Here is a 57220-nt window from a genome sequence, read left to right on the forward strand (position 1 = left end):
CGGCAACAGCAACAGCAACAGCAACAGCAACAGCAACAGCAACAGCAACAGCAACAGCAACAGCAACAGCACAGTACAATTTTGCCTTGTTATTTCCATTGACTGTACCGGCCGGTGACTCCGCATAATGACGCCTCGAATTCACCCGGAGGTGGCATGAGCAAGACAGTCCTGGTACTGGTGGAAACCGTCGACGATTACCTGCCCATGCTGGAGCAGGCCGGTTACCACCTGATTCGTGCCCCTTCGCTGCAACTGCGCGCTGATGCCATTCATCGCCACGCCGAAGAAATCGAAGCAGTACTCACCCGTGGGCCGCTGGGGCTGTCCGCCGCAGAAATTGACGCACTACCCAGATTGCAGATCATCTGCGTGATCGGCGCCGGCTACGAGCAGGTCGACCTGGCCGCTGCCGCCGCCCGCGGCATAACCGTTACCAATGGCGCTGGGGCCAATGCCGCGGCCGTCGCCGACCACACCCTGGCCCTGCTGCTGGCGCTGCTGCGCGACATCCCCCGTGCCGATGCCAGCACGCGGCGCGGTGAATGGAACCGGGTGATCAGCCCCTCGGTGAGCGGCAAACGCCTGGGCATTCTCGGCCTCGGCGCAGTGGGGCTGGCGATCGCCAAGCGGGCCCACTTGGGCTTCGACATGCACGTCAGCTACCACAGCCGCACACCACGCCAGGGAGTGCCCTATACCTGGTACGACAGCCCTAGGCACTTGGCTGAAGCCGTCGACATCCTGGTGGTGGCCACCCCCGGTGGCGCCAACACCCGGCATCTGGTCGATGCCCACGTGCTTCAGGCCTTGGGCGCTGAAGGCTATCTGGTGAACATCGCCCGCGCCAGCGTGGTCGACACACAAGCCCTGGTTGCCGTATTGCAGCGTGGGCAGCTGGCTGGCGCCGCGCTGGATGTATTCGATGACGAACCGACAGTCCCCGATGCACTCAAGGCCTTGCCCAACACTGTGCTCACACCCCACGTGGCTGGCCAGTCGCCAGAAGCCGCGCGCGACACGGTGGCCTTGGTGCTGCGCAACTTGCAGGCGTTCTTTGCCGGTGAGCCAGTGTTGACCCCTGTACGGCCGTAACCTTTTTACAGATATCTGCCTGGCAGCGCCCAGGTAACCAGGAGCGTGTGCATGCAACTCGAAATTTTCCAGGTCGATGCCTTTTCCACTGAACCGTTCGGTGGCAACCCGGCCGCAGTCATCCCGCTGGAAAGCTGGCTGCCGGACAATGTGCTGCAGCGCATCGCTGAAGAAAACAACCTGTCAGAAACAGCCTATTTCGTGCGCAAAGGCGAAACGTTCGACCTGCGTTGGTTCACCCCCACCGTGGAAGTCGACCTGTGCGGCCATGCTACCTTGGCCTCGGCTTACGTGCTGTTCGAGCAACTGGGTGAGCAGGCGCAGGTACTGCGCTTCAACACCCGCAGTGGCGAGTTGCGCGTCAGCCGCGGCACTGATGGCTTGCTGGCCATGGACTTCCCGGCCAAACAACCCGTCGCGGTGGACACGCCAGCGGGCCTGCTGCAGGCGCTGGGCTTGAGCCAGGCGAAGGCGGTGTACCGTAGCGACGATTATGTGGTGGTGATCGATGACGCCATGCTGCTCGAAACGTTGAAACCCGACTTTGTTGCGCTGTCGGCCTTCGACGTCCGTGGCATTGCCGTGACCGCGGCAGGGCGTGGCTTTGACTTCGTCACCCGCTGGTTCGGCCCGCGGGTTGGTGTGAATGAAGACCCGGTAACCGGCTCGGCGCACACTTCGCTGGCACCGGTATGGGCCCGAAGGCTGGGCAAGAACGTGCTGAGCTGCGAGCAGGGCGGGGCACGCAAAGGGCAGTTGCAGTGCGAAGTGCCGGGCAATGGCCGCGTCATCATCAGTGGGCGGGCGGCGTTGTACATGCGTGGTAATGCATACATCTAGCCGTAAGTGCGATGCCCTGTAGCAGACAGCCCAGCCCTTTTGGGCCGCGCTGTCTTGCAGGGTAAAAAGGCAGCAAGCAGGCTGCTTTTGCGGCGGGCTTCTATAATTGCAGGCCCACCTTTGCGTTCAAGGAGCCACCCATGGCCCTGGAAAAACAAGGCACCTGCCTGTGCGGCGACACGCGACTTACGGTCACCGTCGACAATACCCATATCAGTGCTTGTCATTGCAGCATGTGCCGCAAGTGGACCGGCGGCCCGCTGCTGGTGGTGCACTGCAGCAAGCCTCCGCTGATCGAAGGGCGTGCTCCCAGCGTCTATGATTCGTCCGACTGGGCCCAGCGTGGTTTCTGTGGCCGCTGTGGTACGCACCTGTACTACCGGCTCAAGGCCAACGACTACCATGCCGTGCCGGTCGGCCTGCTCGATGGCGACCAGGCGTGGGATTTTGACCTGCAGATCTTCGTCGAACAGAAACCCGCGTGGTACTGCTTCGCCAATCAGACCAAGGAGCTGTCCGGCCAGGAAGTGTTCGAACAGTACAGCTGATTCAACGTCATGTTTATGCGCAGGCGTTGCGTTGGCGAATGCCTCAGTATCCTTCCCGCGCGAACTTGCCAAACTGGTGCATTCCTGAGAAAAGGGCGGTTTTGTTTTTCAGCGTTGGAGTGTACCCGTGAGCCAAGAACTGCAGATCATCGATCTGGTCGAAGGGGACGGCAAAGCCGCCGTCAAAGGTGCCCTGATCACCACTCAGTACACCGGCTGGCTGGCCGATGGCAGCGAGTTCGACTCGTCCTGGTCGCGCGGTAAGCCGTTCCAGTGCGTAATCGGTACCGGCAGGGTCATCAAAGGCTGGGACCAAGGCCTGATGGGCATGCGCGTTGGCGGCAAGCGCAAGCTGCTGGTACCGGCGCACCTGGGGTATGGCGAACGCAGCGTAGGGGCGATCCCGCCGAACTCGGACCTGACGTTCGAGATTGAACTGCTGGAAGTGCTCACGCGGGATGATTGAGCGTTCGCGTTGCAACCCGGGGTGCTTGCACCTTACACAATTGTGCAACACCCAGCCCCTAACCTAGGCCTTGCCCAGGGAACGGCATCTACCTCCAGGGAGGAACCAAACGGGTTCAGGGCACTCTGACCCTCACTCGTGCCAAGGATGGCATTCACTACAAGGGCGCCCTGCAACTGGCCCGGGCGATGTGACGGGTAAACCCGATTTTCTCTGCCACACGAGCCTGCCTTGATGAAGTTGCCCACATTCTTTCGCCGTCGCCGTCACTTGCTGCTGAGCCTGGTACTCATTGCCATCGCCGCGCCATTGGCACTGGAGGCTATCGAAGGTCGGGCACAGCCGGTGGATGGCACTCAAACCCTGGTGTTTTTGCGTCATGGCGAGAAGCCGGGCGAGGGGCTCGGGCAGTTGAACTGCCAGGGCCTCAACCGTGCGCTGGACCTGGCCACTGTACTGCCCGAGCGCTTCGGCAAGGCCGACTATGTGTTTGCCGCCAACCCCACGCGGCATGTCGAGGAAGGCAGCAAGGATGAAAGCTACAGCTACATCCGCCCATTGATGACCATCACCCCCAGTGCCATCCGCCTCGGCTTGCCGGTGAATATCGACTACGGCGCCAACGACACCGCTGAACTGGCCGATGAGTTGCTAAGCGACAAATACCGCAATGCGACCATCTATACCGCCTGGTCCCACGGCTACCTGCCGGAACTGATCAACACCGTGGCCGGCAAGGCCCTGGGGGAGGAGCGGGTGATCACCGAGGACTGGAGCGGCGAAGACTTCGACACCCTCTACGTACTGACCCTGACCTGGCACGATGGCAAGGCCAGCCTGCTGAGCCGCAATGTGCGTCAGGGCCTGAATGACGGTGCGCATAGCTGCCCGACCTGATCCGCTGGTACTGTTTGGCAAGGAAGCCGGAACAGGGATGAGCGATGAAGCAGCGGGTAACGGTGATCGGTGGAGGAGTGGTGGGCCTGGCGACGGCTTATGCGCTGGTTCGGGAAGGGCGGTCGGTTGATCTGATCGAGGCCCGCGACAGCCTGGCGTCGGCCACCAGTTTTGCCAATGGCGGGCAATTGTCTTATCGCTATGTGGCGCCGCTGGCGGATGCCGGGGTGCCGTGGCAGGCGCTGGGCTGGCTGTTGCAGGGCGAGTCGCCATTGCGCTTGCGCTTGCGCATGGACCCGGCCCAGTGGCGCTGGCTGCTGGCATTCACCCTGGCTTGCAGGCGTAGCGTCAATCGCCGTAATGCCGGGCAATTGCTTGAGCTGGCGCTGTACAGCCAGGCCATTCTGGCGCAGTGGCGCGAAGACCAGAACCTGGGGGATTTCGCCTGGCGGCGCAATGGCAAGTTGGTGGCTTTTCGCAGTGAACGGGCCTTTGCCCAAGGCCGGGAACAATTGACGGACCCGGCCAGTCAGCAGGTGCTGGCGGCTGCCGAGCTGCGTGCGCTGGAGCCTGCCCTGGATGGCGCACCGTTTGTGGGAGGCGTGTTCACGGCGAGCGAAGAGGTTGGCGATTGCCACTTGTTTTGCTTGCGGCTGGAGGCGCTGTTGCGCGCGTCCGGTCAGTGCCGCTTCCTGCTTGGCCGCCCGGTGACGCAATTGGTCCAGCGCCAGGGCCAAGTCGTGGCATTGCAACTGGGCGATCAGCAGCTGGACGTGGCGCAGTTGGTGCTGTGTGCCGGGCATCGCGGCCCAGGCTTGGCATTACCGGGGGTACAGATACCGGTTTACCCGCTGAAGGGCTACAGCCTGACCGCACCGATCAGCGCCGGGCACCTCCCCCCGGAAGTGAGCCTTACCGACTATGAGCGCAAGATCGTCTATGCCCGCCTGGGGCAGCAGCTGCGGGTGGCGGCGATGGTGGACATTGTCGGGTTCGACGAGTCGGTGGACATGCGCCGTTTGCAGAGCATGCGACGGCTGGCGCTGGAGACGCTGCCGAGGGCGGCGGATTATGGCCAGGCGGTGGAGTGGGCAGGGATGCGACCAGCGACACCTACCGGCGTGCCGATCATAGGGGGGACGGTGTACCGCAACCTGTGGCTGAACCTGGGGCATGGGGCGTTGGGGTTCACCTTGGCCTGTGGCAGTGCGCAGCGTTTGGTCAGGATGATGCGTTAAGCGGGCCGGCCTCTTCGCTGGTCCTGTAGGAGCGGCTTTAGCCGCGAAGAGGCCGGTACAGGCAAATGAAGGATCAGCGGCCGAAGCGCATCGGCCAGCCCACCACTTTCTTCGCCCGTGGCGTGGCATAGGTGCGCACTTTGGACGTGCTCAAACCCATGCGCACCAGCGATTCGGCAATGGTCACCGCTGCGCTCACACCATCCACCACCGGCACGCCGGTGCGCTGGCGAATCTGCTCGTCCAGCCCGGCCATGCCGCCACAACCCAGGCAGATCACCTCGGCCTTGTCGTCACGCACGGCGCGTTCGGCCTGCCCGACAATTGCCTCCACGGCCCGCAGCGGGTCGGCTTCCAGTTCCAGCACCGCCAGCCCGCTGGCTCGCACCGAGGCGCAACGGTCATACAGGCCTGAGAGCTTCAGGCGGTCCTCGATCAATGGCACGGTGCGGTCGAGCGTGGTGACTACGGAATAGGCGTGGCCCAGGTACATTGCCGTGCTGGCGGCGGCGTCGGTGATGTCCACCACAGGTACGTTGAGCAGTTCCTGCAGGCCTTCGCGGCCATGTTCGCCATAACCAGCCTGGATCACGGCATCGTAGGGCCCTTCAAAGGCCAGTACCCGGTCCATTACCGCGATGGCCGCCAGGTAGCTCTCGAAATTGCCCTCCACCGATTCGGCGCCAAACCAGGGCGTGAGGCCGACGATTTCGGTACCGGGTGCGGCCACCGCACGGGCCTGTTCGGCAATGGCATGGGTGATGGCTTCGGTGGTGTTGACGTTGGCGATCAGAATACGCATGGGCAGTCCTCCCTGACTAATGGCTGCTGTGGTCAACGGCGATGCACTCGCCGCTGATGTCGTGGTATTGGCGGTTACGTGGGGCGATCAACAGATAGAGGGCGGCGGCGATGCCGGCGCCGATCAGCCAGGAGAACGGCGCGATACCCTGGAAGTTGGGCACCAGGGCCAGCACGATGGCCAGCAGTGCGGCCGGCACGAAGGCGGCCACGGCGCGCAGGTTGATGCCCTTGCTGTAGTGATAGGCACCGGCCGGGTGCTCGGTATACAGCTCTGGCACGTTGATGCAGCCTTTGCGCAGCAACCAGTAGTCGGACATGATCACGCCGTACAGCGGGCCGAGCAGGGCACCCAGGCCCGACAGGAAATACACGATCACCAGCGGGCTGTTGTACAGGTTCCAGGGCAGGATCAGCACCGCCAGGGTGGCGCTGATCAGCCCGGCACGGCGGAAGTTCAGGTGGCGCGGTGCCAGGTTGCTGAGTACGAAGGCCGGGGCGACGAAGTTGGCCATGATGTTCACCGCCACGGTAACGATCAGGAAGGCCAGGCAGCCGAGCACCAGGAATGGCGTGCTGGGTATGGCGGCGACGATCTGCGTCGGGCTGTCGATGATCTGGCCGTTGATCTGGAATTGCGCACCGCACAGCACCACGGTGATCACGGCGAACACCAGGATGTTCACTGGCAGGCCCCAGAAGTTGCCGACGCGGATGGTCTTGCGGCATGGCGAAGAGCGGGCGAAGTCACAGAAGTTCAGCACCAGGGTGCCGTAGATCGCCAGCCACAGTGCGCCGCCGGCAAAGATGTTGCGCCACATCTCGTAGCCGGTCAGCGGGGTAGCCACCGACCAGGCAATGCGCGCGTCGGCCTTGAAGTACATGAACACCGCCAGGGCGGCGACGGTCAGCAGGATCACAGGCCCGGCAAAGGCCTCGTAACGGCGCACCATCTCCATGCCGTAGGCCAGGATCACCAGCTGCACCAACCAGATCGACACGAAACACACCCAGCCCAGACTCGACAGGCCGAGGATGCTGTCGTGGTCGTAGGCTGCCATTTGCGGCCACACGGCGGTGAGCAGCACCCGCAGCACCACCGATGCCAGGTAGGTCTGGATGCCGAACCAGGCGATGGCGATGACGGCACGGATCAGCGCCGGGATCTGCGCGCCGTGGATACCGAAGGCAATACGGCTGATGACCGGGAACGGTACCCCGGTTTTCTGGCCCATATAACCCGACAGGTTCATGAAGAAGTACACCAGTGCCGCGCCGATGGCCAGCGACAGCAGAATTTGCCAGCCGCCCAGTCCGAGGGCGAACAAGCCCATTGCGAACGAATAGTTGGCGATATTGTGCACATCGTTGGTCCACAGCGCGAAGATGCTGTAGCCGCCCCAGCGACGGCCTTCCATCCGCGTTGGCGCAAGGTCGCGGTTATGCAGCCGCGGGCTGAGAACAAGGTCCGGCTGGTGGCCGGCAAGCGTGGACGCGGGGTGTGTGCTGGCGACGGATCGTTCAGGGGCAAGGTCGAGGCTGCTACTCATTCCGGCGGGCTCCTGATGCACATGGACTGCGATGAGCGGGCATGCGCACGGGCTCGCCATCTCGTCGGTGCAGCGTTGGCATCACAGGGTTGTGGGCCGCGGCGGCCGACATTGGGTCGGCGTCGCGGATTCTTGTGTATCTATGTTTTGTTTAAGTTGTATACAAAACACGAACACACAAAAGCGAGTTCCATGCCAAGGGAAGAGCAGGGTTCAATAGGCGATCATTTCGAACTTAACTTGTTGAAAGATAAGTTGATGAAATAAAGAGGATATAAGTTGACCGAATGAACAATTTTATATTTTTGGAAGATTGATTAGTTGATCATTTTGTCAAAATAATGAGCCGGAAGTGTGTAACGAATTGGGGCGCTACTGAAGAAAGTGCACACAAAAATGGCACTTATGGTTACGTTTTTGTGTACAAAAAATAGTCAGCTTCGCCTAAGCTGGCCTCCTCGCGGGTGCGCCCACGAAGAGGCCGGTACAGGAGCCAATCAATCCATTGGGGGCAACCGTCGCTTGACCGGGCTTTTCTTGATGATCGCGGTATTGGTCTCAGCCAGCACGTTCATGAGGTCGAGCAGCGTGTCCAGCTGCTCCATCGAGCGCACATGCAGCCGGGCGACGAAGCAGTCTTCGCCAATGACCTTGTCGCATTCGGTGAACTCAGGGATGGCAATGATCTGGCGCTCCACCTCCTGCAGCTTCCCCGGCAGTGGACGGATGCGCACGATTGCCTGTAACTGGTAGCCAAAGGCGCGCGGGTCGACCTCAACGGTGTAGCCGCGCAGCACGCCACGCTCTTCCAGCCGGCGTAGGCGCTCGCTGACGCTGGGTGCGGACAGCCCGCTGATCTGTGCCAGCGCCTTGAGCGAGCGCCGCGAGTCTTCCATCAGTGCGTTGATCAATAGTTGGTCGATGGCATCGGTCATACTCACCTCATCAGGCGATTCGTGTTATTTGCCTTGATAGTAAAGGCAGGTACGCGAATATGCCTTGGTTATCCGCTGGATGGCCAGGGTGCAGCCTTTGCATACTGTTGCCATCATTAACAGGAGGTTTGAGATGGACAGTTCATTGCGCCGTGGCTCGCTGGAAATGGTCGCCGCCATGCTGATTTCCGGGACCATTGGCTGGTTCGTGCTGGTGTCCGGCCAGCCGGTGCTGGATGTGGTGTTCTGGCGCTGCGTGTTCGGTGCCGTGACCTTGCTGGCCATTTGCGCCGCGTTTGGTTTTCTGCGCCCAGGCGTGATCAGCCGCACGGCATTTTTGCTGGCGATGGTCAGCGGGGTGGCCATTGTCGGCAACTGGTTGCTGTTGTTTGCTTCGTACTCGCGGGCGTCGATTGCCATTGGCACGGCGGTTTACAACGTGCAGCCGTTCATTCTGGTTGGGCTGGCAGCGCTGTTCCTGGGCGAGAAAATCACCTTGGCCAAGGTCACCTGGCTGAGCGTGGCGTTTCTCGGCATGCTGGCCATCGTCAGTGCCCATGGTACAGGGCAGGGTGGTGGTGAGGACTACCTGCTGGGCATCGCCCTGGCGCTGGGGGCGGCATTGCTGTATGCCATCGCTGCGTTGATCATCAAGCGCCTGAGCGGCACACCCGCGCACCTGATTGCGCTGATTCAAGTCACCACTGGGGCGCTGCTGCTGGCGCCTTGGGTCAAGCTGGGTGGCTTGCCGGTTGAAGTGCCGGCACTGGCCAGTTTGCTGACGTTGGGCATGGTGCATACCGGCCTGATGTATGTGCTGCTGTACAGCGCCATCCAGCGTTTGCCCACGGCATTGACCGGTGCGCTGTCTTTCATTTACCCGATTGCGGCCATTCTGGTGGACTGGGTGGCGTTCGGGCATCGCCTGGCGCCGTTGCAGTGGCTGGGTGTGGCATTGATCCTGCTGGCGGCGGCGGGGATGCAGCAGGGGTGGTGGTTCCGCTCGGCGCGGCAGCCTGTAGGCGCGGGTTTACCCGCGAAGAGGCCCGCAAGGTAGAATGCCGCTTTTTGCCAGCCTGCGACCCACCATGACCTCGCCAATCGCCACCCTCGAGCAACACCTGCTCGCCGCCCTCGACCCTGCCCCGCAGGAAACCCGCCGCCTGTTCCACGGCCGCGGCCGCTGCTGGCCGGGCCTGGAGCAGGTGACCGTCGACTGGCTCCAGGGCGTGCTGTCGGTCGCCTTGTTCCGTGAGCCGCTCGAAGGCCAGCTCGCCGAACTGGAAGCCATGCTACGCAGCCTGGCCGAGCGCCCGCAGTGGACGGGTCAGACTGTCATCATCCAGCACCGTTACCTGCCCGACAGTCCGGGCCAGTGGCTGCTGGGCGAGCCGTGCCAGCAACGCGAAGTGATCGAGGACGGCCTGACCTACCTGCTGGACCTGGGTGTGCGGCAAAACAATGGTCTGTTCCTCGACATGCGCTATGGCCGCCGCTGGGTGCGCGAGCAGGCGGCGGGCAAGCGCGTGCTGAACCTGTTCGCGTATACCTGCGGCTTTTCCGTGGCAGCGATTGCCGGTGGCGCTGAGCAGGTGGTGAACCTGGACATGGCCAAGTCGGCCTTGTCGCGGGGCCGGGACAACCACCGCCTCAATGGCCACGATGCTTCGCGGGTGGCGTACCTGGGGCATGAACTGTTCAAGTCGTGGGGCAAGGTGCGCAAGTACGGGCCTTATGACCTGATCATCATCGACCCGCCGACTTTCCAGCGTGGCAGCTTTGTGCTGACCCAGGATTACGCGAAGATTCTGCGGCGTTTGCCGGAATTGTTGAGCGAAGGTGGGACGGTGCTGGCGTGTGTCAACGACCCGGGGATCGGGCCTGAGTTTCTGATCGAAGGCATGGCAGAGCAGGCGCCTTCGCTGGCTTATGTCGAACGCCTGGAAAACCCGCCGGAGTTTCCAGATGTGGACCCGGCGGGGGGCCTGAAGGCCTTGGTGTTCCGCCGGGTTTGATGTTGCTTGTGCGTTACTGACCGGTGTAGATCTGGTCAAACACCCCACCATCATTGAAGTGGGTCTTCTGCACGGTACGCCAGTCACCGAAGGTCTTCTCCACCGACAGGAAGTCCACTTTCGGGAAGCGATCGGTGTACTTGGCCAGTACCGTTGCATCACGCGGGCGCAGGTAGTTGTTGGCGGCAATCTCCTGGGCTGCGGGTGACCAGAGGTACTTCAGGTACTCCTCGGCCACGGCCTGGGTGCCTTTTCTGGCCACGACCTTGTCGACCACGCTTACCGGCGGCTCGGCTTCGGCCGACACGCTCGGATAGACCACTTCGAACTGGTCGCGGCCAAATTCGCGGGCGATCATCTCGGCTTCGTTCTCGAAGGTGACCAGCACGTCACCGATCTGGTTGGTCATGAAGGTGGTGGTGGCGGCACGGCCACCGGTGTCCAGCACGGGTGCCTGCTTGAACAGCTTGCCGACGAAGTCGCGAGCTTTGCTTTCATCGCCGCCTTGCTTGAGTACGTAGCCCCAGGCCGACAGGTAGGTATAGCGGCCATTACCCGAGGTTTTCGGGTTGGGCACGATCACCTGCACACCGTCCTTGAGCAGGTCGGGCCAGTCTTTGAGGGCTTTCGGGTTGCCCTTGCGCACAATGAACACAGTGGCCGAGGTGAACGGCGCGCTGTTGTTCGGCAGGCGGGTTACCCAGTTGTCGGGCACCAGCTTGCCGTTGTCTGCCAGGGCGTTGATGTCGGTGGCCATGTTCATGGTGATGACATCGGCCGGCAGGCCATCGATCACCGCACGGGCCTGCTTGCTCGAACCGCCGAAGGACATCTGCACGTTGACCTTCTCGTTGTGCTCGGCTTCCCAGTGTTTCTGGAAGGCCGGGTTGTAGTCCTTGTAGAAGTCGCGCATCACGTCGTAGGAGACGTTGAGCAGGGTGGGCGCGGCCTGGGCGAGGTTACCCAGGGCCAGGCCTGCGGCGAGCAGCGAGGCGGTGAAGAGTTTTTTCACGATGCTTCCTTGTTCTTGAAGGGTGTTGGGGCAGATTGCCAGCGACTATAGCGGGTGGGTCTATACGGGTTAAAGAACAAAAAATGCTTTGGTTATGCTTCTGCCTGTATAGGCCTGTTCGCGGGTAAACCCGCTCCTACGGGGGACCGCGCACGTCCGTGGTCCTGTAGGGGCGGGTTTATCCGCGAAGAGGCCGGCGCAGGCGCTATCACGCCTTGGGAAACAACCCATTCCCACAGCGAGAGCAGAACGCCGCCCCGTGCTCGTGGGTCTTCTTGTGGCAGGTTGGGCAATCATGCTGCAGCTGCTCCCCACGCATGGCATTGGCCAGCTCTGCCGTGAAGATGCCGGTCGGCACTGCGATGATCGAGTAACCGGTAATCATCACCAGCGACGACAGCACCTGCCCCAGCGGGGTCTTCGGCACGATATCGCCAAACCCCACGGTGGTCAGGGTAACGATGGCCCAGTAGATGCCTTTTGGGATGCTGGTAAACCCGTGCTCAGGCCCCTCGATCACGTACATCAGCGTGCCGAACACGGTTACCAGGGTCGACACGCTGACCAGGAACACGATGATCTTCTGCTTGCTGCCGCGCAGCGCCTCCATCAGGTAGTTGGCCTGTTTGAGGTACGGGCTGAGCTTGAGCACGCGGAAGATCCGCAGCATCCGGATTACCCGGATGATCAGCAGGTATTGCGCGTCGCTGTAGTACAGCGCGATGACCCCCGGCACGATCGCCAGTAAATCGACCAGGCCGTAGAAACTGAAGGCGTAGCGCAGCGGCTTGGGCGAGCAGTACAGGCGGGTGAGGTACTCGGCCAGGAAAATCGCGGTAAAGCCCCACTCGATGCCGGCCAGCAGGCCGGCGTAGCCTTGGTGCACCTCATCGATGCTGTCGAGGATCACCGTGACCAGGCTGGCCAGGATGATCAGCAGCAGGATCTTGTCGAAGCGGCGACCGGCTACGGTGTCGGTCTGGAAGACGATGACGAAGAGCCGCTCGCGCAGGCTCGCTGGGTTGTTCATTGGCTCGTTCCACAAAAGCGATGGGCTGAGCCTAGGGGCTGCGTTTCAGCCGTGCAAGCGGCTGGTGTTGCGCTGCCTGGGTTGTGCCAGGTGACTGCCCAAGTGCATCAGCCAGCAGGCTGCAACGAAGGGGGCGGTCAGGCCAGGCACTGGCAGCAGCTTGAACAGCGGTTGCAACAGCAGGGCCAACGCTATTGCCAGCAGCGTCACCCACGGCTTTTCACCTTGCCTGCTGAAGGCCAGTGCCGCCAGTGCGCCATTGAAGCCGTACAGGCCTAACCAGGCGGCTTGCGCCTGATCGGCGAGCAACGCCACGCCGCCACCGATGGCCGAGCCGATCACCGCCCACAGCGCCGCATAGGGGTTGGCGATGAACATGCCGACGATAATCAGCAAGCCGGCCAAGGGCTGGTCGAGCAGGAAGATCTGGCCCACGCCGCGGGCCAACGCGTACAGCGGGTCAGCTTCGACGAAGCCGCTGGGCGAGGGGCTGACGACCAGCAGTGTGGCCCAGCCCAGCATGACGAAGGGGGCGGTATAGGCGACCAGCAACTTGCCGCCGCGCTTGCGCCACTGGTGGGTGATGATGCTGGACAGGCCGCCGGCGGCGATGATCAGCGGCGGCAGGATCGCCGACCAGGGCAGCACGGCGCAGACCAAGATGCCGATCAGTACGCCGTTGTAGCAGTACAGCCCGGCCTGGCGGTCGGCACGGTCATAGCCGCGTGCCTGGGCGGTGAGCAGGCCGGCCAGGGCGCCCAGCAGGGCGCCGCCAACCAGGTTGGGCGCGGTCAGCAGGATGGCTAGCAGGCAGCACAGGCCGCACAGGGGATTGCGCAGCAGCAGCACCTGGCTGAAGCCGTTGAGTAACGCCGTGGCCCAGTCGGGGCACGGGTTGACGAAATTTTTGGTGTACATGGGGCAGTCAGTGAGGTTGATGGGGAGCGGTGGGCCTCTTTGGGCCTCGGTTTTCCGCGGTCGGGTAGAGCGGTATTCGGGGAGGGCCTTGCCCTCCAATCGCGACGCAAGGCCGCTCCCACAGCGTTGTGCCAGCGCGGCCCTGTGGGAGCGGCCTTGCGTCGCGAAAAGGGGCGCAACGCGCCCCCGGCCATCTCAGATCAAAGTCTCGATCCGCAGTGTGTTAGTCGTACCCGGCTTGCCGAAAGGCACGCCAGCGGTGATCAGTAGCGTGTCACCACGGCTGGCCATTCCTTGCGCCTGGGCGATCTCCAGGGCGGTGGAAACCACCTCGTCGACCTGACGCAGGCGGTCGTTGACCACCGAATGCACGCCCCAGGCCACGCTCAGGCGCCGTGCGGTGTTCAGGTTCGGTGTCAGGTTGAGGATCGGTGCCCGCGGCCGCTCACGTGCCGCACGCAGGGTCGAAGCACCCGACTCGCTGTAGTTGACCAGCACCGCCACTGGCAGGATGCCGCTGATGCGGCGGATGGCGCAGCTGATGGCATCCGACACGGTCGCTTCGGCCTTTGGCCGGCCGACGTCGAGCTGGGCCTGATAGTCCGGGCCGTTTTCCACCTGGCGGATGATTTTGCTCATCATCTGCACGGCTTCCAGCGGGTAGTCCCCCGAGGCGGTTTCGGCCGACAGCATCACTGCATCGGCACCTTCGGCCACGGCGTTGGCCACGTCGGTGACTTCGGCCCGGGTTGGCGCTGGCGAGAAACGCATCGACTCGAGCATCTGCGTGGCCACCACAACCGGCTTGCCCAGCTGGCGGCAGGTGCCGATGATGCGCTTCTGGATCTGCGGCACGCTTTCGGCCGGTACTTCCACGCCCAGGTCACCACGGGCCACCATGATGGCGTCTGCCAGTTCGGCAATGGCTTGCAGTTGTTCTACTGCCGATGGCTTCTCGATCTTGGCCATCAGGTAGGCACGGTCGCCAATCAGCTGGCGCGCTTCGACGATGTCTTCAGGGCGCTGGACGAACGACAGCGCTACCCAGTCCACACCCAGCTCCAGGCCAAAGGCCAGGTCGCGGCGGTCTTTTTCGGTGAGCGGGGAGAGGTCGAGCACCGCTTGCGGTACGTTGACGCCCTTGCGGTCGGACAGCTCGCCACCGTTCAGCACTTCGGTGTCGATGGCGTCGCTGTGCTTGGCGGTGACACGCAGGCGCAGCTTGCCGTCGTCCAGCAGCAGGTCCATGCCGGGTTCGAGGGCGGCGATGATTTCGGGGTGCGGCAGGTTGACCCGGCGGCTGTCGCCCGGGGTTTTGTCCAGGTCCAGGCGCAGGGCCTGCCCGCGTTGCAACTGCACCTTGCCTTCGGCGAAGCGGCCAACGCGCAGCTTCGGCCCTTGCAGGTCCATGAGGATTCCCAGCGGGTAGTTCAGCTGTTGCTCGACTTCGCGGATCCACTGGTAGCGCAGGGCGTGGTCGGCATGCTCGCCATGGCTGAAGTTGAGGCGGAAGATGTTCACCCCGGCTTCGACCAGCTGGCGGATATCGTCGATGCCGTTGATCGCAGGGCCAAGGGTGGCGAGGATCTTAACTTTTTTATCAGGCGTCATGATTGGGCAGTCTCGAGGATCAGGATGGCGCGGAAGTCGTTGACGTTGGTGCGAGTCGGTTCGGTGACGATCAGCGCATCCAGCGCGGCGAAGTAGCCGTAGCCGTTGTTGTTGTCCAGTTCGTCGCTGGCCGACAGGCCCAGGGCTTCGGCGCTGGCGTAGCTGGCTGGGGTCATGAAGGCACCGGCGTTTTCTTCCGAGCCATCGATGCCGTCGGTGTCACCGGCCAGGGCGTACACGCCCGGCAGGCCTTTCAGGCTTTCGGTGAGGCTGAGCAGGAACTCGGCGTTGCGCCCGCCACGGCCATTGCCGCGTACGGTCACGGTGGTTTCGCCGCCCGACAGGATCACGCAGGGCGCTTTGAGCGGCTGGCCGTGCTGGACGATTTGCCGGGCGATACCGGCATGCACCTTGGCCACTTCGCGCGATTCGCCTTCCAGGTCGCCGAGGATCAGCGGGCTGAAACCGGCCTGACGGGCTTTGACCGCGGCGGCCTCGAGCGACTGCTGGGGTTTGGCGATCAACTGGAAGTGGCTGCGGGCCAGGGCCGGGTCGTCGGCCTTTACGGTTTCCGAGGCCGGGTTGTTCAGCCAGTCGATGACCGCTTTGGGCGCTTCGATGTTGTAGCGCTTGAGAATGGCCAGGGCGTCGGCCGAGGTGCTCGGGTCGGCCACGGTGGGGCCGGAGGCGATTACCGTGGCGAGGTCGCCCGGTACATCGGAAATGGCATAGGTGTAGACCGTGGCCGGCCAGCAGGCCTTGGCCAGGCGCCCGCCCTTGATCGCCGAGAGGTGCTTGCGCACGCAGTTCATCTCACCGATGGTGGCGCCGGATTTCAGCAGCGCCTTGTTGATCTGCTGCTTGTCGGCCAGGGTCAGGCCTTCGGCAGGCAGGGCCAGCAGCGCCGAGCCACCGCCAGACAGCAGGAAGATGACGCGGTCTTCTTCGTTGAGGTTGCTGACCAGTTCCAGCACACGCTTGGCCACCGCCAGGCCGGCAGCGTCCGGGACCGGGTGGGCGGCTTCGACCACCTCGATCTTCTGGCAGTTGGCGCCGTGGCCATAACGGGTCACGACCAGGCCGGAGACTTCGCCCTGCCAGCTTTTCTCGACCACTTCGGCCATGGCGGCTGCGGCCTTGCCGGCGCCGATGACGATGACCCGGCCGCTTCGATCGGCGGGCAGGTAGGGTTCGAGGACTTGACGGGGGTGGGCGGCGGCGATGGCTGTGTCGAACAGCTCGCGGAGAAGTTTTTGCGGATCGACCGACATGGCAGGCTCCCAATTATTGTTGTTCTGCAGAATCAAAAACGCCCCTGGAACTGCCTCCGTGCAGGCCGAACCAGGGGCGGGTGTTGCTCGGTGCCACTATCTGACTTGTGGTCGCAGGTCAGGCAGCGGATGCTTCATCGCGGGCAAGCCCGCTCCTACAGGTCGCGGATCGAGAAGTTGGCCATGTGCTCCAGGCCTTTGATCAGCGCCGAGTGGTCCCAGTTGCCGCCGCCCAGTGCCTGGCAGGTGTTGAACACTTGCTGGGCATTGGAGGTGTTGGGCAGGTTGATGCCCAGTTCCTTGGCGCCTTGCAGGGCCAGGTTCAGGTCCTTCTGGTGCAGGTTGATGCGGAAGCCCGGGTCGAAGGTGCCCTTGATCATGCGCTCGGCGTGCACTTCGAGGATTTTCGACGAGGCGAAGCCGCCCATCAGTGCTTCGCGCACCTTGGCAGGGTCGGCGCCATTCTTGGCGGCGAACAGCAGGGCCTCAGCCACGGCCTGGATGTTCAGCGCAACGATGATCTGGTTGGCGACCTTGGCGGTCTGGCCGTCACCGTTGCCACCGACGCGGGTGATGTTCTTGCCCATGGCTTCGAACAGCGGCAGGGTGCGCTCGAAGGCTTTCGGGCAGCCACCGACCATGATGCTCAGGGTCGCAGCCTTGGCACCGACTTCACCACCGGACACCGGGGCGTCCAGGTAGGCGGCACCGGTGGCCTTGATTTTTTCGGCGAAGGCTTTGGTGGCGGTTGGCGAGATCGAGCTCATGTCGATCACCACCTTGTTTGGGCCAACGCCTTCGGCCACGCCGTTTTCACCGAACAGGACGCTTTCGACCTGCGGGGTGTCGGGGACCATGACGATGATGAATTCGGCTTCCTGGGCAACCTCTTTCGGGTTGGCCAGGGCCACTGCACCGGCAGCGATCAGGTCGGCTGGCGCGGCGTCGTGGTGGGTGGAAACGAAGATGCTGTGACCTGCTTTTTGCAGGTTCTGGGCCATGGGCTTGCCCATGATGCCGGTGCCGATGAAACCGATTTTAGCCATGAGAGATTACCTCGTTGTATTTGTTGAATCTCGATGGAGCAGACGACGCAGGCCCGTGTAGGAGCGGCCTTGTGTCGCGAAAGGGGTGCGCAGCGCCCCCAGAATTTCAGCCACAGCAGATACTGCCGGGGCTGCTGCGCAGCCCATCGCGACGCAAGGCCGCTCCTACAGGTGCGTGTGCATCCTTAAATAGCGTTGTGCGTTTTCAGCCAGCCCAGGCCCGCTTCGGTGGTGGTCTTGGGCTTGTACTCCGCGCCGATCCAGCCCTGGTAGCCAATGCGGTCCAGGTGTTCGAACAGGAAGCGGTAGTTGATCTCGCCGGTGCCTGGTTCATTGCGGCCGGGGTTGTCGGCCAGCTGGATGTGGTTGATCAGCTTCAGGTTGGCTTCCATGGTGCGAGCCAGGTCACCTTCCATGATCTGCATGTGGTAGATGTCGTACTGCAGGAACAGGTTGTCGCTGCCCACCTCGGCCTGGATTTCCAGCGCCTGTTGAGTGGTGTTCAGGTAGAAGCCGGGGATGTCGCGGGTGTTGATCATTTCCATGACCAGGCGAATACCGGCGGCTTTGAGCTTGTCGGCGGCGTAACGCAGGTTCTCGACGAAGGTCTTGCGCACGGTGGCGCAGTCCGGGCCTTGTGGACGGATGCCGGCCAGGGCGTTGACCTGGGTGTTGCCCAGCACCTTGGCGTACTCGATGGCCTTGTCGACCCCGGCACGGAACTCTTCGATGCGGTCGGGGTGGCAGGTGATACCGCGCTCACCTTTGGCCCAGTCGCCGGCAGGCAGGTTGAACAGCACCTGGGTCAGGCCGTTGGCTTCCAGCTGCTGCTTGATGTCGGCAGCGCTGAAGTCGTACGGGAACAGGTATTCGACGCCGGTGAAGCCAGCATCGGCGGCAGCCTTGAAGCGGGCCAGGAAGTCCTGTTCGGTGAACAGCATGGACAGGTTGGCAGCGAAGCGAGGCATGGGTTGTCTCCTTGCGATGAAGGCCCCCAGGGCGTGCCTGGGGGCGTCAGGCGATCAGTCCAGCAGCGAGATGGCGGTTGGCGCGTCGTTGCCGACCAGGGCCAGGTCTTCGAACTCGTTGACCGCGTTGATCTCGGTGCCCATGGAAATGTTGGTCACACGCTCGAGAATCACTTCAACCACCACCGGCACGCGGAACTCTTCGGCCATCTTCTGTGCCTTGATCAGGGCAGGGGCGATTTCTGCTGGCTCGAACACACGGATGGCCTTGCAACCCAGGCCTTCGACCACGGCGACGTGGTCGACACCGTAGGTGGCAGCGTCGGTCGAGTTGATGTTCTCGAACGCCAGTTGTACACAGTAATCCATGTCGAAGCCACGCTGCGCCTGACGGATCAGGCCCAGGTAGGCGTTGTTGACCAGTACGTGTACGTACGGCAGGTTGAACTGGGCGCCTACCGCCAGTTCTTCGATCATGAACTGGAAGTCGTAGTCACCCGACAGCGCCACAACCTTGCGCTTCGGATCGGCTTTCACCACGCCCAGCGCAGCAGGGATGGTCCAGCCCAGCGGGCCGGCCTGGCCGCAGTTGATCCAGTGGCGAGGCTTGTACACATGCAGGAACTGCGCGCCGGCAATCTGCGACAGGCCGATGGTGCTGACGTAGCAGGTGTCTTTGCCAAATACCTGGTTCATTTCTTCGTAGACGCGCTGCGGCTTGACCGGCACGTTGTCGAAGTGAGTCTTGCGCTGCAGGCTCGACTTGCGCTCCTGGCACTCTTCCAGCCAGGCCTTGCGGCACTTGAGCTTGCCGGCGGCTTTCCACTCGCGGGCCACTTCCAGGAACACGTCCAGTGCCTTACCCGCATCGGAAACGATGCCCAGGTCCGGGGTGAACACGCGGCCGATCTGGGTCGGTTCGATGTCGACGTGCACGAACTTGCGGCCTTCGGTGTAGACATCGACAGAACCGGTATGGCGGTTGGCCCAGCGGTTACCGATACCGAACACGAGGTCGGATTTCAGCAGGGTTGCGTTGCCATAGCGGTGCGAGGTCTGCAGGCCGACCATGCCGACCATCTGGGCGTGGTCGTCCGGGATGGTACCCCAGCCCATCAGGGTCGGGATCACGGGTACGCCGGTCAGTTCGGCGAATTCGACCAGCTTGTCGCTGGCGTCGGCGTTGATGATGCCGCCACCGGCTACCAGCAGTGGGCGCTCGGCGTCATTGAGCAGGGCCAGGGCTTTCTCTGCCTGTACACGGGTGGCGGATGGCTTGTTGACTGCCAGTGGTTCGTAGGCGTCGATGTCGAATTCGATTTCGGCCATCTGCACGTCGAACGGCAGGTCGATCAGCACCGGGCCTGGGCGGCCGGTACGCATTTCATAGAAGGCCTTCTGGAAGGCGTAAGGCACCTGGCCTGGCTCCAGAACGGTGGTCGCCCACTTGGTCACTGGCTTGACGATGCTGGTGATGTCGACAGCCTGGAAGTCTTCCTTGTGCAGGCGGGCACGTGGCGCCTGGCCAGTGATGCACAGAATCGGGATGGAGTCGGCCGAGGCACTGTACAGGCCGGTGACCATGTCGGTGCCGGCAGGGCCGGAAGTGCCGATGCACACACCGATGTTGCCCGGGTTGGCGCGGGTGTAGCCCTCGGCCATGTGCGAGGCACCTTCGACGTGACGAGCGAGGACGTGATCGATGCCACCGACTTTTTTCAGGGCCGAATACAACGGGTTGATGGCAGCCCCCGGGATGCCGAACGCGGTATCTACACCTTCACGGCGCATGACCAGAACGGCTGCATCGATTGCTCTCATTTTGCTCATGGTTTGTGCCTCATCGATTTTGTAATTGTATACAACTTGCTTTGCGACAGAGTGTATTCACGGCTGGCGGCTCAGGTCAATGGGTTTTCATCGACTAAGCTGGCATTCGTCAGAGCGCCCGTGAAAACGAGGGTTTGCGCCATCGCATACGATCGTTTCAAAATATTGTATACAAAAATATCTCTCGTTGTGTTCTATTTGTTCGATCGGTTTTCAACTGCCCTCCGGGCTTCTCACAACAAGAAGAGGACCTTTCCATGAACGTTCTGAACCTGAAAGTCGCCGTCAGCCTGGTGAATGCCGCGCTGGTGGCGGGCCGCAAGATCAATGCCGCGCCGCTGACCGTGGCAGTGCTGGATGCCGGCGGGCACCTGCTGGCGCTGCAGCGCGAGGATGGGGCGAGCCTGATTCGGCCTGAAGTGGCCACTGGCAAAGCCTGGGGGGCGATTGCCCTGGGCAAGGGGTCGCGCTTGCTGGCGCTGGATGCGCAGCAGCGGCCGGCTTTTTTTGCTGCCTTGAACGGGATGGGGGAGCGGCCGGTGGTACCGGCTCCGGGTGGGGTGCTGATTCGTGATCAGGACGGCAAGGTGCTGGGTGCCGTGGGGATCAGCGGCGATACGTCGGATATCGACGAGCAGTGTGCGATCAGTGCGATCGAGGAGGTGGGGTTGCGGGCAGATGCTGGGGTAGCGGCCTAAATCTCTATTGCCTGTTCTGGCCCATTCGCGGGCAAGCCCGCTCCTACAGGGACTCCACAACCTTCAGGCATGTGGATCCTCTGGGAGCGGGCTTGCCCGCGAATGGCCCTTCGAGATGGTTCAGGCTGCCTCAGGCTCACAACCTTTCAAGACCATACGAATGATGGTCTCGGCCGCCGCGTCATAATCACTGTCGGCCAACTTGGCCTTGCCGGTCACCGCAGAAATCTGCCAGTCGAAGTCCGCATAGGTCTGGGTCGCCGCCCAGATGCTGAACATCAGATGATGCGCGTCCACATGGGCGATCTGCCCGCGGTCGATCCAGCGCTGGATGCACTCGATGTTGTGTCGGGCCTGCTCGTTCAACTGCTCGACCTGGTTCGGAGACAGGTGCGGCGCGCCATGCATGATCTCGCTGGCGAACACCTTGGACGCATGGGGCAGGTCACGCGAAATGCGAATCTTCGAACGAATGTACGCACTCAGCACGTCCTTCGGGTCGCCGTCTGCATTGAACGGCGTGGATGCCTGCATGATCGGCGCGATGATGCTTTCCAGGACCTCGCGGTAGAGATTGTCCTTGGACTTGAAGTAGTAATACACGTTCGGCTTGGGCAGGCCGGCCTTGGCCGCGATATCGCTGGTCTTGGTGGCGGCGAAGCCCTTGTCGGCGAATTCCTCGCTGGCCGCGCGCAGGATCAATTCCTTGTTGCGCTCGCGAATGGTGCTCATGGTCAGGGATCTTCCTCGTGTCTGGCCACCTCTAAGGGGGATCGGGCATGGTAGCACCGGCCTCGACGGGCGCTCAAGGCAGCGGCTTTGGGCTAGAATTCGGCACATTGACTTATTTGGATACAAGCAAACATGGCAGGAAGCAGTCTACTGGTACTGATCGACGACATTGCCACGCTGCTGGACGACGTCTCTCTGATGACCAAGGTGGCGGCAAAAAAAACCGCAGGCGTGCTGGGTGACGACCTGGCGCTGAATGCCCAGCAGGTCACCGGTGTGCGCGCCGATCGCGAGCTGCCGGTGGTGTGGGCGGTGGCCAAAGGGTCGTTGCTGAACAAGGCCATTCTGGTGCCGGCGGCCCTGCTGATCAGCGCCTTCATCCCGTGGGCAGTAACGCCACTGCTGATGCTGGGCGGTGCGTACCTGTGCTTCGAGGGTTTCGAGAAGCTGGCGCACAAGTTCTTGCACAGCAAGGAGGAGGATGAGGCGCAGCACGCGGCGCGCAAGGAGGCCGTTGCCGATGCCAGCGTTGACCTGGTGGCTTTCGAAAAAGCCAAGATCAAGGGTGCGGTGCGTACCGACTTCATCCTGTCGGCGGAAATCATCGCCATTACCTTGGGTATCGTGGCTGACTCACCGCTGACCCAGCAGATCATCGTGCTGTCGGGCATTGCGGTGGTGATGACCATTGGTGTGTATGGGTTGGTAGGCGGGATCGTCAAGCTTGACGACCTTGGGCTGTGGATGGCCCGCAAAACCTCCAGGCTGGCTCTGGCAGTGGGTAACGGCATCCTGCGGGCGGCGCCGTACATGATGAAAAGCCTATCGGTGATCGGTACTGCGGCGATGTTCCTGGTTGGGGGTGGGATCCTGGTGCATGGCATCGAGCCGCTGCATCATGCCATCGAGGCGTTCAGCGAAGGGCGAGGTGGGGCGCTGACCGGGGCGTTGCTCAACGGCGGGGTCGGAGTCATCGCAGGTGCTGTGGTGCTGGCGGTGGTAAGCGTTGCGGGGAAATTGTGGCGGGCAGTTCGGCCAGCCAATTGAGGCGTGTGGCCGGGGCTTTGCCCCGGTTCGCGGGTGAACCCGCTCCTACCAGGTACCGCGTTTGCCTTGAACCCGGCGCGGTCCCTGTAGGCGCGGGTTTACCCGCGAATGGGCCGCAAAGCGGCCCCGGTAACCCAGGTCAGAAGTGAACCTTGACCAGGAAGCTCATGGTGTTCTGGTCGGTCGTGAAGGCATCGCTGTCCTTGATGCCGTACTTGTTCTTCCAGTAGTCATACTCCACACCTACATACAGCTGTTTCTCGCCCAGGTGCAGCGCCTTGCCCAGGTCATACTTGATCTGCGGGTTGAAGTGCAGGTTGGCCTGGTAGGTGCCGCGGCGGTTCTCGTCGTTGTCCACCACCCAGTCCATGAAGCCGTCGATCAGTATGTCGGAATCGCCCACCGGAAGGGTGTACGACCACACCGGGGTGATCTGCCACACGTTGTCGCCAGCGCGGCTGCCGTCTGTGGTGCGGTTGTAGAAGTTCAGCTGGAAGTAGTCGAAGCCCGGGATGGCCAGGTCGAAGCCTGGGCCGATCAGGTAAGACTCGGTGTCACCCTCGCCAAACTCGTAGGTCATCGCCAACAGCACGTCCTTGACCGGGCCAAATTCGATCTTCTGGTCGAAAATCTTGCCGAACGACAGGCGTGGGCTGATCTCACCGTAGTAGGTGTTCGGGCCGTTGCCGGCGTCTTTCTGGCCCTGGTAGAAGATCTTGTCGACGAAAATGAAGTTGTCGCCGTACTTCCAGCCATCGGCGTGCTCGAAGGTGACGGTTTGCTGAATCGCCGGGTTGACCTTGAAGTTCTTGCCCCACAGGTAGGTCAGGCTGTTGTTCTGCCATTGCAGCAGGTCGCCGCCGAAGGTGGTGCCGCAGGCCAGCAGGCCGCCGGCGAGAATCAGGCTCTTGATAGTACGCATTGCGAGTGTCGCTCCCTTGATTGATCTGTTGTCAGCGCTCGGTGTCGGCGCTTTTTTTGTCTTTTTAGTCAGCTTTTTTCGATAGGCCACAGCTGTTTGGCAAGGGTTGGGCCAACTTTTCCGGGTTGGCAAAACCTTCCTGCTCGACTTCGTTCTGAACGGATGAAAAGGGTATTTCAGGCTGGCAACACGTTGGCCAACCGCCCGAATTCATTGACTGAGCGGTCAGTAAACGCAGGCAGAATCCGTTCTGCCCTGATCGAGGGGGCGCGCAGATTACTGGCTTGCGCGCCGCGCCTCAAGTGCTCCGTCCTGGAGCGGGGTGGTTCAAACTTGTGCGTTTGGTCAGTTTCTTAGAAATGCACTTTGATCAGCGCACTGGCGACGCTCTGGTTACTGTCCAGGTTGCCGCGGCTGTCAATGCCGTACTTGTCTTTCCAGTAGCTGTATTCAAAGCCGACGTAGAGCTGCTTGGCGCCCAGGTTCAGCGCCTTGCCCAGGTCGTATTTGACCTGCGGGTTGAAGTGCAGGTTGGCGTGATAGGTGCCACGGCGCGTCTGGTCGTTGTCGGTAACCCAGTCCATGTAACCGTCGATCAGGATGTCTGACCGGCCTACGGGGAGGGTGTACGACCAACCGGGGGTAATTTGCCAGACGTTGTCACCGGGGCGGCTGCCTTCGGTGTTGCGCACATAGAAATTGAGGGTGAAATAGTTGAAGCCGGGAATGTTCAAGTCAAAGCCGGGGCCGATCAGGTAGGCTTCGTTGTCGCCTTCGCCACGCTCGTAGGTCATGGCCAGCAGCACGTCCTTGATCGGGCCGAAGGCAAGCTTCTGGTCGAAGATCTTGCCGAACGACAGGCGCGGGCTGAACTCGCCGTAGTAGGTGGTCACGCCTTTACTGGCGTCGGCCTTGCCGTTGTAGAAGATCTTGTCGACGAACATGAAGGTGTCGCCGTACTTCCATTTGTTGGCGTGCTCGAAGGTGATGGTCTGCTGGATATCAGGGTTGACCTTGAAGTCCTTGCCGTACAGGTAGGTCAGGCTTTCGCCGTGCCATTGCAGCCATTCGCCTGCGTGCGAGGGTAGGGTGGCCAGCAGGCTGCTGCCCAACAACAGGGACGTGGTGATGCGCTTCATGTTGTGATTCCCGGACTTATTGTTTTTGTTGGCGGTTTTTTTGGCGCGCAGGCGCCCCGGGCGACCCATTCCGGCGGGTCGACGGCGTAGCGGTTACGGCAGAGGTGAATGAGGGGCGGCAATGCACCGCCCCCCTTGGCTCAATGCTGGTGACAGACGTCGTTGTGCATTGCGCGGTCGGCACCGCCAAGGATGTTGAACAGCACGTTCAACACCAGGGCACAGACCGTGGCCATGGCGATACCGCTGTGGGTGATGGGCTCCATCCACTGTGGCATCTGGGCAAAGAACTCCGGACGCACCACGGGGATCAACCCGAAGCCGACGCTCACGGCAACCAGCAGCTGGTTGCGGCGGTCGCCGATGTCCGCCTCCTGAAGAATCTTGATCCCGGTGGCGGTGACCATGCCAAACATGGCGATGGACGCGCCGCCCAGTACCGCAGGCGGGATCGAGGCAATCAGGAAGGCCGCCTTGGGCAGCAGGCTGAGCAGGATCAGCAGTGCACCGGCCACGATGGTGACATAGCGGCAGCGCACCCCAGTCATCTGCACCAGGCCGATGTTTTGGGCGAACGAGGAGTGGGTGAAGGTGTTGAAGAAGCCCGCAACGAACGACGCACCGGCATCGCACAGCAGGCCGCGGCGCAGCATGCCAGGGGTGACTTCGCGATCGGTCACCTTGCCCAGGGCAAGGAACATGCCGGTGGACTCGACGAAGATGATCACCACCACCAGGCACATGGACAGGATCGGCGCCAGGCTGAAGGTCGGCATGCCAAAGTGCAGCGGGGTGACCACCTGCAACCACGGTGCTTCATTCAGGCCCGACAGGTCGACCATGCCGATGGAGCCGGCCAGGATGTAGCCAAGGCCCATGCCCACCAGTACCGACACGTTGACCCAGAAACCGCGCATGAAGCGGTTGATCAGTAGGATCACGGCCAGTACCAGGCCGGCCACCAGCAGGTAGATCGGCGAACCGAACGTTTCTGCTTCATGGCCGCCACCGGCCCAGTTGACCGCCACCGGGAACAGCGACAGGCCAATCGAGGTGATCACCGTACCGGTGACCAGTGGTGGGAAGAAGCGGACAACCTTGGACATGAACGGCGCGATCAGCATGCCGAAGAACCCGGCAGCGATGGTCGCGCCGAAAATCCCCTGCAGGCCCACGCCGGGCATGCCGGCCATGGCCACCATGCTGCCGACAGCAGCGAAACTGGCACCCATCATCACCGGCATGCGGATGCCCACCGGGCCGATACCGAACGACTGGATGATGGTAGCGATGCCAGCGACCAGCAGGTCGGCGTTGATCAGGAAAGCGACTTCTTCACGGGACAACCCGGCGGCCTGGCCGATGATCAACGGCACGGCGATCGCGCCACCGTACATCAGCAGAACGTGTTGCAGGCCAACCAGGATCAGTTGGAACAGGGGCAAGGGTTCGCGCGGCGGCGCAATGGGGATATACGCCTTGCGTGACTCGGACATGCAGCACCTCGAGTTTTGTTTTTATTCTCGGATCCAAGCGGCAGGCCTCATGCCTGCGCGCTCGATGCTTGCTTGTTGCGTTACACATGAAGCCTGAGGCTGGGGCTACCGGCCTCTTCGCGGGCAAGCCCGCGCCTACAGGGAAGGGTGATTCCCATGAGGGCGGGTTGCCTGGCGAGGTGCTGTCAGTTGACCTGGGCGCCTTTGGCGATCCAGTCGCCGACGAGCTTGCGCTCTTCGCTGGTCATCTGGGTGATGTTGCCCAGCGGCATGATCTGGCTGGCAACCGCTTGCGCCTGAATGCGCGCGGCCTGGGCCTGGATCTGCTGCGGCGTGTCGAACATCACACCGGCAGGGGCGGCGCTGAACAGTGGGCTGGTCGGCTTGGACGAGTGGCACACAGTGCAGCGTTCCTGGATGACAGTGTGGATCTTGCCGAAGTCGCCACCACCGGCCTGGGCAGCGGCCTGGGCCGGTGCCTGCGCAGGTGCGGCGGGTGTTTCGGCAGCCTTGGTGGCGTCCTCGGCACGCTGCTCGGCAGCGGTCTTGCCGCCTACGGCAGTTGCCGGCAGCGGTTGGTACTCGATCTTCGCTGCTGCTTGCTCAGGGCTTACGGCCATCGGTTTAGGGCCGGTCACGTAGGCCAGGCAGATCATCGCCAAGGCGCCGACGGGCAGGGTCCAGGCGTACTTGTTGCTGTCGTGGCGGGTGTTGAAGTAGTGGCGGATCAGAACCGCAGCTACTGCAATGCCGGCCAGGATCAGCCAGTTGTACTGGCTACCGTAGGTGCTCGGGAAATGGTTGCTGATCATGATGAACAGCACCGGCAGGGTGAAGTAGTTGTTGTGACGCGAGCGCAGCAGGCCCTTGGCCGGCAGCACCGGGTCGGGCGTCTGGTTGTTCTCGATCGCCGCCACCAGCTGGCGTTGGGCCGGCATGATGATGCGGAACACGTTACCGACCATGATGGTGCCGATGATCGCGCCGGTGTGCAGGTAGGCACCGCGGCCGCTGAACACCAGGCTGAAGCCCCAGCAGGCAGCGATGATCAGCACGAACAGCACACCACCGAGCAGCGCTGGCTTCTTGCCCAGGGGCGAGTCGCACAGGAAGTCGTAGATGAACCAGCCAGCGATCAGCGAACCGATACCGATAGCCACGCCTTCGGCACCGCTCAGGGTGCTGCCAGGCGCCAGCAGGTACAGGGCCGGGTTCCAGTAGAACACCACGCACAGCAGGGCGATACCGGACATCCAGGTGAAGTAGGCTTCCCATTTGAACCAGTGCAGGTTCTCGGGCATTTTCGGGGGGGCGAGCTTGTATTTCTCCAGGTGGTAGATACCACCGCCGTGAATCGCCCAGAGATCACCCGACAACCCATCGCGCGGGTTGCTTCGGTTCAGGTGGTTCTCCAGCCAGACGAAGTAGAACGATGCACCGATCCAGGCAACGCCGGTGATCATGTGAACCCAGCGAATGCTCAGGTTCAGCCATTCGTGAAGGTGTGCTTCCACAGTATGTACCTCTGCCAGTCACCGAGAAGATGACTGACCTTTTCTTATTGGTGGGGATTGAGGATCAGCATCTGTTCCTCGGTGAAGTAATGCTCATCGCAGTTGTTGCCAGAACCACTGCGATCAACCACCAGGAAATCATCCCGCTTTTCGATCGTCAGCACCGGGTGGTGCCAGACGCCGCGATGGTAATTAACGCCCTGCCTGCCATTACTGCGGAAGGCTCGGACCAAGCCTGATACAGGTGCATCGCCAACGGGCGCGACCACGATCAGAAAGGGGTTGCCGAGCAGCGGGATGAAAGCCTGGCTGCCCAGCGGATGGCGTTCCAGCATGCGCACGGTCAGCGGCATGTCCTGCGCGTCGGCGCGGAAGATGCTGATGATCGCCTTGTCTTCAGGCTCGGCGGTTTCGACCGTGGCGAGCTTGTGAAAGCGCATGGTCGAGCCGTTGTTGATCATGAAGTGGTCGCTGCCGTCGGTTTCGATCACGTCTCCGAACTGGGCGAAGGCTTCTTTGGTCAAGGGCTCGATCATCAAGGTGCGCATGCGGTTATCTCTTCTATTGTTCGTTTTCTGAATAAGGTTCGGCTGTTGCTTACAGCTGCAGCAGGCGGAACAGCGCGATCAGGTTGATCTGCGCCAGGGCTTCCTTGAATTCGGCATCGGCATCGTTGTGGATGCGTTTTTCGAAGGCGGCGAGGATCTGGTGCCGATTGCTGCCCTTTACCGCCATGATGAACGGGAACTGGAACTTGGCCTTGTAGGCATCGTTCAGCTCGGTGAACCGGGCGAACTCTTCGGCGGTGCACTGGTGGATACCGGCACCGGCCTGTTCGTTGGTGCTCGATTCGGTCAGTTCGCCCTGGATGGCGGCCTTGCCTGCCAGGTCCGGGTGAGCATTGATCAGCGCGAGCTGGTCTGCGTGGTTGGCGCTGAGCAGGATGTCGCTCATGCGCTGGTGCAGCGCCTCGATCTCGTCCAGCTCGCCCAGTTGGCCCAGGTCGTAGGCTTTTTCGGCTACCCACGGCGAGTGCTCGTAGATATCGGCGAAGGCCTTGACGAAGGCGTCACGGTCTAGGGCGGATGGTTTGAGGGTATTGAAGGCGGTCATCAGGCGTTCTCTTTCTTGTACGGGTGGGTGGTGTGCCAGTGGCGGGCGATATCCACGCGACGGGCGAACCAGACCTGGTCATGACTTTTTGCGTAATCGACGAAGCGCTTGAGTGCAGCCAGGCGTGCCGGGCGGCCGACCAGGCGGCAGTGCAGGCCGATGGAAAGCATTTTCGGTGTTTCGATGCCTTCGGCGTACAGCACATCAAAGGCGTCTTTCAGGTACTGGAAGAATTGCTCGCCGCAGTTGAAGCCCTGTACCTGGGTGAAGCGCATGTCGTTGGTGTCCAGGGTGTAGGGGATCACCAGGTGCGGCTTGCCGGTGGGGTTGTTCGGCTCCCAGTAGGGCAGGTCGTCGTCGTAGGTGTCGCTGTCATAGAGGAAGCCACCTTCCTCCATCACCAGGCGGCGGGTGTTCGGGCCGGTGCGGCCGGTGTACCAGCCCAGCGGGCGCTCGCCGGTGAGTTCGGTGAGGATACGGATGGCTTCGAGCATGTGCTCGCGCTCCTGGGCCTCGTCCATGTTCTGGTAGTCGATCCAGCGGTAGCCATGGCTGCAGATCTCGTGGCCGGCTTCGACCATGGCGCGGATCACGTCGGGGTGGCGCTGGGCGGCCATGGCCACGGCGAAGATGGTGAGTGGCACGCCGCTGTCCTTGAACAGCTTCAGCAGGCGCCATACACCGGCACGGCTGCCGTATTCATACAGCGACTCCATGCTCATGTTGCGCTGGCCCTGCAGGGGTTGGGCAGCGACCATCTCGGACAGGAAGGCTTCGGATTCCTTGTCACCGTGCAGGATGTTGCGTTCGCCACCTTCCTCGTAATTGAGAACGAAAGACAGCGCGATGCGGGCGTTGCCCGGCCATTGCGGGTGAGGAGGGTTGTTGCCGTAACCGATCAGGTCGCGAGGGTAATCAGCGCTCACTGCAGTCTTCCTTCTTGTGCGTTAGTGCGGGGGGTGGGCGGACCGCGTCGGTATGTCGCACCACCGGATGGGCTGATTGTATACAACTTCTGAAATCTTTTGTAAGCCTGTTTTTCCGCATTTCTTCCCTTTTGTCGCCTCGCAGCGCCTTGGAAAAACAGTGCAAGAAACCTGCCTGATTGGTCAGCTTATGACATTAGGGTCTGCGGCGGCCCTGTATTTGCGACCGGTGGGTCGTTTCTGGGCAAGAATCGCCGGGCGCGACAGAAGGGATCAAAAAATTGTGTACAATTTTGCGATGGAATGTCTTAATGGCGTCATTCCCGCACATCGCAGACCCTATGGGGTGGCGATGGCCGTGTATTTTTTGCCCACAGATTGAACAAGAGGCGACAAGCAATGGGACGTTTGACCACACACGTACTGGATGCCGCGCATGGCTGCCCGGGCAGCTCGATCAAGGTCGAGCTGTACCGCGTCGAAGGCCAGCAGCTGGAGCTGGTAAACACCGCCCTGACCAACAGCGATGGCCGCGTAGACGCGCCGCTGCTGCAGGGGGACGATTACCGCACTGGCGTTTACCAGTTGCAGTTCAGCGCTGGGGATTACTACCGCGCCCGTGGCGTCCAATTGCCGGCCCAGGCGTTTCTGGATGTTGTCGTGCTGCGTTTTGGCATCGACGAGTCGCAGGAGCACTACCACGTGCCACTGCTGATTTCGCCGTACAGCTATTCGACCTATCGTGGAAGCTAGTTGGTCGCTAGAAGAATCTTCGTAGGTCCTTTGGCCCGCTCTCACACTGGCGGGCTTTTTTTCGTCTGCTGTTTTTGCGTTGCCTGTGCCGGCCTCTTCGCGGGTAAACCCGCTCCTACGGGCGGGCTGTATCCAGCTGTCCACCACACCGTTGTAGGAGCGGGTTTACCCGCGAATACGGTGGTGGCGGCAACGGTGAACGGCGGGTGGAGATTGGCCAGCAGGGCCGGCCCTTTCGCGGGTAAACCCGCTCCTACCGGCGGGCTGTATCCAGCTGCCCACCACCGTTGTAGGAGCGGGCTGTATCCAACTTTCCACCACCGTTGTAGGCGCGGGTTTACCCGCGAATACGGTGGCGGCGGCAACTGTGAACGGCGGGTGGAGATTGGCCAGCAGGGCCGGCCCTCTCGCGGGTAAACCCGCTCCTACGGGTGCAGGCCTTTTGCTCGGTCAGAGGAACACGAACTTGGCAATGAAGATTGCGCACAGTACCCACAGGCTGGCCGAGATTTCCTTGTATTTGCCGGTACCTGCCTTCAACGCCACATAGCTGATAAAGCCCAGGGCAATACCATCGGCGACCGAGAACGTCAGCGGCATCATGATCACCGTGACAATCGCCGGAATGCTGTCGGTGGCCTCATCCCAATGGATGTGCGCCATGCTGCCCATCATCAGCATGGCTACGTAGATCAGCGCCCCTGCTGTCGCGTAGGCCGGAATCATGCCGGCCAGCGGCGCGAAGAACATCGCGGCGATGAACAGCAGGCCTACCACCACCGCCGTCAGGCCTGTTCGGCCACCTGCGGCAACACCCGCAGCACTCTCCACATAGCTGGTCACTGGCGGCACACCTACCACCGCACCGAACACGCTCGAGGCACTGTCAGCCTTCAACGCCTTCGACAGGTTCTCGATACGCCCGTCCGGCGCCACCAGGTTGGCCCGTTGCGCCACGCCCATCAGGGTGCCGGCAGTGTCGAACATGTGCACGAAGAGGAACGCCAGCACCACGCTGATCATGCTGACGTTGAACACGCCAGCCACGTCCATGGCCATCCAGGTCGGCGCCAGGCTCGGCGGCATCGACATCACCCCGCCAAATTTGACCAGGCCCAGGCCCCAGCCGGCCAGGGTGACGCCGATGATGCTGATCAGGATCGCGCCGAACACCCGCTTGTAGCTGAGGATGGCAATCAGCAGGAAGCACACGGCTGCCAGCAGAGGCCCCGGCTCATGCAGCGAGCCCAGCTTGATGAGGGTGGCAGGGCTGTCGACGATGATGCCTGCGGTCTTCAGGCCGATCAGCCCGAGAAACAATCCGACGCCGGCCCCCATGGCATGGCGCAGGCTGACCGGGATGCTGTTGAGCAGCCATTCGCGCACTTTCGACAAGGTCAGGAACATGAACAGCACGCCCGAGACGAATACCGCCCCCAGCGCCGTTTCCCAGTTGTAGCCCATGGTGCCGACTACGGTGTAGGTAAAGAAGGCATTGAGCCCCATGCCCGGCGCCAGGCCCACCGGCCAGTTGGCATACAGGCCCATCAGCAGGCAGCCCAGCGCGGCGGCGATGCAGGTGGCGACAAAAGCGGCACCATGGTCGATGCCGGCGTCGGCCATGATGTTGGGGTTGACGAAGATGATGTAGGCCATGGTGATGAAGGTGGTCACCCCAGCGATCATTTCGGTTCTGACAGTGCTGCCGTGTTGCTTGAGTTTGAAAATCCGCTCCAGCCAGCTCGTTTCGAGCGGTGGGGCAAGATCCAGCGTAGGGGCTTCGGATTTGCGGCTTTCCACAGCGAGTACTCCTCAAGTCGTTCTTGTTGTTATGGAGCCAGTTTCCTGAGCGAGGCACTTGGCGGCTCCGCGGGGAAGGCAGACGTCTGACCGTTTTGTTGACTTATGGGTCAAGAAGTTGCTCGATGGATTATGCTTTTGTGTACAAATAAAGCAAATAATGTTTTATGTTTTGTGTGCGCAATGTGTCGTACAACGGCTATATAGGTAAAACGCCCCCTGCGGAATCGCCTCAGCCTGTGTACAATGGCGCCATACTTTCTCTTCGTGCCTCGAGAGCCCATGAACGAACAGCTGCAACCTCTGAAGAAACCTGCACGAGTCGGCAAGGCCGGCCGCAGCGGTACCCAGGACGACATCGTCTACGCGCATATTTTCGAGGCGATCCTCGAGCAGCGTCTGGCCCCGGGCACCAAGTTGAGCGAGGAAGCGCTGGGCGAGATCTTTGGCGTCAGCCGCACCATCATCCGCCGCGCCTTGTCGCGTCTGGCCCACGAAAGCGTGGTGCTGCTGCGGCCGAACCGCGGCGCAGTGGTGGCCAGCCCGACCGTGGAGGAGGCGCGCCAGGTGTTCTTCTCGCGGCGCATGGTCGAACGTGCCATCACCGAGCTGGCGGTGCAGCATGCCACCCCCGAACAGCTTAACGAGCTGCGGCAGATGGTGCGTGAGGAGCGCGACAGCTTTTCGCGCGGTGACCGGGGTGCCGGCATTCGCCTGTCCGGTGAGTTCCACCTCAAGCTGGCCGAAGCGGCGGGCAATGCACCGCTGGTAAGCTTCCAGCGCAGCCTGGTATCGCAGACCTCGCTGATCATTGCCCAGTACGAAAGCGGCAACCGCTCGCACTGCTCTTACGATGAGCACATGCAGCTTATCGACGCCATCGAGGCGCGCGATGCCGAGCAGGCCGTAAGCCTGATGATGCACCACATGGACCACATCGACAGCAAGCTGAACCTGGACGAGGAGAGCGCCTCGGACGATTTGCATGCGGTGTTCTCGCACCTGTTGAAAAAGCCCAAGGTTTCTATCAAGGGTTGATCGTTTGCTGCGTGATTCAGGGGGCTGCCAGGCAGCCCCAGCCACTACTGGCCTTAACCCAAAGGTCTGCTAAATTCTTGTGAGCAAACCTTCATCAAGCAGTTGGGCTTGCGCATCCGTTGCGTTCAACTTCTTGAGGAATGGATTCATGAGCATGTCCCTGGGTAAACGCATGGGTGCCGAACTGATCGGCACCTTCTGGCTGGTCCTTGGTGGCTGTGGCAGTGCGGTACTCGCAGCCAGTTCCCCTCTCGGCATCGGTGTGCTCGGTGTCGCCTTCGCCTTCGGCCTCACCGTACTGACCATGGCCTTCGCCATCGGCCATATCTCGGGTTGTCACCTGAACCCTGCCGTGTCGTTCGGGCTGGTGGTCGGCGGGCGCTTCCCGGCCAAAGAGCTGCTGCCTTATATGATCGCCCAGGTGATCGGCGCCATCCTGGCGGCCGCGGTGATCTACCTCATCGCCAGCGGCAAGGCCGGTTTCGAGCTGTCTTCGGGGTTGGCTTCAAACGGCTACGCCGACCACTCGCCCGGTGGCTATACGCTGGGTGCGGGTTTTGTCAGTGAAGTGGTGATGACGGCGATGTTCCTGGTGGTAATCATGGGGGCGACCGACGCCCGCGCACCGGCAGGTTTTGCACCCATCGCCATCGGCCTGGCCCTGACCCTGATCCACCTGATCTCGATCCCGGTGACCAATACCTCGGTCAACCCCGCGCGTAGCACGGGGCCGGCCCTGTTCGTCGGTGGCTGGGCCCTGCAACAGTTGTGGCTGTTCTGGGTGGCGCCGCTGATCGGTGCTGCAATCGGCGGCGCGCTGTATCGGGGCCTGGCGAAAGAACCTTAACGCTGGTGCACGCAGCGCCCGGCGGCGTAGGTTTCACGCACGGTACGGTCATCGCCCAGGGTGGTGAGCACGAACAAGGTTTCTTCGATGCTGTTGGACTGCTGGATGCGGTAGTCCAGTAGTGGTGTGGCCTTGTAGTCCAGCACCACGAAGTCGGCATCGTTGCCCGGGCGCAGGCTACCGATACGGTCGTCCAGGCGGAGTGCGCGGGCGCCGCCGAGGGTGGCCAGGTACAGCGATTTGTACGGATGCAGGCGCGCGCCTTGCAGCTGCATCACCTTGTATGCCTCGTTCAGGGTGTTAAGCAGAGAGAAGCTGGTGCCGGCGCCAACGTCGGTGCCCAGGCCCACGTTGACCTTGAACCGCTCGGCCTGGGGCAAGTTGAACAGGCCGCTGCCGAGGAACAGGTTGGAGGTGGGGCAGAAGGCCACGGCCGAGCCGGTTTCGGCCAGGCGTTGGCACTCTTCGTCGCACAGGTGTACGCCGTGGGCAAACACCGAGCGCTCGCCCAGCAGTTCGAAGTGATCGTAGACGTCCAGATAACCCTTCTGCTCGGGGAACAGTGACTTGACCCAGTCGATTTCCTTGAGGTTTTCCGACAGGTGCGTGTGCATGTACACGCCGGGGTGTTCCTTGAGCAGTTGGCCGGCCAGGGTCAACTGTTGCGGCGTGCTGGTCGGGGCGAACCGCGGGGTAACGGCATAATGCAGGCGGCCCTTGCCGTGCCAGCGCTCGATCAGTGCCTTGCTTTCGGCATAGCCGGATTCGGCGGTGTCGGTCAGGTAGTCTGGGGCATTGCGGTCCATCATCACCTTGCCGGCGATCAGGCGCAGGTCCAGGCGCTCGGCCTCTTCGAACAGGGCATTCACCGACTCCGGGTGCACGCTGCCAAACACCAGCGCAGTGGTGGTGCCGTTGCGCAGCAGTTCCTTGAGGAAGATCTTCGCCACCTGGTCGGCGTGGCCTTTGTCGGCGAACTGCTTTTCGCACGGGAAGGTGTAGGTGTTCAGCCAGTCCAGCAACTGCTCGCCGTAGGAGCCGATCATGCCGGTCTGCGGGAAGTGGATGTGGGTATCGATGAAGCCCGGCGTGATGAGCGCGTCCTGATAGTGCTCGACCGGGATGCCGGCATCCAGCGTCGGCAGCAGTTCACTGGCGTGGCCAACGGCGCTTATGCGGCCATCGTCGACCACCAGCAGGCCGTCTTCGTAGTATTCATGGGAAGCCTCCAGGCCCACCTCGGCCGGGTCGGCAATGCTGTGCAGGATGGCGGCACGGTAGGCTTTGCGGGTAACGGTCATAACACACTCGTCAAATGGCTTGGCTGCGCCGTGAGGGCGGCAGCAACTGGGCAATGGGGCCGGCATTGGCGGCAGCGTCGTGCTGGCCGAAGCAGGCGTTGTAAGTGGCAATGATTTCACCGGCGATAGACACGGCGATCTCGATGGGCAGCTTGCCCTTGACCTCGGCCAGGCCCATCGGGCAGCGCATGCGGGCCATGACGGCCTCGTCGAAGCCTCGCTCGCGCAGGCGGTGCTCGAACTTGACCCGTTTGGTCTTCGAGCCGATCAGGCCGAACCAGGTGAAATCGTTGCGCTTGAGAATGGCGGCGGTCAGCTCCAGGTCGAGCTGGTGGTTGTGGGTCATGACGATGCAGTAGCTGCCGGGCGGCAGGTCTGCGACTTCGTCGACCGGTTCCTCACTGACGACCTTGGTCACCCCTTTTGGGATGAGTTCGGGGAATTCCTGTTCACGCGAGTCGATCCAGCGCACCCGGCAGGGGAGCGCGGCGAGCAAGGGTACCAGAGCCCTGCCGACATGGCCCGCGCCGAACACGGCGATCTGCGCCTGCACTGCGGCCATCGGCTCGAACAGCAGCACGGTGGCGCCGCCGCAACACTGGCCCAGGCTGGCGCCGAGGCTGAAGCGCTCCAGGTGCGGGGTGGTGCGCTGCTCGTCGAGCATTTGCCGGGCGATGTGCAAGGCCTTGTATTCGAGGTGCCCGCCGCCGATGGTGTCGAACAGGCCGCTGGCGCTGACCACCATCTTTGAGCCGGCATTGCGCGGTGTCGAGCCGCGTTCCTCGATGATGGTCACCAGCACGCAAGCTTCGCCACGGGACTGGTGGTCGGCGAGGGCGTTGATCCATTGGTGCATGATGCAACCTCTCTAAGCCATGCTGCCGACCCTTGTAGGAGCGGGTTTACCCGCGAATGCGGCGGTAAAGCCACTATCGCATTCGCGGGTAAACCCGCTCCTACAAGGGCCCTGCGTTGTCAGTGGATGATGGTTTCCAGTTCCAGTTCGTTCGACTGTGTTTCAGCCATCGCCTTGCGCATCTGCTCACAGCCCCACAGCACCCGCTCCGGCGTTGCCGGCGCGTCCACCTGCGGCTGCAGGCGGTAGTTGGCGAGGCTGGCCACGGCATCCTTGATTGCACACCAGGCAGCAATGCCGAGCATGAACGGCGGCTCGCCCACGGCCTTGGAGTGGAACACGGTGTCTTCCGGGTTCTTGCGGTTTTCCACCAGCTTCACCCGCAAGTCCAGTGGCATGTCGGCCACGGCCGGGATCTTGTAGCTGGCCGGGCCGTTGGTCATCAGCTTGCCTTTGGCGTTCCACACCAGTTCTTCGGTAGTCAGCCAGCCCATGCCCTGGATGAAACCGCCTTCCACTTGGCCGATGTCGATCGCAGGGTTCAGCGAATCGCCCACGTCGTGCAGGATGTCGGCGCGCAACATCTTGTATTCGCCAGTCAACGTATCGACGATCACTTCCACGCAGGCAGCGCCAAAGGCGAAGTAGTAGAACGGCCGGCCGCGGGCCTGGTTGCGGTCGTAGAAGATTTTCGGCGTGCGGTAGAACCCGGTGCTGGACAGCGACACCTGAGCGAAGTAAGCCTGCTGCACCAGTTGCTCGAAGCTGACGATCTGGTCGCGCACGCGCACATGGCCGTTACGGAACTCGACGTCTTCCTCGGTCACCTGATAGTGCCGTGCGGCAAACTCGGTCAGGCGGCGCTTGAGGATTTCTGCCGCGTTCTGCGCCGCCTTGCCGTTCAGGTCGGCGCCGCTGGAAGCAGCCGTAGGCGAAGTGTTAGGCACCTTGTCGGTGTTGGTGGCGGTGATCTGGATGCGGCTGAAATCCACCTGGAAGATCTGCGCCACCACCTGAGCCACCTTGGTGTTCAGGCCCTGGCCCATTTCGGTGCCGCCGTGGTTCAGGTGAATGCTGCCGTCGGTGTAGATATGGATCAGTGCGCCGGCCTGGTTGAGGAAGGTGGCGGTGAACGAAATGCCGAACTTGACCGGCGTCAGTGCCAGGCCTTTCTTCAGGATCGGGCTGTTGGCGTTGAAGCGGCGGATCGACTCGCGTCGCTCGGCGTAGTCGCTGCTGGCCTCAAGCTCGGCGGTCATCTCTTCGAGCATGTTGTGCTCGACGGTCTGGTAGTAGTGGGTGATGTTGCGTTCGGTCTTGCCGTAGTAGTTGGCCTTGCGCACGGCCAGCGGATCGCGGCCCAGATGACGGGCGATATGGTCCATGACCTGCTCGATGGCGACCATACCCTGTGGGCCGCCAAAGCCGCGGTAGGCGGTGTTGGAGGCGGTGTTGGTCTTGCAGCGGTGGCCGTGGACGGTGGCATCGCCCAGGTAGTAAGCGTTGTCGGAGTGGAACATGGCACGGTCGACGATCGAACCGGACAGGTCGGGCGAATAGCCGCAATTGCCGGCCAGGTCGAAATTGATACCGTGCAGCCGGCCGTTGTCGTCGAAGCCCACGTCATACTCGACGTAGAACGGGTGGCGCTTGCCGGTCATGGTCATGTCTTCGACCCGCGGCAGGCGCATCTTGGTTGGCTGGCCGGTCAGGCGCGCAATTACCGCGCACAAGCAGGCGGGGCTGGCAGCCTGGGTTTCCTTGCCGCCAAAACCGCCGCCCATGCGGCGCATGTCCAGTACCACTTTGTTCATCGGCACGTCGAGCACTTCGGCGACAAGTTTCTGCACTTCGGTGGGGTTCTGCGTGGAGCAGAAGACGACCATGCCGCCGTCTTCGGTGGGCATGACCGAGGAAATCTGCGTTTCCAGGTAGAAGTGCTCCTGGCCGCCGATGTGCAAGGTGCCCTGAATGCGGTGCGGGGCACTGGCCAGGGCGGCAGCCGAATCGCCGCGCTGGTGGGTGTGGCTATCGAGCACGAAGTGCTTCTTGCGCAGCGCCTCGACCACGTCCAGCACCGGTTCCAGGTCTTCGTATTCGATGACGGCAGCCATGGCTGCGCGGCGTGCGGTTTCAAGGTCCCGGGCTGCAACGGCAAGCACCGGCTGGCCGAAGAACTCGACCTTGTCGATGGCCAGCAGAGGGTCGCCGGCCACCACCGGGCCGATGTCTTTCAGGCCGGGGATGTCTTCGTGAGTGATGGCGATACGCACACCCTCGAAGGCATAGCACGGCGTGGTGTCGATGCGCAGGATGCGCGCATGGGCGCGGTCGGCGGTGCGTGCATACACATGCAACTGGTTGGGGAATTCCAGGCGATCGTCAATGTACAGCGCCTCCCCCGACACATGCTTGTCGGCGCTGTCGTGCTTGACGCTGCGGCCGACCCCGGTGGTCAGATCCTGGCTGAACAGTTCGGCCATCTCGGCCTGGCTCTTGGCTACGTGATGGTTAGACATAAGCGGTCACCCGGGTTTCGATGTGCGGCGTTTGCTGTTCGATGAAGTACTTGCGCAGCAGGTTCTGCGCGGTCAGCAGGCGGTATTCCTTGCTGGCGCGGAAGTCACTTAGCGGGGTGAAGTCTTCGGCCAAGGCCTGGCAGGCACGCTCGACGGCGGCCTGGTTCCAGGGCTTGCCGCGCAGCGCTGCCTCGCAGGCACGGGCGCGCTTGGGAATCGCCGCCATGCCGCCGAAGGCGATACGCACACCGCTGACCACACCGTCTTCGATGCTCAGGTTGAAGGCTGCGCACACGGCGGAAATGTCGTCGTCCAGGCGCTTGGACACTTTATAGGCGCGGAACGCCCAGTCAGCGGAGGCGCGCGGCACGATGATCTTTTCGATGAACTCGCTGTCCTGGCGAGCCGTGATGCGGTAGTCGATGAAGTAGTCTTCCAGCGGCATCACCCGTTGGCGTCCACCCTGGCGCAGCACCACCTGCGCGTCCAGGGCGATCAGCAGGGGGGGCGAGTCGCCGATTGGCGAGGCGTTGCCGATGTTGCCGCCAAGGGTGCCCTGGTTGCGGATCTGCAGCGAGGCAAAGCGGTGCAGCAGGGCGCCGAAGTCGGGGTATTCCTCGTTAAGCGCGCCATAGCAGTCGGTGAGCGGGGTGGCGGCGCCGATTTCCAGGTGGCTGGCGGTTTTCTCGATGCGCTTGAGCTCGGCCACGTGGCCGACGTAGATCATCACCGGCAAGGTCTTGTGGAACTGGGTAACTTCCAGCGCCAGGTCGGTACCACCGGCGAGCAGGCGCGCTTCAGGGTGGGAGCTGTACAGGTCGGCCAGGTCGGAAACGGTCAGTGGCACCAGGCAGCGCTTGTCGCCGCTGTTCAGCTCGCCGGTCTGGGTCGGGGCAATGGCTTTGAGGCGGCTGATGGTTTGCGCCTGCTGGGTATCGAACTGGTCGCGGCAGGGCTGGCGGCAGCTCTGCTCGGCGGCGTCGAGGATCGGCCGGTAACCGGTGCAGCGGCACAGGTTGCCAGCCAGGGCTTCCTGGGCCTGGTGCAGGTCGGGGCCGCTGCTGTTTTTTTGCAGGGCAAACAGTGACATGACGAAGCCGGGCGTGCAGAAGCCGCATTGCGAGCCGTGGCAGTCTGCCATCGCTTGTTGAACGCTGTGCAATTGACCCTGTTGTTTAAGGCCCTCGACGCTGATCAGTTGCTTGCCATGCAGCGACGAGACGAAGGTCAGGCACGCGTTAAGGCTGCGGTAGCGCAGGCTGTCGTTACCCAGGTCGTCCTGAATCAGTTCGCCGACCACCACGGTGCAAGCGCCGCAGTCTCCGCTGGCGCAGCCCTCCTTGGTGCCGGTTTTGCCCAGGTGCTCGCGCAGGTACTGCAGCACCGTCATGTTTGGGTCCAGGGCGTGCTCACTACGCAGCTCCTGGTTGACGAGAAACTGGATCACGGGGAAGGCCTCGCAATGGTTTTATTGTTGTTGGGCGGACTCTAAGCAAGACCTGTCCAGCAGGTCAATATTTTTCTGACTCAAAGGTCAAGAAAATACGCATGTCCATTCCCAGCCGAATTCACTGCCTCTATTCCAAGCATAGATCGCGCCGGGCACGCGGCTCTCTGACAGGTCAAATAAACCCCCTGGCCCCTCTGCGCGATTACCGCCCAAATACGCTACAATTCGCCCCTTGTGCCCAGTTCAATGATTTTGAAGGAAAACCATGACGTTCAAGGCCCCGGACAGCCTCTCCGAGCAGATTGCCGATTACCTGGCCGAACGCATCATCCGCGGCGAGCTGGCGCCAGGCGAACGTATCCAGGAGCAGAAGGTTACCCAGGCGCTCAACGTCAGCCGCGGTTCGGTGCGCGAAGCACTGCTGATCCTCGAACGCCGCCATCTGGTGGCGATCCTGCCGCGACGTGGTGCCCATGTCACCGAACTGGACGAACGCAGCGTTCGCAGCCTGTGTTCGCTGATGGGCGAGTTCTACATCCTGCTGGGCAACGCGGTTGCGCAAAAATGGCGCACCGAAGCCGACCTGCGCCCGTTTCTGGAGATCCAGCAGCGGCTGCAACGTGCCCATGACCAGCTCGACATCAAGACCTTCGTCGCCGACAGTTTTGCGGTCATGCGTGCGGCCTATCCGTTCGCCGACAACCCGTTCCTGCAGGAAACCGTGGAAAACCTCCAGCCGGCCATGAGCCGTGCCTACTACCTGTCGCTGGACCAGCGCCAGGCCAACATGATCGACTATCTCGACCTGTTCGCCCGCCTGCTCGAAGCCGTGGTCTCCCGTGACCTGCCGCGCATTCGCGAGGTGCTCACCGCCTATGGCCAGCGCAGCTGCGAACTGGTGCTGGCGGCACTGGCCAGAGGCTGACCGATGCGCCTGAAGTGCATTCGCCTGGCCGGGTTCAAGTCGTTCGTCGACCCGACCACGGTCAACTTCCCCAGCAACATGGCGGCCGTGGTCGGCCCCAATGGCTGCGGCAAATCCAACATCATTGACGCGGTGCGTTGGGTAATGGGCGAAAGTTCGGCGAAAAACCTGCGCGGCGAGTCGATGACCGACGTCATCTTCAACGGCTCCAGTGGCCGCAAGCCGGTCAGCCAGGCCAGTATCGAACTGGTGTTCGACAACAGCGAAACCACCCTGGTCGGCGAGTATGCCGCCTACGCCGAGATCTCGATCCGCCGCAAGGTTACCCGCGACGGGCAGAACAGCTATTACCTCAATGGTACCAAGTGCCGCCGGCGTGACATCACCGATATCTTCCTCGGCACGGGGCTGGGGCCGCGCAGCTACTCGATCATCGAGCAGGGCATGATCTCCAAGCTGATCGAGGCCAAGCCCGAGGAGCTGCGCAACTTCATCGAGGAAGCGGCTGGCATTTCCAAATACAAGGAGCGCCGCCGCGAAACCGAGAGCCGCATCCGCCGCACCCAGGAAAACCTGGCGCGCCTGACCGACCTTCGCGAAGAGCTCGAGCGCCAGCTGGAGCGCCTGCATCGCCAGGCTCAGGCAGCCGAGAAGTACCGTGAGTACAAGGCTCAGGAACGCCAGATGAAGGCGCGCCTGTCTGCCTTGCGCTGGCGAGACCTGGACGAACAGGTACGGCAGCGCGAATCGGTGATCGGCGATCAGGGCGTTTCACACGAGGCGCTGGTGGCCGAACAGCGCAATGCCGATGCCAGCATCGAGCGCCTGCGCGACGGTCATCACGAACTGTCCGAACGCTTCAACCAGGTGCAGGGCCGTTTCTACTCGGTTGCCGGTGACATCGCCCGGGTCGAGCAGAGCATTCAGCACGGCCAACAGCGCCTGCGGCAGCTGCAGGAAGACTTCAAGGAAGCCGAGCGCACACGCCTGGAAACCGAATCGCACCTGGGGCACGACCGCACCTTGCTGGCGACCCTGGGCGAAGAGCTGGTCATGCTCGAACCCGAGCAGGAAATGACCCTGGCTGCTGCCGAGCAAGCCGCTGCCGCGCTTGAAGAGGCCGAGCTGGGCATGCACGGCTGGCAGGAGCAGTGGGACAGCTTCAACAGCCGCTCCGCCGAACCGCGTCGCCAGGCCGAAGTGCAACAGGCGCGCCTGCAGCAGCTGGAAACCAGCCTGGAACGCCAGGCCGAGCGCCAACGCAAGTTGGTCGAGGAGCGCGAGCAACTGGGCAGCGACCCGCAGGATGCCGCCATGTTAGAACTGGCCGAGCAATTGGCCAGCAGCGAAATGTTGCTGGAAGAACTGCAGCTCTCTGAAGGGCAGGTGATCGAGCGCCTGGAAAGCGCGCGCGAGCAACTGCAGCAGGCCACCCGGGCGCAACAGCAGGCACAGGGCGACCTGCAGCGCCTGGGCGGGCGCCTGGCCTCGCTTGAAGCCTTGCAGCAGGCCGCCCTGGAGCCGGGCGCAGGTGCTGCGCAATGGCTGCACGGCCAAGGGCTTGAGCAACAGCCGCGGTTGGCCGAAGGCTTGCGGGTGGAGCCGGGTTGGGAGCTGGCGGTAGAGACGGTGCTTGGCGCCGATCTGCAGGCTGTGCTGGTGGACGATTTCAACCACCTGGATTTTGCGGGCCTGGAACAGGGTGAGCTGCGCTTGCTGCTGGCCGTCGGTGCGGGGGCGACGGTGCCCGGCAGCTTGCTGGAGAAGGTCGAGGGCCGTATCGACCTGGCGCCCTGGCTGGGCCAGGTCAGGCCTGTGGAAGACCTGGGCCAGGCACTGGAGCTGCGTGGGGCGCTCGGCGAAGGGCAGAGCCTGGTCAGTCGCGATGGCTACTGGGTCGGCCGGCACTTCCTGCGGGTACGCCGAGGTGGCGAGGCCGAAGGCGGCGTGCTGGCGCGTGGCCAGGAAATCGAACGCCTGGGCCAGGAACAACTGGAACAGGAAGCGGCGCTGGAACAGCTCGATCAACAGTTGCAGGCCCTGCGCGAGCAGCAACTGGACCTGGAAGAGCAGCGCGAACAGTTGCGCCGGCGCACCCAGGATGCAAACCGCCTGCACGGCGAGCTGAAGGCCAGTCTTTCGGCCAGCCGCGCGCGCGCCGAGCAGGTCGAGCTGCGCCGCCGCCGCCTGCAGGAAGAGCTAAACGAGCTGGAAGAGCAGCGCGCCCTGGAATACGAGCAACTGGGCGAAGCACGCCTTCTGCTGCAAGAGGCTTTGGAGCTCATGGCCCAGGACACCGAGCAGCGTGAACAGTTGATGGCCCGCCGCGATACCCTGCGCGAAAGCCTTGACCGGGCGCGTCAGGAGGCTCGCCAGCACAAGGACCACGCTCACCAGCTGGCGGTGCGCCTGGGGTCGTTGCGTGCCCAGCACGACTCTACCCGCCAGGCGCTGGAACGCCTGGAACTGCAAGCTGCGCGCCTGACCGAGCGCCAGGAACAACTGAGCCTGAACCTGGAGGAAGGTGAAGCCCCGCAGGAAGAACTGCGCCTTAAGCTTGAGGAGCTGCTGGAGCGGCGCATGAGCGTCGACGAGGAAATGCGCCTGGCGCGCCTGCACATGGATGAAGCCGACCGCGAACTGCGCGATGCCGAAAAACGTCGCACCCAGGCTGAGCAGCAGGCCCAACTGCTGCGTGGCCAACTGGAGCAGCTGCGCCTGGAGTGCCAAGGCCTGGATGTGCGGCGCAAGACCCTGCAAGAGCAGTTGCTGGGCGACGGCTATGACTTGCAAGGCGTGCTCGCCACCCTGGAAGCCGAGGCCAGCGAGCAGGGTACCGTACAGGAACTGGAACAGCTTGAAGCGCGCATCCAGCGCCTGGGGGCGATCAACCTGGCGGCCATCGAAGAATACGAGCAGCAGTCCGAGCGCAAGCGCTACCTGGACGCCCAGGACGCCGACCTTGTCGAAGCGCTGGAGACCCTCGAAAACGTCATCCGCAAGATCGACAAGGAAACCCGCAACCGCTTCAAGGATACCTTTGATCAGATAAATGCCGGATTACAGGCACTTTTCCCAAAAGTTTTCGGTGGTGGCAGCGCTTATCTGGAACTGACGGGCGAAGATCTACTCGATACAGGGGTGACGATCATGGCGCGACCACCGGGCAAGAAGAACAGCACCATCCATCTGCTGTCCGGCGGCGAGAAGGCACTGACCGCGTTGGCGCTGGTGTTTGCCATCTTCAAGTTGAACCCCGCACCGTTCTGCATGCTCGACGAGGTCGATGCGCCGCTGGACGATGCCAACGTCGGGCGCTACGCGCGTCTGGTCAAGGAAATGAGTGAGAGCGTGCAGTTCATCTACATCACCCATAACAAGATTGCCATGGAGATGGCGGACCAATTGATGGGGGTAACCATGCATGAGCCGGGTTGTTCACGCCTTGTTGCAGTTGATGTGGAGGCGGCCATGGCCATGGTCGACGCTTGATGCACGACGTTAGGGGCACATTCTGCAGCGAAATGCCCCCGCCGTGTGCGACAGACGGTGTAAAGTTGTCTTTGGTCGTGCTAGCTTAATGTCACTCGTTTTTTGCGTGGGTAAAACGCCTGTCAGAACATAGAGTTGGCGCCACGTGTTAAAGGGCTTTGAACCCTTTGTTTTCAAGCATATTTTTATAGAGGCACGGGATTACATGGAAATCGGTCTGCGCGAGTGGCTGATCCTCATCGGCATCATTGTTATCGCCGGGATTCTTTTCGACGGCTGGCGCCGCATGCGCGGCGGGAAAGGCAAGTTGAAATTCCGTCTGGATCGCAGTTATTCCAACCTGCCCGACGAAGAGGGTGGCGGTGCCGAGGTGCTCGGCCCGTCGCGAGTGCTCGATACCCACAAGGAGCCTGAGCTGGACGAAAGCGACCTGCCGTCGCTCAGCGCGTCTGCGCGTGATCGTGATCGTGAGCCCAAGCCGGTCAAGGCCAGCAAGCGCGGCAAGCGCGCCAGTGCGGTTGCCGATGTGCAGCAGGGTGACCTGAACCTGAGCGCGGACCCGCGCGAGCCTGACCTGTTTACCGACAGCGATGACGACTTTGCCGCCGACACCAACCGTAGCAGCGGCGCAGCGCCTGCCAGCAGCAGCGTCAAGGAGTTGCCACCCGCCGAAGAGGTGCTGGTCATCAGCGTGATCTCCCGCGACGAGGGTGGTTTCAAGGGCCCGGCGTTGCTGCAGAACATCCTGGAAAGCGGCTTGCGCTTCGGTGAAATGGACATTTTCCACCGTCACGAGAGCATGGCCGGTCACGGCGAGGTGCTGTTCTCGATGGCCAACGCAGTCAAGCCTGGCGTGTTCGACCTGGACGACATCGACCACTTCAGCACCCGCGCTGTGAGCTTCTTCCTTGGCCTGCCGGGCCCACGTCATCCGAAGCAGGCATTCGATGTGATGGTTGCCGCGGCACGCAAGCTGGCCCACGAACTGAACGGTGAGCTCAAGGATGACCAGCGCAGCGTGCTGACCGCCCAGACCATCGAGCACTACCGCCAGCGTATCGTCGAGTTCGAGCGCCGTGCGCTGACCCAGAAGCGCTGACAGATCCAGACGAAAGAGCAGCCTGAGGGCGTGCTGGCCGGCTCGGGTGTTGTACCTGTGCCGGCCTCTTCGCGGGTAAACCCGCTCCTACAAAGGCATGATGCCCTCGTGGGAGCGGGTTTACCCGCGAAGAGGCCGGCACAGGCAACGACTCCCTAGAACCCCACGCACCACCCCAAGCTGCTCTTTTGCTTTGCAAGAGAAGACAAGCCCCATGACCGCCGAAACCCGTATCCACGAACTGCGTGCCGAGCTCGATCAGCATAACTATCGCTACTACGTGCTCGACGAGCCCAGCGTGCCCGATGCCGAATACGACCGCCTGTTCAACGAGCTCAAGGCGCTGGAAGCCGAACACCCGCATCTGGTAACCCCTGACTCGCCTACCCAGCGCGTTGGCGGCGCTGCCCTGGCGGCGTTCAGCCAGGTGCGCCACGAAGTGCCCATGCTCAGCCTGGGCAACGCCTTTGAAGAAGCCGACCTGCGCGAGTTCGGTCGCCGTGTGGTTGACGGCCTCGACCAGCCTGGCGCGGTCGACTACAGCTGCGAACCCAAGCTCGATGGCCTGGCCGTGAGCCTGCTGTACCGCGACGGACAGCTGGTGCAGGGCGCCACCCGCGGCGACGGCACCACGGGCGAAGACATCAGCGCCAACGTACGCACCGTGCGCAATATCCCGCTCAAGTTGCAGGGTAAGGGCTGGCCAGCAGTGCTGGAGGTGCGCGGCGAGGTGTACATGAGCAAGGCCGGTTTCGACCGGCTCAATGCCGCCCAGGCCGAAGCCGGTGGCAAGACCTTCGCCAACCCGCGCAACGCTGCCGCTGGCAGCCTGCGCCAGCTGGATTCGAAAATTACCGCCAGCCGTCCGCTGGAGTTCTGCTGTTATGGCGTCGGCCAGGTGTCCGAGACTATCGGCGACAGCCACATCGGCATCCTCGAGCAACTCAAGGCCTGGGGCCTGCCGATCAGCCGCGAGCTCAAGCATGCGGCGGGAATCGAAGAATGCCTGGCTTACTACCGCGATATTGGCGAGCGGCGTAACAGCCTGCCGTATGAGATCGACGGTGTAGTGTTCAAGGTCAACAGCCTGGCCGCCCAGCGTGAGCTGGGCTTCCGCGCCCGAGAGCCGCGCTGGGCGATTGCCCACAAGTTCCCGGCCATGGAAGAGCTGACCGAGGTGCTGGACGTTGAGTTCCAGGTTGGCCGTACCGGTGCCGTAACGCCTGTGGCGCGGCTGAAGCCGGTCAAGGTGGCCGGTGTGACCGTGTCCAACGCCACCCTGCACAACATGGATGAAATCGCCCGCCTGGGCCTGCGCATCGGCGACACGGTGATCATTCGCCGTGCCGGTGATGTGATCCCGCAGGTGATGCAGGTGGTGTTGGAGCGTCGTCCGCAAGACGCCCGCCCGGTCGAAGTGCCCAGCGAGTGCCCGGTCTGTGGCTCGCAGGTCGAGCGCACCCGGCTGGTAAAACGCAGCAAAGGCAAGGAAACCACCAGCGAAGGTGCGGTGTACCGCTGTGTCGGCCGCCTGGCCTGTGGCGCCCAGCTCAAGCAGGCGATCATTCATTATGTGTCGCGCCGTGCCATGGACATCGACGGCCTGGGTGAGAAGAGCGTCGAGCAGTTGGTGGATGAAGGCCTGATCGGCTCGCCGGCTGACCTGTACAAGCTGCAGTTCGAGCAGATCGTCGGCCTCGAGGGCTTCGCCGAGGTGTCCAGCAAGAAGTTGCTCGAGGCCATTGAAGCCAGCAAACGCCCAAGCCTGGCGCGTTTCATCTACGCCCTGGGCATTCCTGATGTCGGCGAAGAGACCGCCAAGGTGCTGGCCCGCTCGCTGGGTAGCCTGGCCCGCGTGCAGCAGGCGCTGCCGCAGGTGCTCACCTACCTGCCGGACATCGGCCTGGAGGTTGCCTACGAGATCCACAACTTCTTTGAAGACGAGCACAACCAGAAGGTTATCCAGCAGCTGCTCGACAGCGGTATGCAGTTGCAGGACGAAGGCGAACTGGCTGCCGAGTTCGCCGCCAGCACCACCCTGGCCGGGATGATCGCCAAACTCGACATAGCCTCCGTCGGCCCGACCGGCGCCGAGAAGCTGGTGGCCAAGCTCGACAGCCTGGACAAGATCATCGCCGCCGACGGCATTGACCTGCGCCAGGCCCTGGCGGCCAAGCAGGCCGACGCAGTGCGTGAGTTCTTCAAGGATGAAGCAAACCAGAAACTGGCCCGGGACATCGAAGCGCAGCTGCTGGCGTTTGGCATGCACTGGAGCAGCGAGAAGAAGGTGGCTGAAGGCTTGCCGCTGGCCGGCCAGACCTGGGTGCTGACCGGTACGCTGGAGCGCATGAGCCGGGACATTGCCAAGGACAAGCTGGAAAGCCTGGGGGCCAAGGTAGCGGGCTCGGTGTCTGGCAAGACCCACTGCGTGGTGGCAGGCCCGGGGGCTGGGTCGAAGCTCGCCAAGGCCGCCGAACTGGGGGTGAAGGTGTTGGACGAAGATGCCTTCGTCACCTTCCTGGCCGAACAGGGCATAGCGGTCTAGGCTTCCGCGCCCCCCTGCTCGGTCGTCCGTAGGAGCGGGTTTACCCGCGAAGAGGCCCGCCCAGGCCTTCTCTATTCTGACAAGTCATTGAGAAATGATGACTTTTTCTGCCGCAGTGGTTGTATCTGCCTCAAAGACCGGTACAATGGCGCCACTCGCTGCTCAGCGAGGCATGTAGTGGTGGCCCCATCGGTCCCCCCGCATTGATTACCCGTCAACCTGGTCAGGCCCGGAAGGGAGCAGCCATAGCGGGAACATCGAGTGCCGGGGTGTGGCTGGTGGGGCTGCCTCCATTTCTGTAATCCTTGAACGCTCAAGGAACTCTCGCTCAAAAAATGCCTTAGTCAATGTGCCAAAGCGCGGTGCATTTCGTCTGTGGCGCTGTGCTCAAAGAGATCTGGGAGCTGAGCCGCGATGAGTGGCGTCAAAGGGCGCGGTCGTTCAGGTACTGAAGTGACGATCTAAACGTCAGCAAATGCATGCCTTCGCCGGTGCATTGCCGTGATACAAAGCAGTCCCTTTCAGCAAGGACTGCTTACATGAAGCCTTCTGCATCCCCGCCACGGTTTCAGCAGTTTACCGTGTTCTGCATTGCCTGTTTCCTACTGTCCATCAGCTACGGCACGACGTTTTTGCTCTCGATGTGGGTGCAAACGCTGGGTGGAACTGCGAGCGATGCTGGGCAGGTATTTGCAGTCGCGATGCTAAGTACGCTGCTGTCTGTGGTTAGCTCGGGGCACCTGTTGCAGCGCGTTGGTGCCGCTCGCGCCATCGCTGCCGGGGCGTTCTGCCTAGTCGTGGCGTCAGTAGGTTTTGCCGTGGTGCCCGGTCTGGGCGGCGCGTTGTTGGCGTGTGGCTTGATGCTCGGAGTCGGCTGGGGGCTCTTCTACACGGTAGGGCCGATCATGGTTGCTCAAATGGTCGAGCCATCACGCCGCACGCACTGTTTTGCATTGCTCTCCGGCAGCATGTTGACGGGTATAGGAACCGGGCCGTTACTGGGCAAGTTCGCGGCCTTCGTGGGTCTACCTACCCAGCTCGCTTTTTGGGTGGCAGCGTGTGCTGCTGGGTTGGCGGGGGCTTACTTTGCTTGGCTCGGTTCGACTTCGCGGTGGCAGCGACCGGCCGAGAAGGTGCAGATTGGTTTGGCGTCCGCCCTCAAAGTGATGCGTTCGCGATCAGGCTTGTCGATCCTGATGGTGGGGCTGGGTGGGGCGATTTTCGGCACCATGGGCAGTTTCCAGACCAGCTATGCCGACCGCCTTGGGCTTGATTACTCAATCTTCTTCATTGGTTTCATGGGGGCTGCGATTGCCTGCAGGCTCTTGCTGGCCGGCTGGGTTGTGAAGCAACCGCCGCTTGCGACCTCGTGGGTTCTAACCTTGATCATGGCCACTGCCGTAATGGGTTTTGATCAATGGGTGCACAGCGCCGAACGCTATCTGGCGATGGCCATGCTGCTGGGCGTCGGTTATGGCTTGAACTACTCCGTGATTAACGGGTTGGCTGCCAACGAGGCGCCGGTGGGCCTTACTGCGCAAGCGCTGCTGCTGTTTAGCCTGTCGTATTTCATCGGGGTGTTCGGGTTCCCCTACGTAGCCAGCCAGTTGATCACGCAGCTAGGCATCAACGCGATGATGTTAAGCATTGAAGGCGTTACGCTGTTGGTTGTAGGGCTAAGTACGACGAGATGGCTGGCTTCGCGTTTTTCCAGGCCCGCGCTGGTGTAGGGGCGTTTCCCCCAACACCCCTGCGGCTGACAGCTTCATCAAACGCTGAAATTTCGGGCAGGCCAGGTGATCGTCCTCCGGGCACTGCGCTGCATGCCGTAGCCCCTTGCTCATTGCTTGCAAGCGCTTGATACGTGTATCGATTTCGTCTGCTTTGGCTATCAGCATTTGCCGATCAACCTGTAGGTCCACCAGCATCGCGCCCACTTCATCCAGGGAAAACCCTGCAGCCTGCCCTAGGGCAATCAATGCCAGCCGGTCCGCCACGTCGGCGGCGAACTGCCGACGCTGGCCGTGCCCGGCCAGGGACTTGAGCAAGCCTTTCTTCTCGTAGTAACGCAGTGTCGATGCGGGTACGCCTGTGCGTTTGGCGACGTCGGCAATGTCCATCTCGGGCCCTTGACTTGAAGTTGACTTCAACTTCTATGCTGCGCGGCATGGGTAATGACCGTCAATCATCGAGGGCTTGTTCAATGACGTTTACTGCGATGTTTTTAGCTGCAATGCCGATTGGCATCGGTGCCACTGTAGTGATGGACCTGTGGGGGCTGCTGCTGAGGCGCTTGGGTGTTGCCACACTGAACTTCGCCATGGTCGGGCGTTGGGCGGGACATCTGCTGGGCGGGCGTGTTTCGCACCAAGCGATTGCCAAAGCGGAACCGGTGCGAAATGAGTTGGCGTGGGGATGGGTGATTCATTACGCCATTGGTGTGCTTTTCGCGATGCTGCTGGTTGTGATCGTCGGGGAGGGCTGGTTGCGATCGCCTACTCTTTTACCTGCAGTCGCTGTGGGTGTAGGTACAGTCGTGGCGCCGTTTTGCCTCATGCAGCCAGCGATGGGGGCCGGGTTCTTTGCGTCCAGGACGCCGACACCTGCGCGTAACTGCCTGAAGAGCCTGGCCACGCATTTTGTGTTTGGTGTGGGGTTGTTCTTGAGTGCGGGTTTGCGCCAACTATGGTCGTGACAACTGCTGAAGGCATCGTGCCGATGGAGTTCGCGTTGATGAATATTTCTCACTACCTGATGCTGCGGGGAGCAAGCGTTCAAAATGAGCAGGGCCGTTAGTTGCGCGGGCTCTGTGCCGACATTTTGCTGGGCATTTCCGGCCGGGCCACAGACATAGTATCCGTGTCGCCCGTCCCTCCATACCGCTGCAAAATCCGTTCGATCTCCCCCGACTGCTTCATTTTTACCAACGCCCGCAACAGCTCTTGTGTCGGTATCGTCGGATCGTTGCGCACCATGCACCCCAAATCCTGTTCGTCCAGCACCGCCAGCGCTTGCAATTGCTCCTGCGCTGGCAACCCCTGGTTGAACCACTGCAACGACAACTGGTTGCTCACCGCATGGCGATACCGGCCGGCCTGCAGCTTTTGCAGCACCAGCAACTGGTTGCGGCTGTCCTCGCGGTGCAACTGGCCGTGGTCCAGCAGCGGTTGCAGGGTTGAATAGGTGTAGCCCAGCACCGTGCCGATCGTCTGGGGTGGCAGTCGCTCCGGGGGCGTCGGGGTGCTGTCGCTCACGCGGCCAACCAGCACATCGCGCTGATGAATCAGCGGGATGCTCCACACAAAATCCCTTGGACGGTCGTTGAGCCACTGGGTGCTGACGTAGCAACGGACATCAATATCGCCGCTGCTCATGGCCTCCTCCAGGCGCAGGCGGGCCATGACGTGAAACTCGGGGCGAGCGCCCACTTGCCTGGCAACCGCTTGCATCAGATCGTAAAGCAATCCCTCCACTGGCTGATCACCTTCGATGCTTACCAGCGGCATGCTCCAGCTCTCGGCTACGGAAAAGCGCAGCACCGGCTGCTCAGCCAGGCTGTGGGTAGACCACAGCAGTAACAGGGCCAGCAGTCTTCGCAAAGGCAATCCTCCCTGGACAATGCGCCATTCCAAGCTTAGACGAGTTGCGCAGGGTGCAATTTTGCCCCCGCTCCGCTAGCATTAGCGATCTTCCGCTCGGTCAGGCTACGATGGTTTTTCGATGAGTTATCAGGTTCTTGCACGAAAATGGCGTCCGCGCTCGTTCCGCGAAATGGTCGGCCAGACCCATGTGCTCAAGGCCTTGATCAATGCCTTGGACAACCAGCGCCTGCACCATGCCTACCTGTTCACCGGTACCCGCGGCGTGGGCAAGACGACCATTGCCCGTATTATCGCCAAATGCCTGAACTGTGAAACCGGCATCACCTCCACGCCCTGTGGCACCTGTTCGGTGTGCCGTGAAATCGACGAGGGCCGTTTCGTCGACCTGATCGAGATCGACGCCGCCAGCCGCACCAAGGTCGAGGACACTCGTGAACTGCTCGATAACGTGCAGTACGCCCCCAGCCGTGGGCGCTTCAAGGTCTACCTGATCGACGAAGTGCACATGCTCTCGACCCACTCCTTCAACGCCTTGCTCAAGACGCTGGAAGAGCCGCCGCCCTACGTCAAGTTCATCCTCGCCACCACCGACCCGCAGAAGCTGCCGGCTACCATCCTGTCGCGCTGCCTGCAGTTCTCGTTGAAGAACATGAGCCCGGAGCGGGTGGTGGAGCATCTCAGCCACGTACTGGCCGCCGAGAACGTGCCGTTCGAGGAAGATGCCCTGTGGCTGCTCGGCCGTGCAGCCGATGGTTCCATGCGTGATGCCATGAGCCTGACCGACCAGGCCATCGCCTTTGGTGAAGGCAAGGTGCTGGCCGCCGATGTGCGTGCCATGTTGGGTAGCCTCGACCATGGCCAGGTTTATGGGGTCTTGCAGGCTCTGCTCGAAGGCGATGCCAGGGCTTTGCTGGAGGCCGTGCGTAACCTGGCCGAGCAAGGGCCGGACTGGTCGGGTGTTCTGGCCGAAATGCTTAATGTGCTGCACCGTGTGGCCATTGCCCAGGCGCTGCCCGAAGCGGTCGACAACGGCCAGGGTGACCGCGAGCGGGTATTGGCACTGGCTTCGGCGCTGCCGGCCGAGGATGTGCAGTTCTATTATCAGATGGGCCTGATTGGCCGCCGTGATCTGCCCCTTGCGCCGGACCCGCGCGGTGGCTTCGAGATGGTGCTGCTGCGTATGCTGGCGTTCCGCCCGGCAGACACCGACGACGCACCGAAGCCGGTGCTAAAGCCCGCGGGGATCAGCCAGGCCACAGCTGATCCTGCAGGGCAGGTGGCAGCCACGGCACCGGTCGAGCTTTCATCACCTGTCGCGGCTGTGCCGGCGAAGCCTGTAGCGCAGGCCGCGCAGCTGGAGGTGCCTGCCCCCGCGACGGCTGATCATGAACCGGAGGCCGAGGCAGACGGTGAGCTGAAGGCCGAAGCCGAGGCCATTTCCGTACCTGAGCCTGTTGCCGAAGTGGTCGACCTGCCGTGGGAGGAGCCTGCAGTTGCACCCGCGCCGTTAGCGGCCAAGCCCGCACCTGCCCCGGTACCGGCGCCCGAGCCTGTTACCCCGGTGGCGCCCCCGCAGGCAACCCCGGCACACGACGAGCCGCCTTTCGACCCATCTGCCTACGCTGCCGTGGGGATGGACCGCGACGATGAGCCGCCGCTTGACGAAGACTATTACGGCGGCGAAAGCGATCCGGCAGGGTTCAGCTACCTGGACGAGTTGGCCGAACATGTTCAGGAAGACGTGTCCAAACCGGCTGCCGAACCCTTGCCGGCAGCCAAACCGGCCACCGGTCTGGCCCTGCAATGGCTGGAATTATTCCCACAGTTGCCTGTGTCCGGGATGACAGGCAACATCGCGGCAAACTGTACGCTGATTGCCGCCGATGGCGACGACTGGTTGCTGCATCTGGACCCGGGCCAGGGTGCATTGTTTAACGCCACCCAGCAGCGGCGCCTGAATGAAGCGCTCAACCAGCACTTGGGGCGCACCCTTAACCTGCGCATCGAGCTGATCCTGCCCGAGCAGGAAACCCCGGCTCAGGCCGCAGCGCGCAAACGGGCCGAGCGCCAGCAGGACGCCGTCGCGTCGATCGAGCAGGATCCGTTGATCCAGCAGATGATCAAGTTGTTCGGCGCCAAGGTGCGGCAGGATACTATTGAGCCTGTAGAAGCCCTGGTCAGTCAGGGCCAGTAACGGATAACCATGCGGCCGGCCCGGTGCCGGCCCGCATCACATGACCCAATCGAGGTATACCCCATGATGAAAGGTGGCATGGCCGGCCTGATGAAGCAGGCCCAGCAGATGCAGGAAAAAATGCAGAAGATGCAGGAAGAACTGGCCAACGCCGAAGTCACCGGTCAGTCCGGTGGCGGTCTGGTGAGCGTGGTGATGACCGGTCGTCACGACGTCAAGCGCGTCAGCATCGACCAGAGCCTGATGTCGACTGATGAAGACGACAAGGAAGTACTGGAGGACCTCATTGCCGCTGCGCTGAACGACGCCGTGCGCAAGGTTGAGCAAAGCAGCCAGGAAAAGATGGGCGGCATGACCGCCGGCATGCAACTGCCGCCGGGCTTCAAGATGCCGTTCTAAGGGCATTGCGAGACTCAAAACCGCCGCTGACAACAGCGGCGGTTTTTTTTGCGGAGATTTCAACCCAGTTGCGGTCTGCTATGGGCGAGGTGATTTGACGCCACCGCCCCCGCTGGGTATAAACCGCCTCTTATTGAATTGTCAGGCCCTTTCCCATGAGCTTCAGCCCCCTCATCCGTCAACTGATCGATGGCCTGCGCATCCTGCCAGGCGTTGGCCAGAAAACCGCCCAGCGCATGGCCCTGCAACTGCTCGAGCGCGACCGTAGCGGCGGGCTGCGCCTGGCTCAGGCCTTGACCCAGGCCATGGAAGGGGTAGGGCACTGCCGCCAGTGTCGCACCCTCACCGAGCAGGAACTGTGCCCGCAGTGCGCCGACCCACGCCGTGACGACACCCAGCTGTGCGTGGTCGAAGGGCCGACCGATGTGTATGCGGTGGAGCAGACGGGCTACCGTGGCCGTTACTTCGTGCTCAAGGGGCACCTGTCGCCGCTGGATGGCCTGGGGCCTGAGGCGATCGGTATTCCGCAGCTGATGGCGCGGATCGAGGAGCAAGGCACCTTCACCGAAGTAATCCTGGCGACCAACCCGACGGTGGAGGGGGAGGCGACGGCGCATTACATTGCCCAGTTGCTGAGCGAAAAGGGCTTGGTGGCGTCTCGCATTGCCCATGGTGTGCCGCTGGGCGGCGAGCTGGAGATGGTGGATGGCGGTACCTTGGCCCATGCCTTTGCAGGGCGCCGGCCCATTTCGCTCTGATTCATGGGGGCCGCTTGGCGGCCCCTTCGCGGGTAAACCCGCGCCTAAAGCGTGGCGTTGTAGGAGCGGGTTTACCCGCGAATGGGCTGCAAAGCAGCCCCAAAGGCCAACTCAATACTCGCTGAGGGAAAACTCGGTCAGGCAGAAGGTAGACACCCCAGCCGCCTGCAACCGACGCGATCCCTCCAGTTCCGGCAGATCAATGATCGCCGCCGCCTCGAACACCTGCGCCCCGGTACGACGTACCAGGTTGGCCGCCGCCAGCAGCGTACCGCCAGTCGCAATCAGGTCATCGAAGATCAGCACCGAATCGCCTTCACACAGGCTGTCGGCATGCACCTCCAGGAAAGCCTCGCCGTACTCGGTCTGGTAACCCTCGCTCAGCACGTCGGCCGGCAGCTTGCCCTGCTTGCGGAACAGGATCAGCGGCTTGTTCAACTGGTGGGCGATGATTGAGCCGATCAGGAAGCCCCGCGCGTCCATGGCGCCGATGTGGCTGAATTCAGCCTCGACATAGCGCTCGATGAACTGGTCGGCCACGTAGCGCAGCCCGCGTGGCGACTGGAATAACGGGGTGATGTCGCGGAAGATCACGCCCGGTTTGGGGAAGTCCACTACCGGGCGGATCAGGGCTTTGAGGTCGAAGGCGTCGCTGTGCATTGTTGCGGGTATCCTGGGAAAACGAATGCCCAAGTATACCCGCTAAACGTGGCCTCAGGCCTCGATAGCACCACCGGCCAGCGCGCACAGCTGGATCGGGTCGAGAATGTGCACTTCCTTGCCTTCGGCCCGTAGCAGGCCGTTCTGCTGGAAGCGGGTGAACACCCGTGAAACGGTTTCTACCGCCAAGCCAAGGTAGTTGCCGATTTCGTTGCGCGACATGCTCAGGCGGAACTGATTGGCCGAATAGCCGCGAGCGCGGAAGCGCGCCGACAGGTTGACCAGGAAGGTGGCAATGCGCTCGTCGGCGGTTTTTTTCGACAGCAGCAGCATCATTTGCTGGTCGTCGCGGATTTCGCGGCTCATTACCCGCATCAGCTGGCGGCGCAGCTGTGGAAGTTGTACCGACAGCTCGTCCAGCCGCTCGAAGGGGATCTCACACACCGAAGTGGTTTCCTGGGCCTGGGCCGATACCGGGTAGGCCTCGGTGTCCATGCCCGACAGGCCGACCAGTTCGCTGGGCAGGTGAAAGCCTGTGATCTGCTCTTCGCCGCTGTCGCTTAGGCTGAAGGTTTTCAGGGCACCGGAACGTACTGCATAGACCGAGCCAAAACTGTCACCCTGGCGGAACAGAAACTCGCCTTTCTTGAGCGGCCGCCCGCGTTTGACGATTTCATCCAGCGCGTCCATGTCTTCCAGGTTCAGCGAAAGAGGCAGGCACAGGGGGGCCAGGCTGCAATCCTTGCAATGGGCCTGGTTGTGTGGGCGCAGTTTGACTGGCTCGGACATTTGAATCGATCCTTGTGGGAAAGCACACATAAGTCGTAAGGGTAACCCACGACAGAGGGTGTAGGCCAGTGTGCGCGGTGATGGTGCGCGCTGGCGATACCCCGGCAGCTGGCCTGCCGGGAGTCCTTGTGTGCTCATAGTGTGCCTGACAAGGAAGCTTGTCCATGCGGTGAACGCCTTGTTTTTCAGATCACTCGCGAGAAGCGCTGGCGGTTGTGCATCGCCAGATAGGCGTCGAACACCATGCATACCGAGCGCGCCAGCAGCCGGCCGGCGGGCAGGATGCGAATGCCCTTGTCGTCCAGGCTGATCAGGCCGTCGCGCTGCAAGGTCAGCAGCTCGGGCCAGAGGTCGTTGAAGTAACCGCGAAAATCAAGGGTGAAAGCCTGTTCGATGGGTTCGAAATCCAGCTCGAAATGGCAGATCAGTTGCTGGATCACCGCCCGGCGTATGCGGTCGTCGTGGTTGCACAGCAAGCCGCGCTGGGTGGCCAGCTGAGCGTTGGACAGGCTGTCCTGGTAGGTGTTGAGGTCAC

52 protein-coding genes and 1 other RNA gene (1 of these 53 cut by a window edge) are annotated in these 57220 nt (G+C 62.2%); 24 read left to right on the plus strand and 29 right to left on the minus strand.

Translation table 11 applies throughout. From position 1 onward, the window contains the following. Nucleotides 1-156 precede the first annotated feature (156 nt). From LVS58_RS21490 to LVS58_RS21515, 6 genes are all read left to right on the plus strand, one after another. Entirely contained in the window at nucleotides 157-1095 is a 939-nt protein-coding gene (locus LVS58_RS21490) for a 2-hydroxyacid dehydrogenase (RefSeq protein ID WP_233692722.1), read from the plus strand. Nucleotides 1096-1146: 51 nt separating this feature from the next. Further along, nucleotides 1147-1935 (plus strand): PhzF family phenazine biosynthesis protein, encoded by a 789-nt coding sequence (locus tag LVS58_RS21495; RefSeq protein WP_233692723.1) that lies wholly within the window; start codon nucleotides 1147-1149, stop codon nucleotides 1933-1935. A 140-nt stretch (nucleotides 1936-2075) separates the two neighbouring features. Continuing rightward, nucleotides 2076-2483 (plus strand): GFA family protein, encoded by a 408-nt coding sequence (locus tag LVS58_RS21500; protein ID WP_233692724.1) that lies wholly within the window; start codon nucleotides 2076-2078, stop codon nucleotides 2481-2483. A 127-nt stretch (nucleotides 2484-2610) separates the two neighbouring features. Beyond that, complete coding sequence (locus LVS58_RS21505; protein ID WP_003254365.1) at nucleotides 2611-2949, plus strand: FKBP-type peptidyl-prolyl cis-trans isomerase; 339 nt, start codon at nucleotides 2611-2613, stop codon at nucleotides 2947-2949. A gap of 234 nt (nucleotides 2950-3183) precedes the next feature. Further along, on the plus strand, nucleotides 3184-3846 hold the full coding sequence (locus LVS58_RS21510; protein ID WP_233692725.1) for a histidine phosphatase family protein: 663 nt from the start codon (nucleotides 3184-3186) through the stop codon (nucleotides 3844-3846). A 44-nt stretch (nucleotides 3847-3890) separates the two neighbouring features. Next, nucleotides 3891-5084, plus strand: a complete 1194-nt coding sequence (locus LVS58_RS21515) for a D-amino acid dehydrogenase (protein WP_233692726.1) — start codon at nucleotides 3891-3893, stop codon at nucleotides 5082-5084. A 73-nt stretch (nucleotides 5085-5157) separates the two neighbouring features. On the opposite strand, the gene LVS58_RS21520 is transcribed toward LVS58_RS21515, so the two are convergent. The 3 genes from LVS58_RS21520 to LVS58_RS21530 form a co-directional block, all read right to left on the minus strand. Beyond that, a complete protein-coding gene (locus LVS58_RS21520; protein ID WP_014590181.1) occupies nucleotides 5158-5886 on the minus strand; it encodes an aspartate/glutamate racemase family protein in 729 nt (242 codons plus the stop codon). Nucleotides 5887-5902: 16 nt separating this feature from the next. Then, nucleotides 5903-7435: an NCS1 family nucleobase:cation symporter-1 gene (locus tag LVS58_RS21525; protein WP_233692727.1), complete on the minus strand. Its 1533-nt coding sequence runs from the start codon at nucleotides 7433-7435 to the stop codon at nucleotides 5903-5905. 497 nt (nucleotides 7436-7932) lie between these two features. Continuing rightward, nucleotides 7933-8370, minus strand: coding sequence for an Lrp/AsnC family transcriptional regulator (locus LVS58_RS21530; RefSeq protein ID WP_233692728.1), 438 nt, complete (start codon nucleotides 8368-8370; stop codon nucleotides 7933-7935). A 133-nt stretch (nucleotides 8371-8503) separates the two neighbouring features. On the opposite strand from LVS58_RS21530, the gene LVS58_RS21535 reads away from it, so the two are divergent. Both LVS58_RS21535 and LVS58_RS21540 read left to right on the plus strand, forming a co-directional pair. Then, nucleotides 8504-9427 (plus strand): DMT family transporter, encoded by a 924-nt coding sequence (locus LVS58_RS21535; protein WP_233692729.1) that lies wholly within the window; start codon nucleotides 8504-8506, stop codon nucleotides 9425-9427. 31 nt (nucleotides 9428-9458) lie between these two features. Continuing rightward, nucleotides 9459-10385 (plus strand): class I SAM-dependent methyltransferase, encoded by a 927-nt coding sequence (locus LVS58_RS21540; protein ID WP_442796505.1) that lies wholly within the window; start codon nucleotides 9459-9461, stop codon nucleotides 10383-10385. Between the two features lie 13 nt (nucleotides 10386-10398). Here LVS58_RS21540 and LVS58_RS21545 read toward each other — a convergent pair whose 3' ends face one another. The 8 genes from LVS58_RS21545 to gcl all read right to left on the minus strand — a co-directional run bounded on the left by LVS58_RS21545 (nucleotide 10399) and on the right by gcl (nucleotide 20071). Continuing rightward, nucleotides 10399-11397: a sulfate ABC transporter substrate-binding protein gene (locus tag LVS58_RS21545; RefSeq protein WP_233692731.1), complete on the minus strand. Its 999-nt coding sequence runs from the start codon at nucleotides 11395-11397 to the stop codon at nucleotides 10399-10401. A 208-nt stretch (nucleotides 11398-11605) separates the two neighbouring features. Next, on the minus strand, nucleotides 11606-12427 hold the full coding sequence (locus LVS58_RS21550; RefSeq protein ID WP_233692732.1) for an ion transporter: 822 nt from the start codon (nucleotides 12425-12427) through the stop codon (nucleotides 11606-11608). A gap of 45 nt (nucleotides 12428-12472) precedes the next feature. Then, nucleotides 12473-13345, minus strand: a complete 873-nt coding sequence (locus LVS58_RS21555; protein WP_233692733.1) for an urea transporter — start codon at nucleotides 13343-13345, stop codon at nucleotides 12473-12475. Between the two features lie 195 nt (nucleotides 13346-13540). After that, nucleotides 13541-14956: a pyruvate kinase gene (gene pyk, locus LVS58_RS21560; RefSeq protein ID WP_003254349.1), complete on the minus strand. Its 1416-nt coding sequence runs from the start codon at nucleotides 14954-14956 to the stop codon at nucleotides 13541-13543. Then, nucleotides 14953-16227 (minus strand): glycerate kinase type-2 family protein, encoded by a 1275-nt coding sequence (locus tag LVS58_RS21565; RefSeq protein WP_003254348.1) that lies wholly within the window; start codon nucleotides 16225-16227, stop codon nucleotides 14953-14955. Before LVS58_RS21565 ends, pyk begins: the two co-directional genes overlap by 4 nt. A 155-nt stretch (nucleotides 16228-16382) precedes the next feature. Beyond that, nucleotides 16383-17273, minus strand: coding sequence for a 2-hydroxy-3-oxopropionate reductase (locus LVS58_RS21570; RefSeq protein WP_233692734.1), 891 nt, complete (start codon nucleotides 17271-17273; stop codon nucleotides 16383-16385). A gap of 185 nt (nucleotides 17274-17458) precedes the next feature. Continuing rightward, a complete protein-coding gene (gene hyi / locus LVS58_RS21575) occupies nucleotides 17459-18241 on the minus strand; it encodes a hydroxypyruvate isomerase (protein WP_233692735.1) in 783 nt (260 codons plus the stop codon). A gap of 54 nt (nucleotides 18242-18295) precedes the next feature. Beyond that, entirely contained in the window at nucleotides 18296-20071 is a 1776-nt protein-coding gene (gene gcl, locus LVS58_RS21580) for a glyoxylate carboligase (protein WP_233692736.1), read from the minus strand. A gap of 257 nt (nucleotides 20072-20328) precedes the next feature. Between gcl and LVS58_RS21585 the strand changes: the two genes are divergently transcribed. Continuing rightward, a complete protein-coding gene (locus tag LVS58_RS21585) occupies nucleotides 20329-20769 on the plus strand; it encodes a GlcG/HbpS family heme-binding protein (protein ID WP_010955037.1) in 441 nt (146 codons plus the stop codon). Nucleotides 20770-20889: 120 nt separating this feature from the next. Here LVS58_RS21585 and LVS58_RS21590 read toward each other — a convergent pair whose 3' ends face one another. After that, a complete protein-coding gene (locus LVS58_RS21590) occupies nucleotides 20890-21501 on the minus strand; it encodes a TetR/AcrR family transcriptional regulator (RefSeq protein ID WP_233692737.1) in 612 nt (203 codons plus the stop codon). 132 nt (nucleotides 21502-21633) lie between these two features. Between LVS58_RS21590 and LVS58_RS21595 the strand changes: the two genes are divergently transcribed. Continuing rightward, nucleotides 21634-22548, plus strand: a complete 915-nt coding sequence (locus LVS58_RS21595; protein WP_233692738.1) for a DUF808 domain-containing protein — start codon at nucleotides 21634-21636, stop codon at nucleotides 22546-22548. Between the two features lie 139 nt (nucleotides 22549-22687). Here the strand turns inward: LVS58_RS21595 and LVS58_RS21600 are convergent, their stop codons facing one another. The 7 genes from LVS58_RS21600 to puuE all read right to left on the minus strand — a co-directional run bounded on the left by LVS58_RS21600 (nucleotide 22688) and on the right by puuE (nucleotide 29658). Further along, nucleotides 22688-23470, minus strand: coding sequence for an outer membrane protein OmpK (locus LVS58_RS21600; RefSeq protein WP_233692739.1), 783 nt, complete (start codon nucleotides 23468-23470; stop codon nucleotides 22688-22690). Nucleotides 23471-23823: 353 nt separating this feature from the next. Beyond that, entirely contained in the window at nucleotides 23824-24609 is a 786-nt protein-coding gene (locus tag LVS58_RS21605; protein WP_233692740.1) for an outer membrane protein OmpK, read from the minus strand. Nucleotides 24610-24749: 140 nt separating this feature from the next. Further along, nucleotides 24750-26105 (minus strand): nucleobase:cation symporter-2 family protein, encoded by a 1356-nt coding sequence (locus LVS58_RS21610; protein ID WP_233692741.1) that lies wholly within the window; start codon nucleotides 26103-26105, stop codon nucleotides 24750-24752. Nucleotides 26106-26290: 185 nt separating this feature from the next. Further along, entirely contained in the window at nucleotides 26291-27619 is a 1329-nt protein-coding gene (locus LVS58_RS21615; RefSeq protein ID WP_233692742.1) for a urate hydroxylase PuuD, read from the minus strand. A 44-nt stretch (nucleotides 27620-27663) separates the two neighbouring features. Further along, nucleotides 27664-28167: an ureidoglycolate lyase gene (locus LVS58_RS21620; RefSeq protein ID WP_003254333.1), complete on the minus strand. Its 504-nt coding sequence runs from the start codon at nucleotides 28165-28167 to the stop codon at nucleotides 27664-27666. A 49-nt stretch (nucleotides 28168-28216) separates the two neighbouring features. Further along, nucleotides 28217-28732, minus strand: a complete 516-nt coding sequence (gene uraD, locus LVS58_RS21625) for a 2-oxo-4-hydroxy-4-carboxy-5-ureidoimidazoline decarboxylase (RefSeq protein ID WP_004576924.1) — start codon at nucleotides 28730-28732, stop codon at nucleotides 28217-28219. Beyond that, nucleotides 28732-29658 (minus strand): allantoinase PuuE, encoded by a 927-nt coding sequence (puuE, locus tag LVS58_RS21630; protein WP_233692743.1) that lies wholly within the window; start codon nucleotides 29656-29658, stop codon nucleotides 28732-28734. The genes uraD and puuE overlap by 1 nt, the downstream gene beginning before the upstream one ends. A 76-nt stretch (nucleotides 29659-29734) precedes the next feature. Here puuE and LVS58_RS21635 point away from each other — a divergent pair, with 76 nt between their 5' ends. Both LVS58_RS21635 and uraH read left to right on the plus strand, forming a co-directional pair. Continuing rightward, a complete protein-coding gene (locus tag LVS58_RS21635) occupies nucleotides 29735-30040 on the plus strand; it encodes a hypothetical protein (protein WP_233692744.1) in 306 nt (101 codons plus the stop codon). A gap of 17 nt (nucleotides 30041-30057) precedes the next feature. Continuing rightward, nucleotides 30058-30411 (plus strand): hydroxyisourate hydrolase, encoded by a 354-nt coding sequence (uraH, locus tag LVS58_RS21640; RefSeq protein ID WP_003254328.1) that lies wholly within the window; start codon nucleotides 30058-30060, stop codon nucleotides 30409-30411. Nucleotides 30412-30861: 450 nt separating this feature from the next. Here the strand turns inward: uraH and LVS58_RS21645 are convergent, their stop codons facing one another. Further along, nucleotides 30862-32211, minus strand: a complete 1350-nt coding sequence (locus LVS58_RS21645; protein WP_013973528.1) for an NCS2 family permease — start codon at nucleotides 32209-32211, stop codon at nucleotides 30862-30864. 282 nt (nucleotides 32212-32493) lie between these two features. Between LVS58_RS21645 and LVS58_RS21650 the strand changes: the two genes are divergently transcribed. Beyond that, a complete protein-coding gene (locus LVS58_RS21650; protein ID WP_233692745.1) occupies nucleotides 32494-33249 on the plus strand; it encodes a GntR family transcriptional regulator in 756 nt (251 codons plus the stop codon). A 148-nt stretch (nucleotides 33250-33397) separates the two neighbouring features. Further along, nucleotides 33398-34096, plus strand: a complete 699-nt coding sequence (gene aqpZ, locus LVS58_RS21655) for an aquaporin Z (RefSeq protein ID WP_233692746.1) — start codon at nucleotides 33398-33400, stop codon at nucleotides 34094-34096. Here the strand turns inward: aqpZ and guaD are convergent. The 4 genes from guaD to xdhA all read right to left on the minus strand — a co-directional run bounded on the left by guaD (nucleotide 34093) and on the right by xdhA (nucleotide 40219). Beyond that, the gene (gene guaD, locus LVS58_RS21660; protein ID WP_233692747.1) at nucleotides 34093-35397 is read right to left on the minus strand and encodes a guanine deaminase; all 1305 of its coding nucleotides are present in this window, start codon (nucleotides 35395-35397) and stop codon (nucleotides 34093-34095) included. The genes aqpZ and guaD overlap by 4 nt on opposite strands. 10 nt (nucleotides 35398-35407) lie before the next feature. Beyond that, nucleotides 35408-36253: a xanthine dehydrogenase accessory protein XdhC gene (gene xdhC, locus LVS58_RS21665; RefSeq protein WP_233692748.1), complete on the minus strand. Its 846-nt coding sequence runs from the start codon at nucleotides 36251-36253 to the stop codon at nucleotides 35408-35410. A 119-nt stretch (nucleotides 36254-36372) separates the two neighbouring features. Next, complete coding sequence (gene xdhB / locus LVS58_RS21670; protein ID WP_233692749.1) at nucleotides 36373-38772, minus strand: xanthine dehydrogenase molybdopterin binding subunit; 2400 nt, start codon at nucleotides 38770-38772, stop codon at nucleotides 36373-36375. Continuing rightward, complete coding sequence (gene xdhA / locus LVS58_RS21675) at nucleotides 38765-40219, minus strand: xanthine dehydrogenase small subunit (protein WP_233692750.1); 1455 nt, start codon at nucleotides 40217-40219, stop codon at nucleotides 38765-38767. Before xdhA ends, xdhB begins: the two co-directional genes overlap by 8 nt. Nucleotides 40220-40487: 268 nt before the next feature. On the opposite strand from xdhA, the gene LVS58_RS21680 reads away from it, so the two are divergent. From LVS58_RS21680 to LVS58_RS21705, 6 genes are all read left to right on the plus strand, one after another. Continuing rightward, entirely contained in the window at nucleotides 40488-41147 is a 660-nt protein-coding gene (locus tag LVS58_RS21680; RefSeq protein ID WP_003254317.1) for a GntR family transcriptional regulator, read from the plus strand. 3 nt (nucleotides 41148-41150) lie between these two features. Further along, complete coding sequence (gene smc, locus LVS58_RS21685; protein ID WP_233692751.1) at nucleotides 41151-44639, plus strand: chromosome segregation protein SMC; 3489 nt, start codon at nucleotides 41151-41153, stop codon at nucleotides 44637-44639. 205 nt (nucleotides 44640-44844) lie between these two features. Next, complete coding sequence (gene zipA, locus LVS58_RS21690) at nucleotides 44845-45738, plus strand: cell division protein ZipA (RefSeq protein ID WP_233692752.1); 894 nt, start codon at nucleotides 44845-44847, stop codon at nucleotides 45736-45738. Nucleotides 45739-45952: 214 nt separating this feature from the next. Next, entirely contained in the window at nucleotides 45953-48283 is a 2331-nt protein-coding gene (ligA, locus tag LVS58_RS21695) for an NAD-dependent DNA ligase LigA (RefSeq protein WP_233692753.1), read from the plus strand. 187 nt (nucleotides 48284-48470) lie between these two features. Then, nucleotides 48471-48567, plus strand: an RNA gene (ffs, locus tag LVS58_RS21700) — signal recognition particle sRNA small type. A gap of 255 nt (nucleotides 48568-48822) precedes the next feature. Beyond that, nucleotides 48823-50013: an MFS transporter gene (locus LVS58_RS21705; RefSeq protein ID WP_233692754.1), complete on the plus strand. Its 1191-nt coding sequence runs from the start codon at nucleotides 48823-48825 to the stop codon at nucleotides 50011-50013. Here LVS58_RS21705 and LVS58_RS21710 read toward each other — a convergent pair. Continuing rightward, nucleotides 49960-50403: a helix-turn-helix domain-containing protein gene (locus LVS58_RS21710; RefSeq protein ID WP_233692755.1), complete on the minus strand. Its 444-nt coding sequence runs from the start codon at nucleotides 50401-50403 to the stop codon at nucleotides 49960-49962. The genes LVS58_RS21705 and LVS58_RS21710 overlap by 54 nt on opposite strands. A gap of 83 nt (nucleotides 50404-50486) precedes the next feature. On the opposite strand from LVS58_RS21710, the gene LVS58_RS21715 reads away from it, so the two are divergent. Continuing rightward, nucleotides 50487-50978: a DUF2938 domain-containing protein gene (locus LVS58_RS21715; RefSeq protein ID WP_233692778.1), complete on the plus strand. Its 492-nt coding sequence runs from the start codon at nucleotides 50487-50489 to the stop codon at nucleotides 50976-50978. A gap of 97 nt (nucleotides 50979-51075) precedes the next feature. Here the strand turns inward: LVS58_RS21715 and LVS58_RS21720 are convergent, their stop codons facing one another. Continuing rightward, nucleotides 51076-51882, minus strand: coding sequence for a substrate-binding periplasmic protein (locus tag LVS58_RS21720; RefSeq protein WP_233692756.1), 807 nt, complete (start codon nucleotides 51880-51882; stop codon nucleotides 51076-51078). Between the two features lie 121 nt (nucleotides 51883-52003). On the opposite strand from LVS58_RS21720, the gene dnaX reads away from it, so the two are divergent. The 3 genes from dnaX to recR all read left to right on the plus strand — a co-directional run bounded on the left by dnaX (nucleotide 52004) and on the right by recR (nucleotide 55236). Next, nucleotides 52004-54079 (plus strand): DNA polymerase III subunit gamma/tau, encoded by a 2076-nt coding sequence (gene dnaX / locus LVS58_RS21725; protein ID WP_233692757.1) that lies wholly within the window; start codon nucleotides 52004-52006, stop codon nucleotides 54077-54079. 63 nt (nucleotides 54080-54142) lie between these two features. Next, nucleotides 54143-54478, plus strand: a complete 336-nt coding sequence (locus LVS58_RS21730; protein ID WP_003254305.1) for a YbaB/EbfC family nucleoid-associated protein — start codon at nucleotides 54143-54145, stop codon at nucleotides 54476-54478. Between the two features lie 155 nt (nucleotides 54479-54633). Beyond that, on the plus strand, nucleotides 54634-55236 hold the full coding sequence (gene recR, locus LVS58_RS21735) for a recombination mediator RecR (RefSeq protein ID WP_003254304.1): 603 nt from the start codon (nucleotides 54634-54636) through the stop codon (nucleotides 55234-55236). 111 nt (nucleotides 55237-55347) lie between these two features. Here recR and LVS58_RS21740 read toward each other — a convergent pair whose 3' ends face one another. The 3 genes from LVS58_RS21740 to hemN all read right to left on the minus strand — a co-directional run. After that, nucleotides 55348-55896 (minus strand): adenine phosphoribosyltransferase, encoded by a 549-nt coding sequence (locus tag LVS58_RS21740; RefSeq protein WP_233692758.1) that lies wholly within the window; start codon nucleotides 55894-55896, stop codon nucleotides 55348-55350. Nucleotides 55897-55950: 54 nt separating this feature from the next. After that, a complete protein-coding gene (gene fnrA, locus LVS58_RS21745) occupies nucleotides 55951-56685 on the minus strand; it encodes a Crp/Fnr family transcriptional regulator FnrA (protein WP_003254301.1) in 735 nt (244 codons plus the stop codon). 185 nt (nucleotides 56686-56870) lie between these two features. Further along, nucleotides 56871-57220, minus strand: the 3' portion of a protein-coding gene (gene hemN, locus LVS58_RS21750) for an oxygen-independent coproporphyrinogen III oxidase (RefSeq protein WP_233692759.1). 1033 nt of this gene lie beyond the right edge of the window; only the last 350 of its 1383 coding nucleotides appear in the window; its start codon lies off the right edge, out of view; the stop codon is at nucleotides 56871-56873.

Source organism: Pseudomonas sp. JR33AA, assembly GCF_021378985.1.
Classification (GTDB): domain Bacteria; phylum Pseudomonadota; class Gammaproteobacteria; order Pseudomonadales; family Pseudomonadaceae; genus Aquipseudomonas; species Aquipseudomonas alloputida.

Coding starts and splice junctions, on each gene's coding strand:
- LVS58_RS21620 (WP_003254333.1), bottom strand. CDS start 28,167: ATGCGCACCTTGATGATCGAGCCCTTGACCAAAGAAGCCTTCGCCCAG.
- LVS58_RS21490 (WP_233692722.1), top strand. CDS start 157: ATGAGCAAGACAGTCCTGGTACTGGTGGAAACCGTCGACGATTACCTG.
- ligA (WP_233692753.1), top strand. CDS start 45,953: ATGACCGCCGAAACCCGTATCCACGAACTGCGTGCCGAGCTCGATCAG.
- LVS58_RS21595 (WP_233692738.1), top strand. CDS start 21,634: ATGGCAGGAAGCAGTCTACTGGTACTGATCGACGACATTGCCACGCTG.
- aqpZ (WP_233692746.1), top strand. CDS start 33,398: ATGAGCATGTCCCTGGGTAAACGCATGGGTGCCGAACTGATCGGCACC.
- xdhC (WP_233692748.1), bottom strand. CDS start 36,253: ATGCACCAATGGATCAACGCCCTCGCCGACCACCAGTCCCGTGGCGAA.
- dnaX (WP_233692757.1), top strand. CDS start 52,004: ATGAGTTATCAGGTTCTTGCACGAAAATGGCGTCCGCGCTCGTTCCGC.
- LVS58_RS21515 (WP_233692726.1), top strand. CDS start 3,891: ATGAAGCAGCGGGTAACGGTGATCGGTGGAGGAGTGGTGGGCCTGGCG.
- guaD (WP_233692747.1), bottom strand. CDS start 35,397: ATGACCGTTACCCGCAAAGCCTACCGTGCCGCCATCCTGCACAGCATT.
- LVS58_RS21495 (WP_233692723.1), top strand. CDS start 1,147: ATGCAACTCGAAATTTTCCAGGTCGATGCCTTTTCCACTGAACCGTTC.
- LVS58_RS21535 (WP_233692729.1), top strand. CDS start 8,504: ATGGACAGTTCATTGCGCCGTGGCTCGCTGGAAATGGTCGCCGCCATG.
- LVS58_RS21705 (WP_233692754.1), top strand. CDS start 48,823: ATGAAGCCTTCTGCATCCCCGCCACGGTTTCAGCAGTTTACCGTGTTC.
- smc (WP_233692751.1), top strand. CDS start 41,151: ATGCGCCTGAAGTGCATTCGCCTGGCCGGGTTCAAGTCGTTCGTCGAC.
- LVS58_RS21540 (WP_442796505.1), top strand. CDS start 9,459: ATGACCTCGCCAATCGCCACCCTCGAGCAACACCTGCTCGCCGCCCTC.
- fnrA (WP_003254301.1), bottom strand. CDS start 56,685: ATGTCCGAGCCAGTCAAACTGCGCCCACACAACCAGGCCCATTGCAAG.
- LVS58_RS21555 (WP_233692733.1), bottom strand. CDS start 13,345: ATGTACACCAAAAATTTCGTCAACCCGTGCCCCGACTGGGCCACGGCG.
- LVS58_RS21715 (WP_233692778.1), top strand. CDS start 50,487: ATGACGTTTACTGCGATGTTTTTAGCTGCAATGCCGATTGGCATCGGT.
- LVS58_RS21510 (WP_233692725.1), top strand. CDS start 3,184: ATGAAGTTGCCCACATTCTTTCGCCGTCGCCGTCACTTGCTGCTGAGC.
- LVS58_RS21550 (WP_233692732.1), bottom strand. CDS start 12,427: ATGAACAACCCAGCGAGCCTGCGCGAGCGGCTCTTCGTCATCGTCTTC.
- LVS58_RS21740 (WP_233692758.1), bottom strand. CDS start 55,896: ATGCACAGCGACGCCTTCGACCTCAAAGCCCTGATCCGCCCGGTAGTG.
- LVS58_RS21500 (WP_233692724.1), top strand. CDS start 2,076: ATGGCCCTGGAAAAACAAGGCACCTGCCTGTGCGGCGACACGCGACTT.
- LVS58_RS21525 (WP_233692727.1), bottom strand. CDS start 7,435: ATGAGTAGCAGCCTCGACCTTGCCCCTGAACGATCCGTCGCCAGCACA.
- LVS58_RS21585 (WP_010955037.1), top strand. CDS start 20,329: ATGAACGTTCTGAACCTGAAAGTCGCCGTCAGCCTGGTGAATGCCGCG.
- pyk (WP_003254349.1), bottom strand. CDS start 14,956: ATGACGCCTGATAAAAAAGTTAAGATCCTCGCCACCCTTGGCCCTGCG.
- LVS58_RS21590 (WP_233692737.1), bottom strand. CDS start 21,501: ATGAGCACCATTCGCGAGCGCAACAAGGAATTGATCCTGCGCGCGGCC.
- hyi (WP_233692735.1), bottom strand. CDS start 18,241: ATGCCTCGCTTCGCTGCCAACCTGTCCATGCTGTTCACCGAACAGGAC.
- recR (WP_003254304.1), top strand. CDS start 54,634: ATGAGCTTCAGCCCCCTCATCCGTCAACTGATCGATGGCCTGCGCATC.
- zipA (WP_233692752.1), top strand. CDS start 44,845: ATGGAAATCGGTCTGCGCGAGTGGCTGATCCTCATCGGCATCATTGTT.
- xdhB (WP_233692749.1), bottom strand. CDS start 38,772: ATGTCTAACCATCACGTAGCCAAGAGCCAGGCCGAGATGGCCGAACTG.
- uraH (WP_003254328.1), top strand. CDS start 30,058: ATGGGACGTTTGACCACACACGTACTGGATGCCGCGCATGGCTGCCCG.
- LVS58_RS21610 (WP_233692741.1), bottom strand. CDS start 26,105: ATGTCCGAGTCACGCAAGGCGTATATCCCCATTGCGCCGCCGCGCGAA.
- LVS58_RS21570 (WP_233692734.1), bottom strand. CDS start 17,273: ATGGCTAAAATCGGTTTCATCGGCACCGGCATCATGGGCAAGCCCATG.
- LVS58_RS21650 (WP_233692745.1), top strand. CDS start 32,494: ATGAACGAACAGCTGCAACCTCTGAAGAAACCTGCACGAGTCGGCAAG.
- uraD (WP_004576924.1), bottom strand. CDS start 28,732: ATGACCGCCTTCAATACCCTCAAACCATCCGCCCTAGACCGTGACGCC.
- LVS58_RS21520 (WP_014590181.1), bottom strand. CDS start 5,886: ATGCGTATTCTGATCGCCAACGTCAACACCACCGAAGCCATCACCCAT.
- LVS58_RS21680 (WP_003254317.1), top strand. CDS start 40,488: ATGACGTTCAAGGCCCCGGACAGCCTCTCCGAGCAGATTGCCGATTAC.
- gcl (WP_233692736.1), bottom strand. CDS start 20,071: ATGAGCAAAATGAGAGCAATCGATGCAGCCGTTCTGGTCATGCGCCGT.
- LVS58_RS21730 (WP_003254305.1), top strand. CDS start 54,143: ATGATGAAAGGTGGCATGGCCGGCCTGATGAAGCAGGCCCAGCAGATG.
- LVS58_RS21530 (WP_233692728.1), bottom strand. CDS start 8,370: ATGACCGATGCCATCGACCAACTATTGATCAACGCACTGATGGAAGAC.
- LVS58_RS21565 (WP_003254348.1), bottom strand. CDS start 16,227: ATGTCGGTCGATCCGCAAAAACTTCTCCGCGAGCTGTTCGACACAGCC.
- LVS58_RS21605 (WP_233692740.1), bottom strand. CDS start 24,609: ATGAAGCGCATCACCACGTCCCTGTTGTTGGGCAGCAGCCTGCTGGCC.
- LVS58_RS21600 (WP_233692739.1), bottom strand. CDS start 23,470: ATGCGTACTATCAAGAGCCTGATTCTCGCCGGCGGCCTGCTGGCCTGC.
- LVS58_RS21710 (WP_233692755.1), bottom strand. CDS start 50,403: ATGGACATTGCCGACGTCGCCAAACGCACAGGCGTACCCGCATCGACA.